This is a genomic window from Nocardioides sp. CCNWLW216 (genome assembly GCF_037120545.1).
GTDB classification, from domain to species: Bacteria; Actinomycetota; Actinomycetes; order Propionibacteriales; family Nocardioidaceae; genus Nocardioides; species Nocardioides lianchengensis.
The window spans coordinates 283,919-337,691 of the sequence record NZ_JBBBBJ010000006.1; the positions used below are offsets into that span (position 1 = coordinate 283,919).

At 73.6% G+C, this 53,773-nt stretch carries 62 protein-coding genes and 1 tRNA gene (2 of these 63 cut by a window edge); 30 read left to right on the forward strand and 33 right to left on the reverse strand.

Annotated features, from left to right (window positions below; genetic code table 11):
- The 3 genes from V7S47_RS15875 to V7S47_RS15885 all read left to right on the forward strand — a co-directional run.
- Positions 1 to 156, forward strand: partial view of an ABC transporter ATP-binding protein gene (locus tag V7S47_RS15875; RefSeq protein WP_336562477.1) — the end only. Its footprint begins 642 nt before the window's first position; only the last 156 of its 798 coding nucleotides appear in the window; the start codon falls outside the window, past its left edge; it ends in the stop codon at positions 154 to 156.
- Positions 153 to 836 (forward strand): class I SAM-dependent methyltransferase, encoded by a 684-nt coding sequence (locus V7S47_RS15880; protein WP_336562478.1) that lies wholly within the window; start codon positions 153 to 155, stop codon positions 834 to 836. Before V7S47_RS15875 ends, V7S47_RS15880 begins: the two co-directional genes overlap by 4 nt.
- Positions 837 to 992: 156 nt before the next feature.
- Entirely contained in the window at positions 993 to 1,268 is a 276-nt protein-coding gene (locus tag V7S47_RS15885; protein WP_336562479.1) for a GlsB/YeaQ/YmgE family stress response membrane protein, read from the forward strand.
- 76 nt (positions 1,269 to 1,344) lie between these two features.
- Here the strand turns inward: V7S47_RS15885 and idi are convergent, their stop codons facing one another.
- Positions 1,345 to 1,890 carry an isopentenyl-diphosphate Delta-isomerase gene (gene idi / locus V7S47_RS15890; RefSeq protein WP_336562545.1) on the reverse strand — a complete coding sequence of 182 codons (546 nt, stop codon included), beginning with the start codon at positions 1,888 to 1,890 and terminating at the stop codon, positions 1,345 to 1,347.
- A gap of 221 nt (positions 1,891 to 2,111) precedes the next feature.
- Here idi and V7S47_RS15895 point away from each other — a divergent pair, with 221 nt between their 5' ends.
- The 7 genes from V7S47_RS15895 to V7S47_RS15925 are packed head-to-tail and all read left to right on the forward strand — an operon-like array spanning position 2,112 to position 8,773.
- Positions 2,112 to 2,864 (forward strand): UbiA family prenyltransferase, encoded by a 753-nt coding sequence (locus V7S47_RS15895; protein ID WP_336562480.1) that lies wholly within the window; start codon positions 2,112 to 2,114, stop codon positions 2,862 to 2,864.
- A 34-nt stretch (positions 2,865 to 2,898) separates the two neighbouring features.
- The gene (locus tag V7S47_RS15900; RefSeq protein ID WP_336562481.1) at positions 2,899 to 3,975 is read left to right on the forward strand and encodes a type III polyketide synthase; all 1,077 of its coding nucleotides are present in this window, start codon (positions 2,899 to 2,901) and stop codon (positions 3,973 to 3,975) included.
- On the forward strand, positions 3,972 to 4,496 hold the full coding sequence (locus V7S47_RS15905; protein WP_336562482.1) for an isoprenylcysteine carboxyl methyltransferase family protein: 525 nt from the start codon (positions 3,972 to 3,974) through the stop codon (positions 4,494 to 4,496). The genes V7S47_RS15900 and V7S47_RS15905 overlap by 4 nt, the downstream gene beginning before the upstream one ends.
- Positions 4,493 to 5,590, forward strand: a complete 1,098-nt coding sequence (locus V7S47_RS15910; protein ID WP_336562483.1) for an NAD(P)/FAD-dependent oxidoreductase — start codon at positions 4,493 to 4,495, stop codon at positions 5,588 to 5,590. Before V7S47_RS15905 ends, V7S47_RS15910 begins: the two co-directional genes overlap by 4 nt.
- Positions 5,581 to 6,471, forward strand: coding sequence for a phytoene/squalene synthase family protein (locus V7S47_RS15915; protein ID WP_336562484.1), 891 nt, complete (start codon positions 5,581 to 5,583; stop codon positions 6,469 to 6,471). Before V7S47_RS15910 ends, V7S47_RS15915 begins: the two co-directional genes overlap by 10 nt.
- Positions 6,468 to 8,084, forward strand: a complete 1,617-nt coding sequence (gene crtI, locus V7S47_RS15920) for a phytoene desaturase family protein (RefSeq protein WP_336562485.1) — start codon at positions 6,468 to 6,470, stop codon at positions 8,082 to 8,084. Before V7S47_RS15915 ends, crtI begins: the two co-directional genes overlap by 4 nt.
- Positions 8,081 to 8,773 (forward strand): CDP-alcohol phosphatidyltransferase family protein, encoded by a 693-nt coding sequence (locus V7S47_RS15925; RefSeq protein WP_336562486.1) that lies wholly within the window; start codon positions 8,081 to 8,083, stop codon positions 8,771 to 8,773. The genes crtI and V7S47_RS15925 overlap by 4 nt, the downstream gene beginning before the upstream one ends.
- A 109-nt stretch (positions 8,774 to 8,882) precedes the next feature.
- On the opposite strand, the gene V7S47_RS15930 is transcribed toward V7S47_RS15925, so the two are convergent.
- From V7S47_RS15930 to V7S47_RS15950, 5 genes are read right to left on the reverse strand one after another with little or no spacing between them, the layout of a single operon-like run.
- Positions 8,883 to 10,391, reverse strand: a complete 1,509-nt coding sequence (locus tag V7S47_RS15930; protein ID WP_336562487.1) for a phytoene desaturase family protein — start codon at positions 10,389 to 10,391, stop codon at positions 8,883 to 8,885.
- Positions 10,388 to 11,497, reverse strand: a complete 1,110-nt coding sequence (locus V7S47_RS15935) for a glycosyltransferase (RefSeq protein ID WP_336562488.1) — start codon at positions 11,495 to 11,497, stop codon at positions 10,388 to 10,390. Before V7S47_RS15935 ends, V7S47_RS15930 begins: the two co-directional genes overlap by 4 nt.
- A complete protein-coding gene (locus V7S47_RS15940) occupies positions 11,494 to 12,279 on the reverse strand; it encodes a carotenoid biosynthesis protein (protein ID WP_336562489.1) in 786 nt (261 codons plus the stop codon). The genes V7S47_RS15935 and V7S47_RS15940 overlap by 4 nt, the downstream gene beginning before the upstream one ends.
- Positions 12,276 to 12,950, reverse strand: coding sequence for a hypothetical protein (locus V7S47_RS15945; protein WP_336562490.1), 675 nt, complete (start codon positions 12,948 to 12,950; stop codon positions 12,276 to 12,278). Before V7S47_RS15945 ends, V7S47_RS15940 begins: the two co-directional genes overlap by 4 nt.
- On the reverse strand, positions 12,947 to 13,774 hold the full coding sequence (locus tag V7S47_RS15950; protein ID WP_336562491.1) for a YhjD/YihY/BrkB family envelope integrity protein: 828 nt from the start codon (positions 13,772 to 13,774) through the stop codon (positions 12,947 to 12,949). Before V7S47_RS15950 ends, V7S47_RS15945 begins: the two co-directional genes overlap by 4 nt.
- 27 nt (positions 13,775 to 13,801) lie before the next feature.
- Between V7S47_RS15950 and V7S47_RS15955 the strand changes: the two genes are divergently transcribed.
- Together V7S47_RS15955 and V7S47_RS15960 are read left to right on the forward strand one after the other, a co-directional pair.
- Positions 13,802 to 14,140: a lycopene cyclase domain-containing protein gene (locus V7S47_RS15955; RefSeq protein WP_336562492.1), complete on the forward strand. Its 339-nt coding sequence runs from the start codon at positions 13,802 to 13,804 to the stop codon at positions 14,138 to 14,140.
- A complete protein-coding gene (locus V7S47_RS15960) occupies positions 14,137 to 14,496 on the forward strand; it encodes a lycopene cyclase domain-containing protein (protein WP_336562493.1) in 360 nt (119 codons plus the stop codon). The genes V7S47_RS15955 and V7S47_RS15960 overlap by 4 nt, the downstream gene beginning before the upstream one ends.
- On the opposite strand, the gene V7S47_RS15965 is transcribed toward V7S47_RS15960, so the two are convergent.
- From V7S47_RS15965 to V7S47_RS15980, 4 genes are read right to left on the reverse strand one after another with little or no spacing between them, the layout of a single operon-like run.
- Positions 14,465 to 15,571 carry a polyprenyl synthetase family protein gene (locus V7S47_RS15965; RefSeq protein WP_336562494.1) on the reverse strand — a complete coding sequence of 369 codons (1,107 nt, stop codon included), beginning with the start codon at positions 15,569 to 15,571 and terminating at the stop codon, positions 14,465 to 14,467. The genes V7S47_RS15960 and V7S47_RS15965 overlap by 32 nt on opposite strands.
- Positions 15,572 to 15,622: 51 nt before the next feature.
- A complete protein-coding gene (locus V7S47_RS15970) occupies positions 15,623 to 16,132 on the reverse strand; it encodes a metallophosphoesterase family protein (RefSeq protein ID WP_336562495.1) in 510 nt (169 codons plus the stop codon).
- Positions 16,129 to 17,283 (reverse strand): PP2C family protein-serine/threonine phosphatase, encoded by a 1,155-nt coding sequence (locus V7S47_RS15975; RefSeq protein ID WP_336562496.1) that lies wholly within the window; start codon positions 17,281 to 17,283, stop codon positions 16,129 to 16,131. The genes V7S47_RS15970 and V7S47_RS15975 overlap by 4 nt, the downstream gene beginning before the upstream one ends.
- A gap of 7 nt (positions 17,284 to 17,290) precedes the next feature.
- Complete coding sequence (locus tag V7S47_RS15980; protein WP_336562497.1) at positions 17,291 to 18,094, reverse strand: alpha/beta fold hydrolase; 804 nt, start codon at positions 18,092 to 18,094, stop codon at positions 17,291 to 17,293.
- 93 nt (positions 18,095 to 18,187) lie between these two features.
- Here V7S47_RS15980 and V7S47_RS15985 point away from each other — a divergent pair, with 93 nt between their 5' ends.
- Positions 18,188 to 18,613 (forward strand): anti-sigma factor, encoded by a 426-nt coding sequence (locus V7S47_RS15985; RefSeq protein WP_090860928.1) that lies wholly within the window; start codon positions 18,188 to 18,190, stop codon positions 18,611 to 18,613.
- Between the two features lies 1 nt (position 18,614).
- Positions 18,615 to 19,430, forward strand: a complete 816-nt coding sequence (locus V7S47_RS15990) for an RNA polymerase sigma factor SigF (protein ID WP_336562498.1) — start codon at positions 18,615 to 18,617, stop codon at positions 19,428 to 19,430.
- Here V7S47_RS15990 and V7S47_RS15995 read toward each other — a convergent pair.
- Positions 19,427 to 19,834 (reverse strand): hypothetical protein, encoded by a 408-nt coding sequence (locus tag V7S47_RS15995; protein WP_336562499.1) that lies wholly within the window; start codon positions 19,832 to 19,834, stop codon positions 19,427 to 19,429. The genes V7S47_RS15990 and V7S47_RS15995 overlap by 4 nt on opposite strands.
- 259 nt (positions 19,835 to 20,093) lie before the next feature.
- Here V7S47_RS15995 and V7S47_RS16000 point away from each other — a divergent pair, with 259 nt between their 5' ends.
- Positions 20,094 to 20,345: a WhiB family transcriptional regulator gene (locus V7S47_RS16000; protein ID WP_011755173.1), complete on the forward strand. Its 252-nt coding sequence runs from the start codon at positions 20,094 to 20,096 to the stop codon at positions 20,343 to 20,345.
- A gap of 89 nt (positions 20,346 to 20,434) precedes the next feature.
- Here V7S47_RS16000 and V7S47_RS16005 read toward each other — a convergent pair whose 3' ends face one another.
- Positions 20,435 to 21,907 (reverse strand): histidine kinase N-terminal domain-containing protein, encoded by a 1,473-nt coding sequence (locus V7S47_RS16005; protein WP_336562501.1) that lies wholly within the window; start codon positions 21,905 to 21,907, stop codon positions 20,435 to 20,437.
- A gap of 106 nt (positions 21,908 to 22,013) precedes the next feature.
- On the opposite strand from V7S47_RS16005, the gene V7S47_RS16010 reads away from it, so the two are divergent.
- From V7S47_RS16010 to V7S47_RS25690, 4 genes are all read left to right on the forward strand, one after another.
- Positions 22,014 to 22,871 carry a DUF2785 domain-containing protein gene (locus V7S47_RS16010; protein ID WP_336562502.1) on the forward strand — a complete coding sequence of 286 codons (858 nt, stop codon included), beginning with the start codon at positions 22,014 to 22,016 and terminating at the stop codon, positions 22,869 to 22,871.
- Positions 22,868 to 23,347, forward strand: coding sequence for a GNAT family N-acetyltransferase (locus tag V7S47_RS16015; RefSeq protein WP_336562504.1), 480 nt, complete (start codon positions 22,868 to 22,870; stop codon positions 23,345 to 23,347). The genes V7S47_RS16010 and V7S47_RS16015 overlap by 4 nt, the downstream gene beginning before the upstream one ends.
- A complete protein-coding gene (locus tag V7S47_RS16020; protein WP_336562506.1) occupies positions 23,344 to 23,712 on the forward strand; it encodes a thioesterase family protein in 369 nt (122 codons plus the stop codon). Before V7S47_RS16015 ends, V7S47_RS16020 begins: the two co-directional genes overlap by 4 nt.
- Positions 23,713 to 23,789: 77 nt before the next feature.
- Positions 23,790 to 23,864 carry a 50S ribosomal protein bL37 gene (locus V7S47_RS25690; RefSeq protein ID WP_369759046.1) on the forward strand — a complete coding sequence of 25 codons (75 nt, stop codon included), beginning with the start codon at positions 23,790 to 23,792 and terminating at the stop codon, positions 23,862 to 23,864.
- A 202-nt stretch (positions 23,865 to 24,066) separates the two neighbouring features.
- Here the strand turns inward: V7S47_RS25690 and rsrA are convergent, their stop codons facing one another.
- The 4 genes from rsrA to V7S47_RS16040 all read right to left on the reverse strand — a co-directional run bounded on the left by rsrA (position 24,067) and on the right by V7S47_RS16040 (position 26,463).
- Positions 24,067 to 24,363, reverse strand: a complete 297-nt coding sequence (rsrA, locus tag V7S47_RS16025) for a mycothiol system anti-sigma-R factor (RefSeq protein WP_090860935.1) — start codon at positions 24,361 to 24,363, stop codon at positions 24,067 to 24,069.
- Entirely contained in the window at positions 24,360 to 25,010 is a 651-nt protein-coding gene (locus V7S47_RS16030) for a sigma-70 family RNA polymerase sigma factor (RefSeq protein ID WP_336562508.1), read from the reverse strand. Before V7S47_RS16030 ends, rsrA begins: the two co-directional genes overlap by 4 nt.
- A 62-nt stretch (positions 25,011 to 25,072) precedes the next feature.
- Complete coding sequence (locus tag V7S47_RS16035) at positions 25,073 to 25,717, reverse strand: alpha/beta hydrolase family protein (protein WP_336562509.1); 645 nt, start codon at positions 25,715 to 25,717, stop codon at positions 25,073 to 25,075.
- A complete protein-coding gene (locus V7S47_RS16040; protein ID WP_336562510.1) occupies positions 25,714 to 26,463 on the reverse strand; it encodes an SOS response-associated peptidase in 750 nt (249 codons plus the stop codon). Before V7S47_RS16040 ends, V7S47_RS16035 begins: the two co-directional genes overlap by 4 nt.
- 31 nt (positions 26,464 to 26,494) lie before the next feature.
- Between V7S47_RS16040 and V7S47_RS16045 the strand changes: the two genes are divergently transcribed.
- Genes V7S47_RS16045 through rsgA form a run of 3 tightly spaced genes read left to right on the forward strand, consistent with a single transcriptional unit; the run spans position 26,495 to position 29,319 of the window.
- Entirely contained in the window at positions 26,495 to 27,019 is a 525-nt protein-coding gene (locus tag V7S47_RS16045; RefSeq protein WP_336562512.1) for a DoxX family protein, read from the forward strand.
- 21 nt (positions 27,020 to 27,040) lie between these two features.
- Entirely contained in the window at positions 27,041 to 28,315 is a 1,275-nt protein-coding gene (gene aroA / locus V7S47_RS16050; protein WP_336562513.1) for a 3-phosphoshikimate 1-carboxyvinyltransferase, read from the forward strand.
- On the forward strand, positions 28,315 to 29,319 hold the full coding sequence (rsgA, locus tag V7S47_RS16055; protein ID WP_336562514.1) for a ribosome small subunit-dependent GTPase A: 1,005 nt from the start codon (positions 28,315 to 28,317) through the stop codon (positions 29,317 to 29,319). Before aroA ends, rsgA begins: the two co-directional genes overlap by 1 nt.
- A gap of 8 nt (positions 29,320 to 29,327) precedes the next feature.
- Here the strand turns inward: rsgA and V7S47_RS16060 are convergent, their stop codons facing one another.
- Positions 29,328 to 29,768, reverse strand: coding sequence for a DUF2231 domain-containing protein (locus tag V7S47_RS16060; protein WP_336562515.1), 441 nt, complete (start codon positions 29,766 to 29,768; stop codon positions 29,328 to 29,330).
- 41 nt (positions 29,769 to 29,809) lie between these two features.
- Here V7S47_RS16060 and V7S47_RS16065 point away from each other — a divergent pair, with 41 nt between their 5' ends.
- Together V7S47_RS16065 and V7S47_RS16070 are read left to right on the forward strand one after the other, a co-directional pair.
- Complete coding sequence (locus V7S47_RS16065; RefSeq protein WP_090860978.1) at positions 29,810 to 30,685, forward strand: inositol monophosphatase family protein; 876 nt, start codon at positions 29,810 to 29,812, stop codon at positions 30,683 to 30,685.
- A gap of 41 nt (positions 30,686 to 30,726) precedes the next feature.
- The gene (locus V7S47_RS16070) at positions 30,727 to 31,158 is read left to right on the forward strand and encodes a CBS domain-containing protein (RefSeq protein ID WP_090860942.1); all 432 of its coding nucleotides are present in this window, start codon (positions 30,727 to 30,729) and stop codon (positions 31,156 to 31,158) included.
- Positions 31,159 to 31,182: 24 nt separating this feature from the next.
- Here the strand turns inward: V7S47_RS16070 and lepB are convergent, their stop codons facing one another.
- The gene (gene lepB, locus V7S47_RS16075) at positions 31,183 to 31,992 is read right to left on the reverse strand and encodes a signal peptidase I (protein ID WP_336562516.1); all 810 of its coding nucleotides are present in this window, start codon (positions 31,990 to 31,992) and stop codon (positions 31,183 to 31,185) included.
- Positions 31,993 to 32,100: 108 nt separating this feature from the next.
- Between lepB and V7S47_RS16080 the strand changes: the two genes are divergently transcribed.
- Genes V7S47_RS16080 through V7S47_RS16090 form a run of 3 tightly spaced genes read left to right on the forward strand, consistent with a single transcriptional unit; the run spans position 32,101 to position 36,243 of the window.
- A complete protein-coding gene (locus tag V7S47_RS16080) occupies positions 32,101 to 34,656 on the forward strand; it encodes a response regulator (protein ID WP_336562517.1) in 2,556 nt (851 codons plus the stop codon).
- Positions 34,657 to 34,694: 38 nt separating this feature from the next.
- Complete coding sequence (locus tag V7S47_RS16085; protein ID WP_090860944.1) at positions 34,695 to 35,063, forward strand: FKBP-type peptidyl-prolyl cis-trans isomerase; 369 nt, start codon at positions 34,695 to 34,697, stop codon at positions 35,061 to 35,063.
- Between the two features lie 10 nt (positions 35,064 to 35,073).
- Positions 35,074 to 36,243 carry a lactate 2-monooxygenase gene (locus tag V7S47_RS16090; protein ID WP_336562518.1) on the forward strand — a complete coding sequence of 390 codons (1,170 nt, stop codon included), beginning with the start codon at positions 35,074 to 35,076 and terminating at the stop codon, positions 36,241 to 36,243.
- 48 nt (positions 36,244 to 36,291) lie between these two features.
- On the opposite strand, the gene V7S47_RS16095 is transcribed toward V7S47_RS16090, so the two are convergent.
- Positions 36,292 to 36,540 carry an RNA-binding S4 domain-containing protein gene (locus tag V7S47_RS16095; protein ID WP_090860946.1) on the reverse strand — a complete coding sequence of 83 codons (249 nt, stop codon included), beginning with the start codon at positions 36,538 to 36,540 and terminating at the stop codon, positions 36,292 to 36,294.
- A 4-nt stretch (positions 36,541 to 36,544) separates the two neighbouring features.
- Positions 36,545 to 37,807: a DUF445 domain-containing protein gene (locus V7S47_RS16100; protein WP_336562519.1), complete on the reverse strand. Its 1,263-nt coding sequence runs from the start codon at positions 37,805 to 37,807 to the stop codon at positions 36,545 to 36,547.
- A gap of 44 nt (positions 37,808 to 37,851) precedes the next feature.
- On the opposite strand from V7S47_RS16100, the gene V7S47_RS16105 reads away from it, so the two are divergent.
- Together V7S47_RS16105 and V7S47_RS16110 are read left to right on the forward strand one after the other, a co-directional pair.
- Positions 37,852 to 38,250 carry an adenylyltransferase/cytidyltransferase family protein gene (locus V7S47_RS16105; protein ID WP_090860948.1) on the forward strand — a complete coding sequence of 133 codons (399 nt, stop codon included), beginning with the start codon at positions 37,852 to 37,854 and terminating at the stop codon, positions 38,248 to 38,250.
- A gap of 83 nt (positions 38,251 to 38,333) precedes the next feature.
- Positions 38,334 to 39,941 (forward strand): MXAN_6640 family putative metalloprotease, encoded by a 1,608-nt coding sequence (locus V7S47_RS16110; protein WP_336562520.1) that lies wholly within the window; start codon positions 38,334 to 38,336, stop codon positions 39,939 to 39,941.
- Here the strand turns inward: V7S47_RS16110 and V7S47_RS16115 are convergent.
- The 8 genes from V7S47_RS16115 to V7S47_RS16150 form a co-directional block, all read right to left on the reverse strand.
- Positions 39,839 to 40,450, reverse strand: coding sequence for a winged helix-turn-helix domain-containing protein (locus V7S47_RS16115; RefSeq protein WP_336562521.1), 612 nt, complete (start codon positions 40,448 to 40,450; stop codon positions 39,839 to 39,841). The genes V7S47_RS16110 and V7S47_RS16115 overlap by 103 nt on opposite strands.
- Positions 40,347 to 41,000 (reverse strand): hypothetical protein, encoded by a 654-nt coding sequence (locus tag V7S47_RS16120; protein ID WP_336562546.1) that lies wholly within the window; start codon positions 40,998 to 41,000, stop codon positions 40,347 to 40,349. Before V7S47_RS16120 ends, V7S47_RS16115 begins: the two co-directional genes overlap by 104 nt.
- A 5-nt stretch (positions 41,001 to 41,005) precedes the next feature.
- Positions 41,006 to 41,884 carry a hypothetical protein gene (locus V7S47_RS16125; protein WP_336562522.1) on the reverse strand — a complete coding sequence of 293 codons (879 nt, stop codon included), beginning with the start codon at positions 41,882 to 41,884 and terminating at the stop codon, positions 41,006 to 41,008.
- A gap of 166 nt (positions 41,885 to 42,050) precedes the next feature.
- Positions 42,051 to 42,326, reverse strand: coding sequence for an HU family DNA-binding protein (locus V7S47_RS16130; protein WP_090860954.1), 276 nt, complete (start codon positions 42,324 to 42,326; stop codon positions 42,051 to 42,053).
- 157 nt (positions 42,327 to 42,483) lie between these two features.
- The gene (locus V7S47_RS16135; protein WP_170867253.1) at positions 42,484 to 42,645 is read right to left on the reverse strand and encodes a hypothetical protein; all 162 of its coding nucleotides are present in this window, start codon (positions 42,643 to 42,645) and stop codon (positions 42,484 to 42,486) included.
- A 191-nt stretch (positions 42,646 to 42,836) separates the two neighbouring features.
- Positions 42,837 to 44,549, reverse strand: a complete 1,713-nt coding sequence (locus V7S47_RS16140; RefSeq protein WP_336562523.1) for an alkaline phosphatase — start codon at positions 44,547 to 44,549, stop codon at positions 42,837 to 42,839.
- Between the two features lie 105 nt (positions 44,550 to 44,654).
- Positions 44,655 to 44,957 carry a hypothetical protein gene (locus V7S47_RS16145; RefSeq protein ID WP_336562524.1) on the reverse strand — a complete coding sequence of 101 codons (303 nt, stop codon included), beginning with the start codon at positions 44,955 to 44,957 and terminating at the stop codon, positions 44,655 to 44,657.
- A gap of 61 nt (positions 44,958 to 45,018) precedes the next feature.
- Entirely contained in the window at positions 45,019 to 47,121 is a 2,103-nt protein-coding gene (locus tag V7S47_RS16150; protein WP_336562525.1) for a BTAD domain-containing putative transcriptional regulator, read from the reverse strand.
- Positions 47,122 to 47,352: 231 nt separating this feature from the next.
- Here V7S47_RS16150 and V7S47_RS16155 point away from each other — a divergent pair, with 231 nt between their 5' ends.
- Entirely contained in the window at positions 47,353 to 47,556 is a 204-nt protein-coding gene (locus V7S47_RS16155) for a hypothetical protein (RefSeq protein ID WP_336562526.1), read from the forward strand.
- A 10-nt stretch (positions 47,557 to 47,566) separates the two neighbouring features.
- Here the strand turns inward: V7S47_RS16155 and cls are convergent, their stop codons facing one another.
- From cls to V7S47_RS16180, 5 genes are all read right to left on the reverse strand, one after another.
- The gene (gene cls / locus V7S47_RS16160; protein WP_336562527.1) at positions 47,567 to 49,066 is read right to left on the reverse strand and encodes a cardiolipin synthase; all 1,500 of its coding nucleotides are present in this window, start codon (positions 49,064 to 49,066) and stop codon (positions 47,567 to 47,569) included.
- Positions 49,067 to 49,226: 160 nt separating this feature from the next.
- Positions 49,227 to 49,300 (reverse strand) — tRNA-Met (locus V7S47_RS16165).
- A gap of 50 nt (positions 49,301 to 49,350) precedes the next feature.
- Entirely contained in the window at positions 49,351 to 52,335 is a 2,985-nt protein-coding gene (locus tag V7S47_RS16170; RefSeq protein ID WP_336562528.1) for a UPF0182 family membrane protein, read from the reverse strand.
- A 10-nt stretch (positions 52,336 to 52,345) separates the two neighbouring features.
- Positions 52,346 to 52,915, reverse strand: a complete 570-nt coding sequence (locus V7S47_RS16175; RefSeq protein ID WP_336562529.1) for a PPA1309 family protein — start codon at positions 52,913 to 52,915, stop codon at positions 52,346 to 52,348.
- Positions 52,915 to 53,773, reverse strand: the 3' portion of a protein-coding gene (locus V7S47_RS16180) for a YlbL family protein (RefSeq protein WP_336562530.1). 188 nt of this gene lie beyond the right edge of the window; only the last 859 of its 1,047 coding nucleotides appear in the window; its start codon lies beyond the right edge, outside the window; it ends in the stop codon at positions 52,915 to 52,917. The genes V7S47_RS16175 and V7S47_RS16180 overlap by 1 nt, the downstream gene beginning before the upstream one ends.

Genomic DNA, 53,773 nt, shown 5'->3' on the forward strand with positions numbered 1-53,773 from the left:
GGGATCGTCGCCGCCGGCCCCACCGACCAGGTCCTCGCCCCCGAGCTGCTGGAGCCGGTCTACGGCATCGGCGTCCAGCGGGTCGAGCACGGCGGCGAGCTGCACCTGCACTTCCACCCGTTCCCCGACACCCACGACCAGGAGGTCGCGTCATGACCGATCCGCTGCAGGCCACCATCAACGACTACTGGACCGAGCGCGCCCCGTCGTACGACGACTACCAGCAGCGCCCCGAGCGCCGCGACCTCGACGCCGAGGTCTGGAGCGCGATCTGGGCCGCCGCGCTGCCCGAGGCACCCGCCGACGTCCTGGACGTCGGCACCGGCAGCGGCCACGTCGCGTTCCTGCTCGCCGACCTCGGCCACCGGGTCACCGGCTCCGACCTGTCCGACGGCATGCTCGAGCGGGCCCGGGAGCGTGCGGCGACCCGCCGTACGGCGCCGCGGTTCGTGGTCGCCGACGCCGTCGCCCCCGACTTCCCGGCCGGCTCGTTCGACGCCGTCACCGGCCGCTACGTCATGTGGACGCTCCGCGACCCCGAGGCGGCGGTCCGGAGCTGGGTCCGGCTGCTCCGTCCCGGCGGCGTGGTCGCGATGGCCGACAGCACCTGGTTCGCCGACGGTCTCGGGAGTCTGTACGGCGAGCGCCCCGCCGCCGCCCTCCCCCTCGCCGACGCCCGCTCCATCGACGAGACCGCGGACGTCCTGCGCCGCGGCGGCCTGGTCGACGTCCGGGTCGAGCCGCTCGAGTCGGTCCTCGAGCTGGACCGCTCCCACGGCGTCGCGCCCGGGCACGACGTCCAGCTGCAGTACCTCGTCACGGGACGTCGCCCCTGAGCCGGCCCCTCACACGACGTCCGGACGCCGCCGTGTGAGGGAGGTCTCCGGCTGCGGCACCACCAGCACCCCTCGGGGTGAGCGGGGTGGGGGCAGACGAGCGGGTAACGGAGGTGTGGGCGCCACCGCGCCTCCGAAGCAAGGAGAAAACTGCACATGGAAATCGTCGGCATCCTCGTGGCGGGCCTCATCATCGGCCTGCTCGGCAAGCTCGTCGCCCCGGGCGACAAGGACAACATCCCGCTCTGGCTCACCCTCGTCTGCGGGATCGGCGGAGTCCTCATCGGCCTCGGCGTCTACCGCGCCTTCGGAGGCGACGGGTCCAACGGCATCGACTGGACCCGGTGGATCGTCTCGATCGCCATTGCCGCGGTCCTGGTCGTGATCGCCTCCAGCGTGACCGGCCGTCGCCGCGTGGCCGCCCACCACTGACCCGTGTGACCTCGTGATGAGCCCCGCGAGCCGCGATCCCCACCGGGGTCGCGGTTCGCGCGCGTCCAGGACCCTCTCAGGCGTACGGCGAGCCGGCGCCCAGCTGCTCGACCTGCTCCACGAACCAGGGGCTGAGGGTCCACGGCGCCCGTCGTACGACGAGCGCGACGTCGGCCGGATCGGCCCACACGTGCTCCGCGACCTCGTCGGGGCGGGGCGCCGGATCCTGGTCGGTCGTCGCGAAGAAGACCGGGCAGACCTCGTTCTCGACGACGCCCCCGGCGTCCACGGCCCGGTAGCGGAAGTCCGGCAGGGCCGGACGCACGTCGACGACCGCGACGCCGAGCTCGTGCGCGGCGTACCGGTGCACGGCGTCGACCGGGTCCTCGCCGGGCCGGGGATGCCCGCAGAAGGAGTTGGTCCACACCCCGGGCCAGGTGCGCTTCGCCAGCGCGCGGCGGGTCATCAGCAACCGCCCGTCCCGGTCGAAGAGGTGGCACGAGAACGCCAGGTGCAACGGCGTGCTCGTCCCGTGCACGTCGGCCCGTGCGTGCGTCCCGACGGGAGCGCCGTCGTCGTCCAGGAGGACCACCAGGTCCTCGGTCACCGCGGTCATCTGCATCTCCCTCACCCGTTCCCCTCGGGTAACCCCGGGGCGCTGCCCGCACGCACCCGTCCCCCGACCGTGTGGACGCCGGACCCGACGGGCACCGGTCGCCCGAGGGACACGGGGGCCGGACGATGACGGGTGGGAACGGCCGGACGTCAGCCGTGGCGTCACGTCCGCCCGCTCCACGCGAACGGGTGCTGGGGCTCGTGCACTCATCCCACCCGGGTCCGGCCGTGGCCGTCTCGCTCGTGGCGACCCTCCTCGCGGTGGCCGCCGACCAGCCGAGCGGCACGGTCGCCCTGGTCGGCACGGCGGTCGCGACCGGGCAGCTGACCGTCGGCTGGGGCAACGACCTCGTCGACGTCGCCCGAGATCGCGCCACCGGACGCCCCGACAAGCCGATCGCTCAGGGACTCGTCCCGGCGCGGCTGGTGGCCGTGACGACCGGGATCGCCGCCGTCGCCTGCCTCGTCCTCTCCCTCGCCCTCGGCTGGCGGGCCGCCCTGGCGCACCTCACCTGCCTCGTGCTTGCGCACGCCTACAACCTCCGGCTGAAGACCGGTCCCTGGTCCTGGCTCCCGTACGCCGGCGCCTTCGGCCTGCTGCCCGCCGTCGCGACGGCCGCGGAGCCCGCGACCCGGTGGCCCGCGTGGTGGGCCGTCGCCGCCGGGGCGGCCCTGGGCGTCGGTGCCCACCTGGTCAACGCCCTTCCCGACCTCGCCGACGACGAGCGGACCGGCGTCCGCGGGCTGCCTCACCGGCTCGGGGCGGCCCGGGCTCGGGTCGCCGCGGCCGTGCTCCTCGCCGCCGCGTCCGTCCTGGCCGCGCTCGGTCCCGGCGACCCGCCCGCCTGGGCGTTCGCCGTGCTCGTCGCCGTCGCCCTGCTGAGCCTCGTCGCCCTCCGCGGCTCCGGCCGCTGGCCGTTCCGCGCGGCCATGGCCGTGGCCCTGCTCGACGTCGTCCTGCTCGTCTCGAGCGGCGCATGACCTCCCCCCGACCCCTCACCGAGAAGAGCCGACCATGCGCATCCTGAGCGTCCGCGGCACCCTGCCCGAGCACCGGTACTCCCAGTCCGAGATCACCGCGTCCTTCGTCGACACGATGCTGCGCGGCCAGGTGAGCCGCGCCGTCGTGGAGCGCTTCCACGCGCATGCCGGCGTCGACACCCGGCACACCGCGCTCCCCCTGGAGCAGTACGGCGCGCTGCCGGACTTCGGGGCGGCGAACGACGCCTTCATCTCCGCCGGTGTCGAGCTCGGCGCCCGCGCCGTGGTGGACGCGCTGAAGGCGGTCGACCTGGTCCCGTCCGACGTCGACCTGATCATCTCCGCGACGGTCACCGGCCTGGCCGTGCCCTCCCTCGACGCCCGCGTCGCGGCACTGATCGGGCTGCGCGAGGACGTCGTACGAGTGCCGATCGTCGGGCTCGGGTGCGTGGCCGGAGCCGCCGGCGTCGCCCGGCTGCACGACTACCTGGTCGGTCACCCGGACGCGATCGCGGTCCTGATGAGCGTCGAGCTCTGCTCGCTCACCCTCCAGCGCGACGACCCGTCCGTGGCCAACCTGGTCGCCAGCGGTCTCTTCGGCGACGGCGCCGCCGCGGTGGTGGCCGCCGGGTCGGCCCGGGCCACGCAGCTGCCCCCGACCGCATGGCCGCAGCCCGAGGTGGTCGCGACCCGCAGCCGGCTCTACCCCGACTCCGAGCGCACGATGGGCTGGGACGTCGGCTCCGGCGGGCTGAAGATCGTCCTCGACAGCGCCGTCCCCGACGTCGTACGGCGCTACGTCGGCGCCGACGTCGACGCGTTCCTCGCCGACCAGGGCCTGACCCGCGACGACGTCGAGTTCTACGTCGCCCACCCCGGCGGGCCCAAGGTGCTGGAGGCGCTCCAGGACACGCTGGGCGTCGACCGGGAGGCGCTCGGGGTCACCTGGGAGTCGCTGCGACGCATCGGCAACCTGTCCTCGGCCTCGGTCCTGCACGTCCTGGAGGACACCCTCCGCGACCGGCCGCCACGACCGGGATCGCTCGGCCTGATGCTGGCCATGGGCCCCGGCTTCTGCTCCGAGCTGGTGCTGCTGCGGGTGCCCGCGTGAGCAGCGAGGCGCTCTACGTCGTCCTCGTCGTGCTGGTCGGTCTCGAGCGGCTGGCCGAGGTGGCCGTCTCCCAGCGCAACGCCGCCTGGGCCTTCGAGCGCGGCGGCGTCGAGTCGGGACGCGGCCACTTCCCGGTCATGGTGGTGCTGCACGTCGGCCTGCTGGTCGGCTGCGTCGTCGAGGTGCTGGTCGCGGACCGGCCGTTCGTCCCGGCGCTGGGCTGGACGATGCTGGCCCTGGTCCTCGCCAGCCAGGTCGTCCGGTGGTGGTGCATCGCGTCCCTCGGCCGGCAGTGGAACACCCGCGTCATCGTCGTGCCCGGCCTCCCGCTGGTGCGGTCCGGCCCCTACCGCTTCCTCCCCCACCCCAACTACCTGGTGGTGGTCATCGAGGGTGCGGCCCTGCCCCTGGTGCACGGCGCCTGGATCACCGCCGTCGTCTTCAGCGTCGCCAACGCCGCGCTCCTGACCGTCCGGATCCGGGCCGAGGAGCGCGCCCTGAGCGCGGCGGTGGCCGCGTGAGCGTCCGACGGGTCGACCTGCTCGTCGCCGGTGGTGGACCCGCCGGGCTGGTCACCGCGCTGCACGCCGCGCGGGCGGGCCTGGACGTCGAGGTGTGGGAGCCGCGGCCCGGAGCCGTGGACAAGGCCTGCGGCGAGGGGCTCATGCCGGGCGCGCTCGCCGGGCTGCTCGAGCTGGGCGTCGACCCGGCCGGCCACGACTTCCGCGGCATCCGCTACGTCTCCGGTCCGCGCGCGGCCAGCGCCGACTTCCGGCACGGGTCCGGGCGCGGCATCCGCCGTACCGTCCTGCACGACGCGCTCACCCGCGCGGTGCTCGACGCGGGCGCCCGGGTGGAGCAGCGGACGGTCGGCGCGGTCCGGCAGGACGACGAGGAGGTCCGGACCGACCACGTCCGGGCCCGCTACCTGGTCGCGGCCGACGGCCTGCACTCCCCCGTCCGCCGGGCGCTCGGGCTCGACCGTCCGACGACCCGGCACCCGCGGTTCGGCCTGCGCCAGCACTTCGCGCTCGCGCCGTGGTCGCCGTACGTCGAGGTGCACTGGGCCCCCACCGTGGAGGCCTACGTGACCCCGGTGGCCCCCGACCTCGTCGGCGTGGCCGTGCTGTCCTCGGCCAAGGCGTCGTACGACGCCCGCCTGGACGCGCTGCCCGGGCTGCGTGACCGGCTGGCCGGCGCCGAGCCGGCCAGCGTCGTACGGGGCGCCGGTCCGCTGCGCCAGGAGGCCAGCCGCCGGGTCGCGGGGCGGGTGCTGCTCGTCGGCGACGCCGGCGGCTACGTCGACGCGCTGACCGGCGAGGGCCTGGCCCTGGCCTTCGCCCAGGCCCGGGCCGCCGTGGGCGCCCTGGTCGTCGACGACCCGGAGCGCTACGAGCGCGACTGGGTGCGGCTCACCCGCCGCTACCGCTGGCTCACCGCGGCCCTGCTCACCGGCACCCGATCGCGGGCCGCGCGCCGCGCGATCGTGCCGGCCGCCCGGGCGCTGCCCTGGGTGTTCGACAGAGCGGTCAATTCGCTCGCCCGACCCGTCGGGCCGCCGGGACCCGTTCCGGGTACTGCAGGGCAAGACACCGAGAGGACCCGATGTTCCTGACCCCCGTGCTCCGCCCCGCCTCGGCCCACGACACGTACGACGACGTGGCCGAGGCCAGTGCCGCGCTGGTGATCGGCGCCTACTCGACGTCGTTCGGCCTGGCTGCCCGGCTGCTCGGTGAGCCCGTGCGCACCCGGGTCCGCAACGTCTACGCGCTGGTCCGGGTCGCCGACGAGATCGTCGACACGCCCCGGCCCGGGCAGGACGACGACCGGCGGAGGGCCGACCTGGACTCGCTCGAGGCCGAGACGCTGGGCGCGATGCGCACCGGATCGAGCCACAACCTGGTCGTGCACGCCTTCGCCCGTACCGCCCGGAGCTGCGGGATCGAGGCGGAGCTGGTGACGCCGTTCTTCGCCTCCATGCGCACCGATCTCGACCGCGCGGTCCACGACCGGGCCAGCCTGGACCGCTACGTCCACGGCTCGGCCGAGGTGGTCGGGCTGATGTGCCTGCGGGCGTTCATGGCCGACGAGCCCCACGCCGCGGCCCGGTACGACGAGCTGGCGGCCGGCGCCGCCCGGCTCGGCGCCGCCTTCCAGAAGGTGAACTTCGTGCGCGATCTGGGCGACGACGCCGACCGGCTCGGCCGCCGCTACCTGCCCGGGCTCGACCCGGCCGGCTTCGACGACCGAGCCCGTGACCGCTGGCTCGACGAGATCGACGACGACCTCCGGGCGGCCGCCCGCGTCGTCCCCTTCCTGCCGCGGAGCAGCCGGTACGCCGTCTGCGCGGCCCACGACCTGTTCGCCGACCTGTCGGCGCGGCTGCGTCGTACCCCGGCGGAACGGCTGTGCCGCGAGCGGGTCCGGGTGCCCGACCCGCGCAAGGCCCGGCTGGTCGCCGGGGTGCTGCTCCGATCCGGCCGGCCCGCCGCGTGAGCGCCCCCGAGCGTCGTCGGGTCGTCGTCGTGGGCGGCGGGGTCGCGGGTCTCGCGACCGCCGCGCTGCTGGCCCGCGACGGGCACGACGTCGAGCTCCTGGAGAAGAACGACCGGCCCGGCGGCCGGGCGGGATCGTGGGAGCGCGACGGCTTCCGCTTCGACACCGGGCCGTCCTGGTGGCTGATGCCCGAGGTGTTCGACCACTTCTTCCGGCTGCTCGGGACCAGCACCGCGGAGCAGCTGGACCTGCGCACCCTCGACCCCGGCTACCGCGTCTTCTTCGAGGGGCACGCCGACCCGCTGGACGTCGCGCAGGACGTCGCCGCCAACCGGGCCCTCTTCGAGTCCGTCGAGCCCGGCGCCGGCGCGCGGCTCGACGACTACCTGCGCTCGGCGCGCGAGGTCTACGACCTGGCCGTGGACCGGTTCCTCTACACCAGCTTCGACTCCGCGGCCGCGCTCGCCGGTCGTCGTACGGTCGCGAACGCGCCGCGCCTCGCCGGGCTGCTGACCCGCTCGCTCGAGACCCACGTGGCCGCCCGGTTCTCCGACCGGCGGCTCCAGCAGGTGCTGGGCTACCCCGCGGTCTTCCTCGGCTCGGCCCCGGACCGGGCCCCGGCGATGTACCACCTGATGAGCGCCCTCGACCTCGCCGACGGGGTCCGCTACCCCGACGGCGGGTTCACGCGGCTGGTCGACGCGCTCGCCTCGCTCGCCGTCGACCACGGCGTCACCATCCGCACCGGCGCCACCGCCACGGCGATCGAGACCGCCCGCACGGGTGCACTCCGCCCCGGGCGTGCCCGGGCCGCCGTCACCGGCGTGCGGTTCCGCGACGAGCAGGGCGAGCAGGTCCTCTACGCCGACGCCGTCGTCGGCGCCGCCGACCTCCACCACGTCGAGACCACCCTGCTGCCGCGAGCCCTGCAGACCTTCCCGCAGCGCTGGTGGGACCGGGCGGTCGCCGGGCCCGGGGCGATGCTGGCCTACCTCGGCGTGCGCGGCGCCCTGCCCACCCTGGCCCACCACTCGCTGTTCTTCACCGAGGACTGGACGGCCAACTTCGACGCCGTCTTCGACGCACCGACCCGGGTTCCGGACCCGGCGTCCTTCTACGTCTGCCGCCCCTCCGCCACCGACCCCTCCGTGGCCCCGGCCGGCCACGAGAACCTCTTCGTCCTGGTGCCCGTCCCGGCCGATCCGGGGCTCGGTGCGGGAGGGATCGACGGCGCCGGGGACCCGGCCGTCGAGGAGGCCGTCGACCGGGCCATCGCGGTGATCGCCGAGCGGGCCGGGGCGCCCGACCTCGCCGAGCGCATCGTCGTACGGCGCACCGTGGGCCCGGCCGACTTCGTCGCCGACGTCAACTCCTGGTCGGGCAGCGCCCTCGGACCGGCCCACGTGCTGCGGCAGAGCGCGTTCTTCCGAGCGGGCAACGCCTCGCGCCGGGTCGAGGGGCTCTACTACGCCGGATCCAGCACGGTGCCCGGCATCGGCCTGCCGATGTGCCTGATCAGCGCGGAGCTGGTGCTGAAGCGGTTCCGCGGCGACCGGTCGGTCGGGCCGACCCCCGAGCCGCCGATGCTCACCACCGCCGGGCTGCCCGCGTGAGCGCAGGCGCCGAGGCGGCGTACGCGCACTGGTCGCGCCTGCACGGCGGCCTCGACCCGCGCGACTCGGCGTGGGTGGCGGGCTGGGTCCGGCTGACCCACGCCTGCGCCCGCCCGCTCGCACGACGGCGGGTCCGACCCGACACGGTCACCCTCGCCGGTGTCCTGCTCTCGGCGCTGGTCCCGCTGCTGGCCGGCCTCGGCGGCGCCTGGCCGCTCGCCGCCACGGTCGTGCTGGTCGTCGCCGCCGTGCTCGACGGCGTCGACGGCGCCCTGGCCGCCCAGACCGGCACCGACTCGGCGTGGGGGCGGGTGCTCGACCCGCTCGCCGACCGCTGCTCGGACCTGCTCCTCGTCGTCGCCCTCGTCGTGCTGGGCGCCCCGGGCTGGCTCGGCGCCGGGCTCGCCGTGACGACCCTGCTGCTGGAGTCGGTCCGCAGCTCGGGCCAGGTCGCCGGCCTCGCCGGTGCCGGCGCGATCACCGTGTGGGAGCGGCCCTCGCGCGTCATCGTCCCCGCGTTCGCCACCGCCCTCTGCGCCGCCGAGTGGGCGGCCCGCGAGGTCGGCGTCACGCTGCTCTCCCCGGTGGACGGCCCCGTGCTGGCCACCTGCGCCGCCGCCATCGGCCTCCTCCTCGCTCTGGTCGGTCTGGCCCACGTCACCCTCGCCGTCCGGCGCGGGCTGCGCTGAGCCGCGGGCGGGCGTCGGTGAGTTTTATCGGCTAGCCGATGAAACTCACGCCGGGACGATGAAGCTTTGTCGTCCGGGCGTGAGGTTCGTCGGCCAGCCGATGAAACTCTCAACCGGCCCCCCAGCCCCGCCCGGGCGGCCCCACCAGCCCCGCGACGATCCGCGCCGACAGCACCACCAGCGGCAGCCCTCCCCCGGGATGGGCGGACCCACCGACGAGGAACAGTCCCGGCACCGGCGAGCGGTTGGCCGGGCGGAGGAACGCCGACCGGGCCCCGTTCGACGACGTGCCGTAGATCGAGCCGCCGGGCGCGAGGGTACGGCGCTCCAGGTCGGCCGGGGTGAGCGTCTCGCGCAGCAGCACCCGGTCACGTACGTCGAGGCCGCGGTCGGCGAGGACGGCCAGCACGCGGTCGCCGTACGACGCGGCGAGGCCGGGGACGTCCCAGTCGACGCCACCGGCCGGGTCGTGCCGCGGGGCGTTGACGAGGACGAACCACGCCCCGGTCCCGGGACGCGGCACCACCGTCGGGTCCTGGGGGGCCGAGACGTAGACGGTGGGCCGGTCCACCGGACGCGACCGTCCGCGCCGGCCGAAGACCGCGTCGAACTCGGCGTCGTAGTCCTCGGCGAAGAGCACCTGGTGGTGCGGCTGGTCCGCCGGCGAGTCCTCGAGGCCGAGCAGCAGCACGAAGCCGGAGAGGGACGGCGTGGCGCGGCGGATCCGCGCCCGCGCCCGTCGTACGCCGGGGCCGCGGACCAACCGGTCGTAGACCTGGGTGGCGTCGGCGTTGGCCACCACGACGTCCGCCCCGAGGACGGTCCCGTCGACCAGCCGGACCCCACGCGCGCGACCGGAGCGGACCACGACCTCGGCGACCTCCGACCCGGTCCGCACCTCGCCGCCGAGCACGACCAGCCGGTCCACCAGCGCGTCGGCGATCCGGCCGAGCCCGCCGGGCACGTACCAGGACCCCCACGCCTGCTCGGCCCACGGCACGGTCGCCAGGGCGGCCGGCGCCCGCCGCGGGTCCGAGCCCGTGTACGTCGCGTAGCGGTCCAGCAGCATCCGCAGCCGCGGGTCCGAGAGGTACGACGCCCCCAGCCCGCGCAGGCTGCGCCAGGGGGCCACGGTCGCGACGTTCGGCAGCCGCCGCGAGAGCCGGACCATGTCACGCACGGTGATCGGCGACTCCAGGAACGGACCGTGGGTGGCGTCCCAGATCCGCTCGGCCCGGCCGAGGAAGGCGGACCACTCGGCCCCGGCCCCGGGGCCCAGGGCGGCGTCGAGCGCACCCGGGATCTCCCCCAGCTCGCCGGGCAGGTCCAGCACCGTCCCGTCCGGGAACGTGTAGCGGCAGGCCGTCGCCAGCCGCTCCAGCGGCAGCACGGACTCGACCGGGGCGCCGGTGTCGGCGAAGAGCTCGGCCAGCACGTGCGGCATCGTCACCAGGGACGGTCCGGTGTCGAAGACGAAGCCGTCGCGCTCCCAGGTGCCGAGCTTGCCGCCGACCTCCGCCGACCGCTCGACGACCGTGACCCGGTGCCCGGCCGCCTGCAGCCGCACGGCCGCGGCCAGCCCGCCCACGCCCGCCCCGACGACCACGACGGCGCTCACCGGACCTCCACCGGGCGGCCCTTCCAGTGCAGCCGTCCGCGACGGCGCCCCCGGACCGAGTCGGCGGTGAGAGCGGCGAGGGCCAGCACCGACACCGGGTGCGCGAGCGGGTCCGGCCAGGCCCGTCCCCCGGTACGGCGGGCCACGAGGATCCGGGAGAGGACGCCGGCGCCGTACCCGACCAGGCCGGTCCTCGACCCGCGGAGGGCGGCCGCTGCCGGGACCACGTGGGTGAGCGCCAGCAGCCCGAGCGCCCCGGCCGCGCCCACCGGCGACCCGAAGGCCGCCCACAGCGACTTGCCGTAGCCGGCTCGGAGCTCGGCGGCGCCGTCGTACATCCGGCACGACGCGACGCCGCTGCCCTCCGCCACCACGCCACGACCGCCGACCGCCTTCAGCGCCCGCAGCAGCGCCAGGTCCTCGAGCACCTCGTCGCGGACGGCCGCGTGCCCCCCGGCCCGCCGGTAGGCGGCCGCGTCCACGGCCAGCAGCTGCCCGTTCGCCGCGGACAGCGACGGCCGGGGCGACCGCTCGGCGAGGCCGAGCGGCAGCGTGCTCATCCAGGACCACTGCAGGAGCGGCTGGACCAGCCGCTCCAGGGCACCGGTCGCCTCCTGCCGCGGGTAGGGACACACCAGGTCGAGACCGGCGTCGCGCAGCAGCGCCGCCGTCGCCGTGAGCGCGTACGGCGCCAGCCGCACGTCGGCGTCCACGAGGACGAGCAGGTCCGCCTCCGGGGCGGTGTCGGCCAGCTGCTGACAGGCCCACGGCTTCCCGAGCCAGCCGGGCGGGGGCGGCGTACCGCGGAGCACCTCGAGACGGGCGTCCGCGACGTCGGCGAGCCGCGCCGCCGTGCCGTCGGACGACTCGTCGTCCAGGACCAGGACGCGCACCGGGCCCGGCCAGCGGTCGGCGGCCCGCAGCAGCGCCGCGACGCACGGGCCGACGTCGTCCTCCTCGTCGCGCACCGGCAGCAGCACCGCGAGGCTCTCGGCCGCGGGCGCGGCCGCGGGGTCCGGGCTCCGCAGCCGGCGCAGGTTGTCGACGGTCAGGCCCAGCGAGGCGAGGGCCAGGGCGGAGCCGACCCGGACGAGGCGCCCGCTCACCGACGCCACACCCGGACCACCAGCGGCACCGCCACGACGCCCATCAGCACCCCGCCGACCAGCGCGACCGGCGGACGCCCGAAGAAGGCGGCGTGGGCGAGCACCGACGAGCCGAAGGTCCACAGGTAGACGGTGAGCGGCACCCCGCGCCGTCCGCCCGTCGGAGGTACGACGAGGTGCAGCAGCCCGACGACGAGCGCGGAGACCAGCAGCCAGCCGGCGAAGTTGGTCAGCGGGATGCCCGCGACCCCCGGCAGGGCCGGCGTCGGGTGCTCCCAGCTCCAGTGCCCGAGATCGACCATCTGCGGGTCGAGGAAGACGTCCCACGCGGTCAGCGCCCAGGCCCCGACGGCGGTCACCGCGAGGCGGCCGCGCGGGCCGACCAGCAGCCGGGCGACGACCAGGGCCGGCCAGGCCATCATCACCCAGGCCAGCGGCACCAGCGCCGGGACGCCGAGCACCTGGGGACCGAGCGTGCCGGCGTACGCGTAGTCGCCGAACGGCACCCCGGTGCGGACGCCGACGGCCTCGGCGACCAGGCCGCCGCCCCCGGCGACGAGCAGCAGCGCCCCCACCGCCGTCGGACCGCCGACCGCGCCGGCGTGCAGCAGCGCGGCCCCGGCCAGCAGCAGGACGCTCGCGGCGGTCAGCGCCAGGGTGCCGCCGTCGGTGAACGGGAAGGCCATCTGGACCAGCACGGCCGCCAGCGCGCAGGCCCAGGCCGCGACCCCGAGGGGGGAGCGGGCCTCCACGACGGGCCTCGGCTCCGCGATCGCGGTCACGGGGTGCGCCCCTCGTAGGTCCCCTCGACCTCGTGCACGGCCAGCCGGGCGAAGAGCTCCTCGGCGTACCAGCGCTCGGGGGCCGTCCGCTCGACCGCGGCGAGGTGCGCCGGGCTGCGGTAGGCGAAGCCGACCAGCGCCGCCGCGTCGGTCCAGAGCGAGAAGGTCCCCTGGACGCCGACCGGCGCCTCCCCGACCCCGACGGCGAGCCGCAGGCCGGGCGAGCCGTGCAGGTCGGCCACCACCGGCGGGACCGCCCGCCAGAAGGAGAGCGCCCGCGTCGGGCGCAGCCGCGCCCGGGTCAGCGCCGCCACCGGACCGTCCCAGGGCTCCGGTGCCGGGGCACCGAACGGCTCCTGCCGGGACCAGCGCCCGCGCGCGGCGAGGGGGCTGGTCCGCACCCGGAGCCGCTCGTGCGCTGCCGCGTCCCACCCGGACACGAACGGGCCGCGGGCGAAGCGGTCGGCGTACGACGCGTCCTCCCAGACCGTCAGCGCCGCCCAGTGGTGCGGATCCGCGTCACCGGGGGTGAAGGTCCGAGCGGACCCGGTGCCGAGCAGCTTCGCGAACCGTAGGCCCGGGGTCCCGCGCAGCCGGAGCCGGCCGGTCGCGGTCCGCAGCAGCGCCGGCACCACCCGGTCCACCCCCCAGACGTGCAGCTCGACGATCACCCGACCCGCTCCTCGAGGGCCCGGGCGACGGCCCAGCCGACCAGCACCTGGACGTGCAGCACGTAGAGCCAGAGCCCGACGGCCACGACGCCGCCGACCACGCCCAGCCCGCCGAACGGGATCCCCACGTCGACCGGCAGCGACAGGAACAGCTGGAAGCCGTGCAGGAACCCGGCCAGGCAGGACGTCGTCGCCAGCGCGCCCACGACCGCCACCCACCAGCGCATCGCGCCGGGGAGCACGAACCGGAAAGCCCACGCGGTCGGCACCGCGAGCAGCAGCCAGACGGCGACGAAGCCGACGACGATGCGCACCAGCAGGTCGCCCGTGCCGCCCCCTCCGCCCTCCGGCGCCAGCGGGGCGAGCCGGTCGCCGACGGCGAAGAGGATCCACGCGAGGACGGGCAGCACCAGCACCGGCAGCATCACCCACACCCGCGCGCGCCACCCGGTGAACCGGTCCGGCGCCGGGCTGATCGCCAGGCCGGCCCGGCGCAGCCCCTCGCCGTAGAAGGACGCGGGCAGCAGCACGACCAGTGCCCCGACGGGTCCCAGGTGGGTCCCCGCGTGCACCAGCAGGTCGTACGACGGCCGCCCACCCATGTCCGGCGGCACCAGCACCCGCAGCTCGAGGAGTCGGGCCTCGGCCCCGGCGGCGCCGTACCACCACGACATCGACCAGGTGGCCAGCAGCAGCCAGGGCACCACGGCGATCCCGGCGAAGTAGGTGACCGTGGCCGCCGCCGCGGACAGGTCGCGTCCCGACAGCACCCGCCCGGTTCCGCGGACCAGCCCGCGGACCTCCGCCACCACCCGGCCGGTCACCTTGGTCGCGCCGGACAGGATGGCGTCGTGCGGCAGCTGACGTACGCGGCCATGCTGGTCTTCGTCGTGGTCGCGACCCTCCCCCTCGAGGTGCTGCTGCGCGTCCGCGTGTACGCCCGGCTGCGCCGGTTCGCGCTGGTGCTGCTGTGCACCGGCGTCCCGTTCCTGCTCTGGGACCTGGCCGCCGTCCGGGCCGGGCACTGGGAGTTCGACACCACGCAGACCCTCGGCGGGGTGCTGCCCGGCGGGCTGCCGGTCGAGGAATGGCTGTTCTTCGTGGTCGTCCCGCTGGCCTCGGTCATGACGCTCGAGGCCGTCCGGTCCGTCCGCGGCTGGCGCGTCGGGGACGAGGAGGAGCGGCCGTGACCCACACCGAGGCCTCCCTGGTCGGCATCGCGGTCACCGTGGTCCTCGACCTGTGGGTGCTGCGCACCCGGCTGCTCACGAGGAAGGCCTTCTGGGCGTCGTACGCGATCGTGCTGTTCTTCCAGGTGCTCACCAACGAGTGGCTGACCTCGCGCGGCGTCTTCGTGTACGACGACGCCGCGATCCTCGGCTGGCGGATCGGGCACGCGCCGGTCGAGGACTTCTGGTTCGGGTTCTCGCTGGTGACGCAGTCGATGATCTGGTGGGTCTGGTGGGGCCGCCGCGGCGTGCAGCCGACGCCCGGGCCGGGTCCGCTGCCCGCGCTCACGCGGCTCGCCACGCGCAGGCGTCGGTGAGCGCGCCCAGCGCCCACCGCGACCGCTCGTCGACCGCGAGCGCCGCCAGGTCCCGGCGGGCCGCCCTGGCGAGCGTCTCGATCCGCTCCTCCACGTGGGCGAGCGCTCCGGACGCGGTCATGACCTCGCGGACCGCCTCGAGTCCGGACTCGTCGACCTCGGTGTGGCCCAGGGTGCGGCGCAGCACCGCCCGCTGGGCCTCGTCGCCGCGTTCCTCCGCGACCGCGACCAGGAGCGTGCGCTTGCCCTCGCGGACGTCGTCGACCGCCGGCTTGCCGGTGACCGCCGGGTCCCCGAAGACGCCGAGCACGTCGTCGCGCAGCTGGAAGGCCTCGCCGACGCGGAGTCCGAAGGCGCCGAGCCGGTCCAGCAGCCCGGGCTCCGCGCCGGCGAGCGCGGCCCCCAGCAGCAGCGGGTGCTCCACGGTGTAGCTCGCGCTCTTGAAACGGAGGACGCGGCCGACCTGGTCCGCGCTGATGCGGGGCCGGGTGTCGCCGAGCACGTCGAGGTACTGCCCGGCCAGAACCTGGTCGCGCATCCGCGTCCACACCGCGCGTACGGCGGGGGCGGTCCCCGGCCGCCCGACGTGCACGGCGTCCGCGAGCAGGTCGTCGGACCAGGTCAGGCACAGGTCGCCCGCCAGCACGGCGACCGCGGCCCCGTGCTCGTCCGGGTCCCCGAGCCCCTGCTCGTCCCGGTGCCGGTCGGCGAAGCGCCGGTGCACGGTCGGCCGCCCGCGGCGGTCGTCGCTGTGGTCCATCAGGTCGTCGTGGACCAGCGCCCCCAGGTGGAACATCTCGAGCGCGGCCGCGGCCTCGGTCCCGCCGACGACGTCCACGCCCCCGCTCGCCGCCCGGGCACCCCAGAGGCAGAACGCCGCGCGGAGGCGCTTGCCGCCCGACGCGGCGGTCCGCAGGGCCCCGACCAGCGGGACCAGGTCGTCGCTGACCTGGAGCAGCACTTCGGCATGCGTCTCGACCCGGCCGGACAGCACCCGGTCGACGGAGCGGATGCCCTCGGGGTCGAGCTCGCGCGGTCCGACCACGTCGTCGCGTCGTACCTCGGCGACGGTCATGTCGCTCCCCCACGTTGGCCCATGAGCTCCGGTACCCCTCGGGCAACGCCGTCAGGCGCGCGGCGGCAGGTGGTGCAGGACGACCTCGGAGAGCACTCCGCCGTCGACGACGAGGGTGAGGTAGGTGCAGGTCGGCTGCCGACGCCGGTCGGTCGGCGACCCGGGGTTCAGCAGGCGCATCCCGCCCGGCGTGGTCGAGTCCCACGGGATGTGGCTGTGGCCGAACACCAGCACGTCGAGGTCGGGGTGCCGCCCGTCGCAGCGCTCCTCCCGGCCTCGGGACGGACCGGTCTCGTGGACCACCCCGACCCGCAGCCCCTCGACGTCCACCCGGGCCACCTCCGGCAGCCGCTCCCGCAGCACGCCGTGGTCGTTGTTCCCGTGCACGCCGACCAACCGGGCCGCTCGGGCGGAGAGCTCGTCGAGCAGGGCCACGTCGACCCAGTCCCCGGCGTGCAGGACGAGGTCGGCCTCCTCGACCCGCTGCCACACCTCCTCCGGGAGCGCGCGGGCGCGCTTCGGCAGGTGGGTGTCGGCGAGCACCAGCACCTGCGTGGTCATCGTGGGTCTGCCCCGACCCCCGGTCGCGCCGCGAGGGTGACCACCGCGATGTCGTCGGCGGCGACGCCGCGCTGGTAGCGCAGCACCTCCTCGGTGATGGCGTCGGTGATGGCCCGGGGGTCGTGCGGCCCGCCGGCGATGAGCCGCTCCAGACGGGACTCCCCGAACAGCCCTTCGTCGCCCCGCGCCTCCGTGACGCCGTCGGTGTAGAGGGTGAGCGTCTCGTCGCGCAGCAGGTGCGTGACGGTGGTGAAGCCGGTCGTCTCGAGGAGCCCGACCGGGCTCCCGAAGACCCCGAGCTCGTGGACGACGCCGGTCACGGCGTCGCGGAGCAGGGCCGGTGGGTGGCCGGCCAGGGCGAGCCGGACCTCCCAGGCCTCCCCGCGGCGGGCCAGGAACGCCACGACGACCGTGCAGTAGTGGTCGGTGCCGTGCGCTCGCAGGGCCCGGTCCAGGCACCGGAGCAGGTCGCTCGGGTCCGGGTGGTCGAGGGCCAGGGCGCGGGTGGTGTAGCGGACGAAGGACGTCACGGCCGCCGCCGACGCGCCCTTGCCGCTGACGTCGCCCAGCACGACGCACCACGCGTCGGCACCGACCTGGAAGATGTCGTAGAAGTCGCCGCCGATCATGGTCCCGTCGCCCGCGGGGCGGTAGGCGGCGGCGATCGCGAGGTGCGGGATCTCGGGCGGCGCCGGCGGGATCAGGGTCTGCTGCAGCGTCTGGGCCAGAGCCGTCGCCGCACTGCGCGCCTGCTCGGCGGCCCGGGTCGCCACCAGGAGGTCCTGCTCGTAGCGGTGGCGGTCGCGCGCCTCGAAGAGCACGACGCGTACGGCGGGGTCGCCCGCCGTCGTGGACGCGTTGAGCAGGACCGGGACGCGGCTGCCGTCGGGGCGCAGCAGGTCGAGGGCGACCTCGCGCACGACCCCGTCGTGCTCGAGCATCGGGAGCAGGTGGGTCTCCAGCAGGATGCGACCGCCGACCGTCAGCAGCGAGGCCAGCGTCGCGGTCCCGACCAGGTCGCCCACCGGGCGCCCCACGAGGCGCGCCAGCTCCGCGTTCGCGTGGCGGACCGGACCCTCCGGCCCGGCCAGCACCGCGTAGCCGCAGGGCGCGTCGTCGAACAGCCGGCGGAGCTCGTCGGTCTCCGTCATCGCGACCTCACCGCGTCGCGGGGACCAGGAAGCGCCGGACGACCTCGGCGGTCTCCGACGGGGCGGTCAGGTGGGGGCAGTGGCCCCGCGTGTCGATCACCTCGAGCACGGCGCCCGGGATGCTGTCGCGAACGAAGACGCCCGCGGTCAGCGGCGCGACCGAGTCCTGGGCCGCCTGGACGACGAGGGTCGGGGCGGTCACCCGGGGGAGGTCGGCGCGGTTGTCGCCCCGGAAGGTCACGGCGGCGAACTCGGCCGCGACGTCCGGCCGGGTGCGGCAGAACGACGCCTCCAGCTCGCCGTGGGCGTCCGACGACGGATCGCCGGCGACGAGCGTCGCCAGCGGGTCCTGCCAGCCGAGGTGGTTGCGGCTCATCAGCCCGAGCAGGTCGTCGATGTCGTCCGCGGCGAACCCGCCGACGTACTCGCCGTCGTCGAGGTAGCGCGCGGAGGGCGTGACCAGGACCAGACGCTCGACGAGGTCCGGCCGGGCCACCTGGACCAGGACGGAGATCATCGCCGACACCGAGTGGCCGACCAGCGTCACGGGACCGAGGGCGAGCTCGTCCAGCAGGGCCGCGAGGTCGTCCCGGTAGCCCTCGAGGCGCCCGTGGCGCACCGAGTCGTACGACGCCGGATCCGCCTCGCCGGAGCCCGGGAGGTCCAGCAGCACCACCCGGTGGTCGACCTCGAACGCGGGAGCGAGATGGCGCCACATGTGCTGTCCGCAGCCGAACCCGTGCACCAGGACCACCACCGGCGCGTCCGCCGGCCCGCGCACGGACACGTTCAGCATCCGCGCGCGTGACATGGGGAGAACCTAGCCGACCTCGGCCCCGTTCCCCCTTCCCGCGGCCCCGGTGACCTAGGGTTCACGCGAGGCACCTGCGACGAAGGACGAACGATGGCTGTCACCGATCCCGACCCACGACCGGCTCGCGCCGACGTCGAGCTGCGCCTGCCCGCCGACGGGGCCTACGTGTCCGTCCTGCGTACGACGACCGCCGGGCTCGCCGCGCGGCTCGACTTCACCATCGACGACATCGAGGACCTGCGCATCGCCGTCGGCGAGGCGTGCGCGATGGTGCTGCCCGAGGCCGACCCCGGCACCTCGCTGGTCACCGAGTTCCACCTCGCCCCCTCCCAGCTGACGATCACGGTCGGCGTGCAGGCGTCCTCGGCCGCCTCTCCCGACTACGACAGCTTCGCCTGGCAGGTCCTCGACACCCTGGCCAGCGCGGCGTCGGTCGAGTCGACCCCCGGCCGGTTCGCGGTCACCATGACGATGCGGTCGAGCATCCTGTCGGACGTCCCCGCGGCAGACGTCTGACATGGGCGGCTCCACTCGGGAACCGGCCACGGCGCCGGACCCGCCCCCCACCGGGGTCGAGATCACGCGCCGCCGGAGCGCGGAGTTCTTCCTGGTCTTCCACGACGAGGAGGAGACCCAGGCCCGCCGCGACGGTGCCCGCGACTCCCTGGTGCACCTCCACCTCCCCCTGGTCGAGCACTGCGCCCGCCGGTTCCGCAACCGCGGGGAGCCCTACGAGGACCTGGTCCAGGTCGGCACCATCGGGCTGATCAAGTCCATCGACCGCTTCGACTCCGACCGCGGCGTCGAGTTCTCGACGTACGCGACGCCGACGATCATCGGGGAGATCAAGCGCTACTTCCGCGACAAGGGCTGGGCGATCCGGGTGCCGCGCCGCCTCCAGGAGCTGCGGATGCAGATCGGGTCGGCCAGCGCCGAGCTGACCCAGTCGCTCGGCCGCTCCCCCACGCCCCGTGAGCTCGCCGAGGCGATCGGCTGCACCGTCGAGGAGATCGTCGAGGGCATCGAGTCCAGCAACGCCTACTCCACGCTCTCGCTGGACGCGACCGACGACTCCGACGACGGCAACGCCACCATGCTCGACGCGATCGGCATCGACGACGAGGGGCTCGAGCACGTCGAGATCCGCGAGTCGATCAAGCCGCTGCTCGACCGCCTGGACGCCCGCGAGAAGAAGATCCTGCTGCTGCGCTTCTTCAAGAACATGACGCAGTCGCAGATCGCCGTGGAGATCGGCGTCTCCCAGATGCACGTCTCCCGGCTGCTCAACCGCACCCTGGAGCAGCTGCGGACCTCGCTGGAGCAGGCGGACTAGTCCGGCTGCCCGGTCGAGCCGGTGGGGTCGTCCACGAGAGCGGCGGTGCTCGCCGGGTGGAAGATCCCGACCAGGACCGCGACCGCGACCACGGCCAGCACGACCGACACCGCCGTGGTCTCCCCACCGCGGAAGCTCCAGGCGACCCCCAGCTGGATCAGCTGGGCCAGGACGACGGGGGCCCGCGACCACAGGGCGAGCCGGGTCAGACCCCAGGCACACAGACCCAGCGCGGCGCCGTACACCAGGAAGAACAGCGCCGTGGTGAGCCCCATGGTGACCCGCACGCCCGAGACGTTGACCAGCTCCAGCACCGCGCTCACCAGCAGCGCGAGCGCCTCCAGGGCGGCCAGGAGGGCCGCGGCGAGGAGCGGGCGGGGCGCAGCGGGACGGTCGACGGTCACGGCGGACAGCGTAGACACGGCTGCGGCGGGAACCTTCGGGGTACCCCCGGGCGTTGCCTACCAGGTGGGCGCGGCATGTGAGCGTCCGACAACCTGTGATGAACGAGACCACCGCGGGTCTTGTTTAACGGTCCAATCCTTGCCAGGCTGGACCGGCGCTCGTGAACGCGTTCACTTCCGCGTTGCCCACCGAAGCGCCCGCAGGCCTGAGCTGCCCCTGGCCTGCACGTACGTAGTAGAGATGAGGGATTCCCCAGCCATGGATTGGCGCCACCGTTCCGCGTGCCTCGACGAGGACCCGGAACTGTTCTTCCCGATCGGCAACACCGGTCCGGCCATCCTCCAGATCGAGGAGGCCAAGCAGGTGTGCCGACGCTGCGAGGTGCGCGAGCAGTGCCTCGCGTGGGCGCTCGAGGCTGGCCAGGACCACGGTGTCTGGGGCGGCCTGAGCGAGGACGAGCGACGCGCTCTCAAGCGCCGCAACGCCCGCGCCCGCGTCCGGACCGCCTAGCGAGGACGCGCCAGCGACTCGCTGGTGGTGGTCGAGCGAGCCGCACGACCGAGCCTGCGAGGTCGTGACCGTTCCGCTATCGCGAGACGTCACTCCACGGGTACGTCGACCATCGCGCGCGTCCCGGTCCCTCCGGGGACCGGGCCCAGCTCCAGCTGACCACCGAGCTCGGACTCGACCAGCGTCCGCACGATCGAGAGCCCCAGGTTCGTCGAGCCGTCCAGCGTGAACCCGTCCGGGAGCCCCCGGCCGTCGTCGTCGACGGTCAGGTGCAGCCGGCCGACGATCCGCTGGACCCGCACGAGGATCTGCCCGGTCGTGTCGGCGTCCGGGTCGTAGCCGTGCTCGACGGCGTTCTGGAGGATCTCGGTCAGCACCATCGCGAGTGCCGTCGACCCCTCGGACGGCAGCACCCCGAACGAGCCCTCGCGACGGACCCGGACCCGGCCGCCCATCGCGCTCACCTCGGTGACCATCGCGCCCAGGCGGTCGGCGATCTCGTCGAACGCGACGGTCTCCTCGACCGCCTGGCTGAGCGTCTCGTGGACGATGGCGATCGACCCGACCCGTCGCACGGCCTCCTCGAGGGCGGACTTGGCGGACTCCGAGTCGATCCGGCGGGCCTGGAGCCGCAACAGGGCGGCCACGGTCTGCAGGTTGTTCTTCACCCGGTGGTGGATCTCGCGGATCGTCGCATCCTTGGTGACCAGCTCGCGGTCGCGCCGGCGCAGGTCGGTGACGTCGCGCACCAGCACCAGGGCGCCCAGGTGGTCGCCCTGGGGGCGCAGCGGGATGCTGCGGACGATCAGCGAGACGTTGTCGGTGCCGATCTCGGTGTCGCGGTGCGCCCGGCCGCCGAGCACGGCGCTCAGCGTCTCCTCGTCCGGGCGCTTGCGCGGCGGGACCAGGTCGCGGGTCAGGTCGGCCAGGGCCACGCCCGTCAGGTCGCCCGAGAGCCCCAGCCGCCGGTAGACCGACAGCGCGTTCGGGCTCGCGTAGACCACCCGGCCGGCGCCGTCCACGCGAAGGAACCCGTCCCCGACCCGCGGTGAGTCCGCGTGGTCGCTGCGCTGGCCCGGGGCCGGGAAGTGCCCGTTCGCGATCATCTGGGTCAGGTCGGCGGCCGTCTGCAGGTAGGACAGCTCCAGGCGGCTCGGCGTGCGCACGCCGAGCAGGTTGGTGTTGCGGCCGACGACGCCGATCACCCGGCCGGCCCGTCGTACGGGGATCGTCTCGACGCGGACCGGGACGTCGTCGCGCCACTCCGGGTCGCCCTCGCGGACCAGCCGGCCCTCGCGGTAGGCGGCGTCCAGCATCGGCCGGCGCCCGGCGGGGACGAAGGTGCCGACCACGTCGTCGACGTACGCCGTGGGGCCGGTCGTCGGCCGCATCTGGCCGGCCGCCCAGAAGCCGCTCCCCTCGCGGTCGGGCAGCCACAGCACCAGGTCGGCGAAGGACAGGTCGGCGATGATCTGCCAGTCCGCCTGCAGCAGCTGGAGCCAAGCGACGTCGGCCTCGTCGAGGTCCGTGTGGCTGCGGACCAGCTCGCTGAAGGTGGGCACGTCACCAGGCTAGTGGCGGCCGCCCGGGCGGGTCCGGGCCGCTCCTGGGCGGAGCGTTCCGCCGCCTGCCGGGCCCCTGGTCCAGACCGGCCGGTTCTTTGGCAGGATGACCCTCATGTCGGGGTCCTACTGGAAGCAGGTGCACGCCGCCGGGCTGGCGGTGCCCGACGACCGACCCCTCGACGACCTCACCGCCGAGCTCACCCGGATGCTCGGCGACCCGGACCCCGAGCTCCGCGACGGGACCGCCTACCCGACGCTGGCGACCTGGGTCGAGCGGGGCGTGTACGACGACCTGCTGACCGGTCTCGGCGACGGCATGGCCACCGGCCTGTCGGTCGGGCTGGGCACCGTCGACGACGACGGGATCTTCCGGCGCAGCTTCTCCGCCCTGGTGCTCGGCGAGTGCATCGCCCGCGACAACCAGCGCCCCCTCGTCCCCGGCGGCAAGATCCTGGAGTGGGGCGACCGGCTCGCGACCTGGCTGCTGCGCGAGCGCGACCTGCGCGGCTACGTCCCCGGCAAGGGCTGGGCGCACGCCGTGGCCCATGGCGCCGACGCGCTCGGCACGCTCGCCGGTTCCCCGCACGTCCAGCAGCCCGAGCTGACCGTCATCCTCGACGTCGTCGCCGACCGCCTGGTCGAGCGGGTCGACCGGCTGTTCTCCAACGGCGAGACCGACCGGCTGGCCCACACCGTCCTGCAGGTGCTCCGGCGCGACGTCGTACCGCTCCAGGTCCTGGAGCCCTGGGTGGCCCGCCTGGCGGCGGTGGCCGGCGTGCGCTCGTCGTACGACGACCGCGACCCGCACCTCGTCGGCGGCAACGCCGAGGCGTTCCTCCGGGCCCTCTACCTCCAGCTCGCGCTCGGCCCGCGGCCGCCGGCCGTGCGGGCCGACCTGCTGCTGGTCGTGGTCGACGCGCTCCGCGCGACCAACCCCCACTACCTGGCGCCGCGGGCGTGATCGTCCGGCGGGCCCGCGCTGCCGACCACGCGGCCGCGGGCGCGGTCACCCTGGCCGCCTACGAGCCGTTCCTGTCCGGCCCCGACGACGACTACGCCGCCCGGCTCGCCGACGCGGCCTCCCGGGACGCCGAGGCCGAGCTCTGGGTGGCCGTGGCGGGTGAGGAGCTGCTGGGCTGCGTCACCCTCTGCCCACCCGGCTCCCCGTGGCGCGAGATCGCCCGCGACGACGAGGGCGAGTTCCGGATGCTGGCCGTCTCCCCCGCCGCCCAGGGCCGTGGCGTCGGCCGGGCGCTGGTCGAGCAGGTCCTCGACCGGTTCCGCGCCGACGGCGCGGCCGCGGTCGCGATGTCCAGCCTGCGCGAGATGACGACCGCCCACCGGCTCTACGAGCGCCTCGGCTTCTCCCGACTGCCCGAGCGCGACTGGCACCCGCTGCCTGAGATCGACCTGATCGCCTTCCGGCGGGAGCTGTGACCCTCGAGGCGTCGCTCACCTTCACGGTGACCGACGCGGACACCGCTCTCGCCGTCGGCTCCGGCACCCTCCCGGTGCTCGGCACCCCCCGCCTGCTCGCCTGGTGCGAAGCCGCCACCTGCGCGGCGATCGAGCCCGCTCTGCCCGCCGGCGCCACCTCCGTCGGCACCCGGGTGTCACTGGAGCACCTGTCGCCCTCGGTCGTCGGCCGGGAGGTCGAGGTCACCGCGACGTCGTCGTACGTCGACGGGCGCCTGCACCGCTTCACCGTCGCCGCACGCCACGTCGGGTCGGCGAGGGTGATCGCCTCCGGCGAGGTGACCCGGGTCGTCGTCGACGCCGAACGGTTCCTGTCCCGACTCTGATTTCGCCTCGGCGGGCACATTTGAGAGACTGTCTGATGGCCCTCTGTCTGGGTCGACACCGATTCGAGGAGATCACCATGGGCAAGACCGGCCGCAAGCGCCGCGCTCGCAAGAAGAAGGGCGCGAACCACGGGAAGCGCCCCAACGCCTGAGCGCAGGCACCACGCATCCGAACCCCCGAGCCCGCTGGGCCGGGGGTTCGTTGCTTCGTGGATCCGCCTGGTGGCGGCCGTCGGGGGCGCGGGAGAGTTTTATCGGCTAGCCGATGAAACTCACGCCGGGACGACGAAGCTTCATCGTCCCGGCTCCAGGTTCATCGGCCAGCCGATGAAACTCTCCGGCCGCGAGCGCGACTCAGCTGTCGCTGATGCGGACCTGGACCTCGCGGATCCGGAACATCACCCGCTGGCGCAGCTCCTCCGGAGCGGCCTCGGAGCAGGACCGGGCGACGACCGACTTCACCGTGCGCTGGAGGTCGTACTTCTCCAGGCAGGGGTTGCACGTGTCGAGGTGGACGCGGACGGCGTCGCAGTCGGCCTCGGCGAGCTCGTTGTCGATGAAGTAGACGATCTGCTCGAGATAGTCGGCACACTCGCGCTCGGACACGTCGCCGTGGCTGTGCCCGGCGTGGTCCTGGTCCTGGGTGCTCACGAGTCGCCCCTCTCCTGGCCGCGACCGACGGTCAGCAGGTCGTTGGCGCGGACGTAGTCCTGCAGCATGTCGCGGAGCTGGCGGCGACCGCGGTGCAGGCGGGACATCACGGTCCCGATCGGCGTCTCCATGATCTCGGCGATCTCCTTGTAGGCGAACCCCTCGACGTCGGCGAGGTAGACCGCGAGCCGGAACTCCTCGGGGAGTCGCTGGAGCGCGTCCTTGACCTGCGAGTCGGGCAGGTGCTCGAGGGCCTCGGTCTCGGCCGACTTCAGCCCGGTCGACTGGTGCGACTCCGCGCGGGCCAGCTGCCAGTCCTCGACGTCCTCGGCCATGGACTGCTGCGGCTGCCGCTGCTTCTTGCGGTAGGTGTTGATGAAGGTGTTCGTCAGGATCCGGTAGAGCCAGGCCTTCAGGTTGGTGCCGGGCCGGAACTGGTGGAACGACGAGTACGCCTTGGCGAAGGTCTCCTGGACCAGGTCCTCGGCATCGGCCGGGTTGCGGGTCATCCGCATCGCAGCGGAGTAGAGCTGGTCCAGGAACGGCAGGGCGTCGCGCTCGAAGCGCGCGGCCCGGTCGGCCTCGGTCTCGGTGGCGACGTCGACAGGCTCGAGGTCGTCGAGCGTGGCGTCGGTGAAGTCAGTCATCGTCTCCCAGCCTACGCCGGGGGCGGGTGCTTCCAGGAGTGCCATCACGATGGTGGAACACGTCAGCCCGGCGCCCCATTCCCGGTCACCTCGCGCACGATCCACTCGAGGGTTGACTCGACGACGATCGCCATCGCATCGGCCTGCGAGACCGCTCCGCGGGCGGGCACCTTCAGTCCGTGGTCGCCACCGGGAACCACGGCGATCTCGGTCTCGGCCGGGAACTCCTCCGGGCGGCCCATGGCGTCGTTCTCGCCCTGCACGACCAGGGTCGGTACGCCGGCCCCCGCCAGCTCGGGCAACCGGCTCCTCTCGGGCTTCCCGGGCGGGTGCAGCGGGAACGACAGCGCCAGGCAGCCGGCCGCCCCCGCCGGTACGGCGCAGCGCGCCGCCGACCGGGCCCCGGCCGAGCGACCGCCCAGCACCAGCGGTCCCGCGGCGTCCACGGCCGCCACGGCGGCCAGCAGCGCCTCGTCCAGGGTCGGCGGTGGGGTCGCGACCTTCCGGCCGGCCACCCGCCAGGGCTGCTCGAGGAGCACGACCGTGAAGCCCTGCGCGGGCAGCGCCGCCGCCAGCGCGGCCAGGTCGCGCGCGTCGATCCCGCCTCCGGCGCCGTGGCTGAGCAGCAGCGTGGCGACCGGCTCGGCCGCCGCGTGGGTGACGAGGCGGGCCTCGCCGCGGGGGGTGTCGATCAGTCGCTCGCTCATTCCACGACCTCCTCGAGCGGGATCGGCTCGACCAGCTCGGCGCCGTTGTTGCGGACGTTGTTGACGAGCGTCGGGACGGCGTACGCCTCGAGTGCCCCGGGGGCGGCGGGGACGAGCAGGTCGAGCAGGCCGGCCTGCGGGGCGGCGGGATCGAGCCAGTCCGCCCACCGCTCGCGCTCGACCATCAGCGGCATCCGGTCGTGGATGTGGCCGAGGTCGTCCTCGGCGTCGGTGGTGATCACGGTGCAGGTCCAGCGCCAGCGCGCCGGATCGTCGTCGGCCTTCGTCGGGTCACGCCAGAGCTCGTACAGCCCGGCCATCGCCAGCGTGCCGCCGTCCTTCGGGCGGATGAAGAAGGGCTGCTTGACCGGTTTGCCGTTCTTCTGGACCTGGGAGGTGGGGTACCACTCGAAGTAGCCGTCCGCCGGCAGCAGGCAGCGGCGCTTCGCGAACGCCTTCCGGTACGCCGGCTTCTCGGCCACCGTCTCCATCCGCGCGTTGATCATCCGGCTGCCGATCGACGGGTCCTTGGCCCAGGACGGCACCAGCCCCCAGGTCAGCACCCGCAGCTGGCGCAGCGACTCGCTCGCGTCCTTCGAGGGCGGCCGTTCGAGGACGGCGTACACCTCCTTGGTGGGCGCGACGTTGTAGTCGGGCTCGAGCGGCGCCTCGATCATCTCCTCGGCGATCTCGAACTCCTCGACGAGGTCCTCGGGGCGCCGCGTGGACGCGTACCGGCCGCACATGGGTCCACCCTAGGGCGGGTAAGAAGGGTCCATGACCGTCAGCCGCCTCGTCGCCCGTCCCATGCTCGCCTCGATCTTCCTCGTCGGGGCCACGACCGCTCTGAAGAACGCCGAGGCGTCAGCGGTCAAGGCCAAGGCCGTCACCGACCGCGTCGTGCCCGCGGTCAAGAGGACCGGCGTCCCGCTGCCCGAGGACCCCGCCACCCTGGTCCGGCTCAACGCCGGCGTCCAGGTCGCCGCCGCGCTCGGCCTCGCGACCGGTCGCGCGCCGCGCCTGTCGGCCGCGGTGCTGGCCGCGTCGCTGGTGCCGACCACCGCGGCCGGCCACCGCTACTGGGAGGTCCAGGACCCGGCCCAGAAGACCCAGCAGAAGCTGCACTTCTTCAAGAACGTCTCCCTGCTCGGCGGTCTCGTGATCGCCGCGGGCGACACCGACGGGAAGCCGGGTGTCGCCTGGCGCGCCCGCCGGGCTGCCAAGGACGCCCGCCGCGAGGCCAAGCACCTCGCGGTCGCCGCCCGGCACGAGGCCAAGCTGGTGAAGGCGAAGGTCTCCTGAAGTCTCGATAGAGTGCCGCGCGTGACGAGCGTCCCCGATCCCTGGCCCGCCCCCCGCGCGACCGCTCCGGTCGACGCCGTCGTCACCCTCCCCGGGAGCAAGTCGCTGACCAACCGGGCGCTGGTCCTGGCGGCGGTGGCCGACGGTCCCTCCGTCGTACGACGAGCGCTGCGCTCGCGCGACACCGCGTTGATGGCGGCGGCGCTGACCTCCCTCGGCTCGGTCGTCGACACCGCCGGCGACGACTGGTCGGTCACCCCGGCGCCGTTCGCCGGCGACGTCGCGGTGGACGTCGGCCTGGCCGGCACCGTGATGCGGTTCGTGCCGCCGATCGCCGGTCTGACCCGCGGGACCGTGGCCTTCGACGGCGACGCCCACATGCGCAACCGGCCGGTCGGCGAGGTGCTCACGGCGCTGCGCGGGCTCGGGGTCCAGGTCGACGGTGACGCGCTGCCCTTCACGCTCCGGGGCAGCGGCACGGTCCGCGGCGGCACCGTCGTGGTCGACGCCTCGGCGTCCTCGCAGTTCATCTCCGCGCTGCTGCTGGCCGGCGCCCGTTACGAGCAGGGCGTCGACGTGCGCCATGACGGCAAGCCGGTCCCCTCGCTCCCCCACATCGACATGACCGTGGCGATGCTGCGGCAGCACGGGGTCGAGGTCGACGACCCTGGGTCGGGCGGAGGCGCGAACCGCTGGACGGTCGCCCCGGGCCCGGTGCGCCCCGTCGACCACGTCATCGAGCCCGACCTCTCGAACGCCGCACCGTTCCTCGCGCTGGCGGCGGTCTCCGGCGGCACGGTCATCGTGCGCGACTGGCCGCGGGCGACCACCCAGGCCGGCGACGCGCTGCGCGGGATCCTGGCGCAGATGGGCTGCGAGGTCGGGTTCACCGACGCCGGCCTGAGCGTGACCGGGCCCGACGAGCTGCAGGGCGTCGACCTCGACCTGCACGACGTGGGCGAGCTCGCCCCGGCGGTGGCGGCGCTCTGCGCGCTGGCCACCACACCGTCCCACCTGCGCGGCATCGCGCACATCCGGCACCACGAGACCGACCGGCTGGCCGCCCTGGTCAAGGAGCTCGGCGGGCTCGGCGCCGACGTCGTCGAGCGTCCCGATGGGCTCGACCTGCGGCCCGCCCCGCTGGGCGGCGGCCGCTTCCACACCTACGCCGACCACCGGATGGCCCACGCGGGCGTCATCGTCGGCGCGGCGGTCGACGGCGTCCTGGTCGAGAACGTCGCCACCACCGGCAAGACCTTCCCCGACTTCGCCGGCTTCTGGTCCGGGCTGTTCTGATGCCGTCGGGGCGCTACTCCGACCAGGACGTCGAGCACTACGAGCGCCCCCGTCGCCGGACCCGCCCCCGCACCAAGGAGCGCCCGTCGTACGACGACGCGGTGACCGGCGTGGTCGTGACCGTCGACCGGGGCCGCTACACGCTGCTCGTCAACGGCCGGACCGTGATGGCGATGAAGGCGCGCCCGCTGGGCCGCAAGGGCGTGGTCGTCGGCGACCGGGTCCGGGTCGTGGGCGACGTGTCCGGCGACGACGGGAGCCTGTCGCGGATCGTCGAGGTGAGCGAGCGGGTGACCGTGCTCCGTCGCACCGCGGACGACGACGATCCGGTCGAGCGGATCATCGTCGCCAACGCCGAGCAGCTGGTGATCGTCACCGCGCTCGCCGACCCCGAGCCCCAGCCGCGGCTCATCGACCGGGCGCTGGTGGCCGCCTTCGACGCCGGCATGCAGCCGCTGCTCTGCCTGACCAAGGCCGACCTGGCCGATGCCGAGACGCTGCTGTCGACGTACCGCTCGCTGGGCGTGCCGTGGGTGGTCACCCGGCGCGGCGGCGATCTCGCCGAGGTGCGCGAGCGCCTGGCCGGACGCACCAGCGTGCTGGTGGGCTCCAGCGGCGTCGGCAAGTCGACCCTGGTGAACGCGCTGGTCCCGGACGCGGGCCGCGAGGTCGGCATCGTCAACGCCGTCACCGGCCGCGGTCGGCACACCTCGACGTCGGCCTACATGCTGGAGCTCCCCCGCACCGAGGCGCAGGGCGTCGGCTGGATCATCGACACCCCCGGCATCCGCTCCTTCGGACTGGCCCACGTCCAGCCCGAGCACCTCATCGAGGCCTTCCCGGACCTCGACGAGATGACCGAGGACTGCCCGCGCGGCTGCACCCACGGCACGGACGAGCCCGAGTGCGGTCTCGACGAGGCGCTCGCCGCCGGCCAGGCGGACGTGGAGCGGGTCGAGTCGTTCCGGCGGCTGCTGGCGGCCCGCAGCGAGCCGCTGTACTAGGTCCTCTCTCAGCCGCTGTACCAGGCGATCTGCGCGCCCGCGTCGCCGACCAGCACCGTGTAGACGGCGGTGACGACCGCGAGCACCGCGACCAGGGCAGCCAGGGCGATGCGGGTCGGACCGGTGCGGGTGTGCAGCCAGGCCGCGACGAACGAGACCAGCGCGAAGACGGTCACGCTGATCCGCAGCATCCCGGCGCGATCCTCGTGGGTGTCGACCAGCTCGGCGAGCGGGCCGCCGTACTGGTTGGCCTCGACGAGGTCCTCGCCCGAGAAGTAGGCGACCCAGACCGACACGGTGGCGACCAGGACCGAGACGACCAGGGGCCACCGGAGCCGGTCGCGCCACCGGGGCACGGCGTACCCGAGGCCGGCAAGGGCGGCGAGGGGCCCGAAGACCACCGCCGCGTGAACCACGAGAGCGTGCAGGGGAAGGCCGTTGATCTCCATGGTTGAACGTTAAGCCAGTTTGCTGAAAGTAGCCTGTGCTCGTGGCCACCGACTTCACCGACGACCTGCGCCTCGCGCACGTCCTCGCCGACGACGCCGACTCGCTCACGACGGCGAGGTTCAAGGCGCTCGACCTGCACGTCATGAGCAAGCCCGACCTGACCCCCGTCACCGACGCCGACGAGGCGGTCGAGGAGATGATCCGGCGCACCCTCGGACGCACCCGCTCCCGCGACGCGATCACCGGCGAGGAGCAGGGCTCGACCGGCACCAGCGCCCGCCGGTGGATCGTCGACCCGATCGACGGCACCAAGAACTTCGTGCGCGGCGTCCCTGTGTGGGCGACCCTGATCTCGCTCGCCGTCGACGACGAGGTCGTCGTGGGCGTGGTCTCCGCGCCCCAGCTGCAGCGCCGCTGGTGGGCGTCGACCGGCAACGGCGCCTGGACCGGGAAGTCGCTGCTCAAGGCCACCCAGTGCCAGGTCTCCGACGTCCGGCGACTCGAGGACGCCTCGCTGTCCTACGCCTCGCTGGGCGGCTGGGAGGAGCGCGGCCGGCTCGACGACTTCCTCTCGCTGATGCGCCGCTGCTGGCGCACCCGGGCGTACGGCGACTTCTGGTCCTACATGCTGCTCGCCGAGGGCGCGGTCGACATCGCCGCCGAGCCCGAGCTGCAGGTCTACGACATGGCGGCGCTCGACGTCATCGTGCGCGAGGCCGGCGGCCGGTTCACCTCGCTCGACGGCACCGACGGGCCGTTCGGCGGGAACGCGCTGGCCACCAACGGCCACCTGCACGAGGCCGCCCTGTCGTTCCTGGGCTCGCTCGGCGACGACGATGACGACCCCGACGTACGACGGACCGGTCCCGGCTCGGTCAGCGACCTTCGCTCCCGGCGGCCTCCCACCCCGTCGTGACGCCGTAGATTTGTGACCCGCGTCACCACTACCGTCGGTGCATGAACATCGGTGACGTCCTGAAGGCCAAGCCCAGCGCGACCGTGGTGACCATCGGACCGGAGGCGGGGGTGCGCGAGCTGATCGCGCTGCTCGCCGAGCACAACGTGGGCGCGCTGATCGTCAGCGGCGACGGCGACCGCGTCGAGGGGATCGTCAGCGAGCGCGACGTCGTACGCCACCTCCACCACGACGGCACGGTCGTCCACAACACCGTCGGCGCGATCATGACGTCCGTGGTCGAGACCTGCGCGCCGGACACCGACCTCGATGCGCTGATGAAGACGATGACCGACCGCCGGATCCGGCACGTGCCGGTGGTCGACGACGGCCGCCTGGTCGGCATCATCAGCATCGGCGACGTGGTCAAGCACCGCATCGACCAGCTGGAGTTCGAGCGCGACCAGCTCGACAGCTACGTGCACCAGACCTGAGCCGGGCCGGGCGCCCGATCCGGGTCAGTCCAGGTCGGCGAAGGTGTCCGGCTTGTGCAGGATCGAGAACCGCTTGGCCGGCCACACCCGGGCGAACACCTTGCCGACGACCAGGTCGGTCGGCACGAACTCGTTGCCGGGCACGCAGTCGGTCTCGTCCTTGCGGCACATGTGCTCGGAGGAGTCCGCCGAGGCGTCGCGGTGGTCGCCCATCACGAACAGCTCGCCGTCCGGCACCGGCCCGGTCGACCAGTCCGACTCGCAGTCGGTGACCATCGGGCCGTCGCAGTCCATGTCGTTGAGGGTGAAGTCGGACTCGATCGGCGTCCCGTTGACCATCAGCCGGCCCTGGTCGTCGCAGCACTCGATGACGTCGCCCGCGACGCCGATGACCCGCTTCACCAGGTGTCCACCGGTCGGGTAGAGCCCGATCTTGCCGAGCGCCTTGCTGACCGGGCTGGTCGGACCGACGTCCTCCCCCGGGCCGAGCCAGCCGCCCGGGTCCTCGAAGACCACGATGTCGCCACGCTCGGGGCTGCCCCCGCCCCAGTAGGAGACCTTCTGGACCAGGATCCGGTCGTTGATCTCAAGGCCCGGCTCCATCGAGCCCGACGGGATGTAGAAGGCCTGGAGGAAGAGCGTCTTGACGATGAAGGAGAGGACCAGCGCCGCGCCGAGGAGCACGACCGTCTCCTGCCAGAGCGAGAGCCGCCGCTTCGGCTCGGCCACGGCAGCGGGAGCGGGGTCCGGGGTGGCGCCCTCGTCGTCGTGCACGTCCACGCTGCTCCGTCCGCTCATCAGCCCGTCCCGGCAGCGCGCCGGGGCGGTGGACATGGTGACACGTGCGCCTGAGAAATCCTCAGCGCGGCCCGCCGCCGGCCGATCAGCAGGTCGACGTGGCACGCGTGGTGCTGCCGCGCTGCTCCGGGGGGAGGTGGTGTCGTGCGGTCGAGCGCGCTCACCGGCCGGTTCCGCGCGGGCCCGCTCCACCTCGTCGGCTCGGCGTGCATCGCCTGGCACCTGCTCTGGATGGCCCTCGACCTGCCGCTCGCGGCGGTCGTGCTGCCCCTGACCTTCGCGGTGACCGTCGCCTGCTGCGGGGCGATCTCCTGGATCGACGTCCGCGGCTCCCGACGTGCCGGACGGCTGAAGACCCGGCTGATCGGCGCCGGCACCACCTCGATGGTCCTCAGCGTCCTCCTGGACACCCTCGACCCCACCCGCGGCAGTGTCACCGGGGACGTCGCCGACCTCGCCCAGCTGGCCGGCTACGGATGCGTCGGGGCTGCTCTGATCGCGCTCCTGGCCCACCGGCTGCAGGTCAACAGCATCGACACGTTCCTCGACGTGGCCACGGTCCTCACCGTCAGCATCCTGATCTTCTGGGCCGCCTCGCTGGAGGAGACGCTGCTGGCCGGCGACGGAGCCTCCCTGTTCGGCCGGGCACTCACCAGCGCGTACCCCGTCGTCGACGCCGTCCTCCTGGCCCTCGTCCTGCGCGTCCTGCTGGACCCTCGCTCGCGCTCGTGGACCAGCGCCCGACTCGCCGTCGGCATCTGCTTCTGGCTGGTCGCCGACACCTGCTCACTGGTCCTCGGCCTGGAGCGCGACAGCACCATCCTCACGGCCGGGACCCTGCTCGGCACCGCCCTCATCGCCCGGGCTCTCTTCGTCCCGGTCCACCGCGTCGCCGCCGCCGAGCACGACGAGCTGTGCCGCCGCAGCATCCTGCGCCGCTCCGCGGTGGCCGTGCTGCCGCTGCTGGTGCCGCCGGTGATGCCACTGCTCGACCCGGATCCGGGCCAGGCCCGCGACATGGCCGCACAGATGGTCGGCTTCGTCGTGCTGCTGGCCCTGACCTTCGTCCGCACGGTCCGCCTGCTCGACGAGGACCGCCGTACCCGGCGCGAGCTCGCGGACGCCCGCGACGCCGCCCTGGAGGCCTCGCGGGCGAAGTCGTCGTTCCTCGCGACCATGAGCCACGAGATCCGCACACCGATGAACGGCGTCATCGGGCTGACCGGCCTGCTGCTCGGGACCGACCTCGACGCCCGTCAGCGGCAGTACGCCGACGGCGTGCACGGGGCCGGTCAGCAGCTGTTGGGCATCATCAACGACATCCTCGACTTCTCGAAGGTCGAGGCCGGCCACCTGGAGCTCGAGGAGATCGACTTCGACCTCTCCCAGGTCGTCGAGCAGGCCACCGAGCTGCTGGCGGAGATCGCCCAGGGCAAGGGCCTGGAGCTGCTCGCCTACTGCGCACCCGACGTACCGCTCGGCCTGCGCGGGGACCCGACCCGGCTGCGTCAGGTACTGGTCAACCTGGTCGGGAACGCGGTCAAGTTCACCTCCGCCGGCGAGGTCGCCGTCTCCGCCCACCTGCGCGGCCACGGCGACGACGGGTCCGTGGTCGTGCGGTTCGAGGTCCGTGACACCGGGGTCGGCATCGCGGCCCGCGAGCAGGAGCACCTCTTCGAGCCGTTCGCCCAGGCGGACTCCTCCACGACCCGTCGGTACGGCGGCACCGGCCTCGGCCTGGCCATCTCCCACCAGCTGGTGACCGCGATGGGCGGCGGCCTCGACCTGGCGTCGGTGCCCGGCGAGGGCAGCACCTTCGGCTTCGAGCTGCCGCTGCGGCTCGCCCACGACCCGGAGACCGCGGCGACGCCGCCCGCCGAGGTGCTGGTCGGCGCGAAGGTGATCCTGGTCGACGACAACGAGACCAACCGGCTGGTCCTGCACGAGCAGACCTCCGCCTGGGGCCTGCGGCCCAGCGTCGCCGCCGACGGGCCGACGGCGCTCGCGATGATGCGCGAGGCGGCCGAGCTGGGCGAGCCGTTCCAGCTCGCCGTGCTCGACATGGTGATGCCCGGCATGAACGGGCTCGAGGTCGCCCAGGCGGTCACCCGCGGCCGGCCCCCTCGGCCGGCCCTGGTGCTGCTGACCTCCGGTCCGGAGATCAGCACCGGCGAGGCCACCGCGGCCGGGATCGCCGCCCGGCTCACCAAGCCGGTGCACCTGGCGCGGCTCCGCGAGGCGCTGGTCCAGGCCCTCGGCTCCCGGGGTGCGGAGCTGCCGGCCGCCGGGCGGCCGGTCGTGCCCCACGAGGAGCGCCCGCACCGCGGGCACGTGCTGATCGTGGAGGACAGCGAGATCAACCAGCTGGTCGCGACCGGGATCCTGGAGCACCTCGGCTTCAGCACCGAGCTCGCCGACGACGGCCGCTCGGCGCTCGCGCTGCTCGAGCACACGTCGTACGACGTCGTCCTGATGGACTGCCAGATGCCCGACATCGACGGCTACGAGGCGACCCGCGAGCTGCGGCGGCGCGAGGCGGGCGGACGTCGTACCCCGGTGATCGCGCTGACCGCCGGCGCCGTCGAGGGCGAGCGCGAGCGTTGCCTGGCCGCCGGCATGGACGACTACCTCACCAAGCCGATCGACCCGGCCGACGTCGACGCCGTGCTGACCCGATGGCTCGGCGAGGTCGTGTTCTGACGGCTCCAGGGCCGTCCTGGATGGCTAGGGTGGGTTTCATGGACAAGCCCGAGATCGACTTCCCCGACTTCGACCCGCCCGCCGACCTCGTCATCGAGGACCTCACCGTGGGCGACGGCCCCGAGGCCAGCGCCGGCCAGACCGTCTCCGTGCACTACGTCGGCGTGGCCCACTCCACCGGCGAGGAGTTCGACGCGTCGTACAACCGCGGCGACACGCTGAAGTTCCGCCTCGGCATCGGCCAGGTCATCTCCGGCTGGGACCAGGGCGTGCAGGGCATGAAGGTCGGCGGGCGCCGCAAGCTCGTCATCCCGCCGCACCTCGGGTACGGCGACCGCGGCGCCGGCGGGGTCATCAAGCCCGGCGAGACGCTGATCTTCGTGGTGGACCTCATCGGCGTCTCCTAGAGGACCGGCGATGGCGCACTTCGGCGACCACCAGTCGTCGATCTACTTCAACGGCATGTTCCTGGGCCAGACCCCGGACCTGCCGACCGACCTGACCTCCCTGGAGGAGCGGGCCGCCGAGGTGCTCTCCCCCGAGGCGCTCGGCTACATCGTGCCGAGCGCCGGGGGCGGCGCCACCGCGCGCGCCAACGTCGCGGCGTTCGACCGGTGGCGGATCGTCCCGCGGATGCTGCGCGACCACGCCGTGCGCGACCTGGCCACCGAGGTCCTCGGGACGTCGATGGCCGCGCCGGTGCTGCTCGGCCCCGTCGGCGTGCAGACCCTGGCCCACCCCGAGGGCGAGCTCGCGTCCGCGCGGGCCGCGGCGGCGGTCGGCCTGCCCTACGTCCACTCGACGCAGGCCAGCCACTCCATCGAGGAGGTCGCGGCCGCGGTCGGTGACGGGCCGCGGTGGTACCAGCTCTACTGGCCGACCGACCCGGAGCTGTGCGAGAGCTTCCTGTCGCGGGCGGCGTTCGCCGGCTACACCCACCTGGTCGTCACCCTCGACACCACCCTGCTGGGCTGGCGCCCGCGCGACCTGGACCGCGGCTACCTCCCGTTCCTGCAGGCCGTCGGCATCGCCAACTACACCAGCGACCCGGTCTTCCTGCGTCGGCTGGAGAAGTCGGTCGAGGAGGACCCGGGTGCCGCCGGCATCGCCTTCGCGTCGGTCTTCCCCAACCCCGGCCTCGACTGGAGCCAGCTGGCCTGGCTGCGCGAGCGCTGGGACGGCCCGATCCTGCTCAAGGGCATCCAGCACGTCGACGACGCCCGGCTGGCCGCCGAGCACGGGATGGACGGGATCGTCGTCTCCAACCACGGCGGCCGCCAGGTCGACGGCGCGGTGGCCTCGCTCGACCAGCTCCCGGCGATCGCCGAGGCGGTCGGCGACCGGCTGGCTGTGCTCTTCGACTCCGGCATCCGCTCCGGCCCCGACGTCGTCAAGGCGCTCGCCCTGGGTGCCGACGCCGTGCTCCTGGGCCGGACGTTCCTCTACGGCCTCGCCCTCGCCGGTCAGGTCGGCGTCGAGCACGTGCTGCGCTGCCTGCTGGCCGAGGTCGACCTGACCCTCAGCAACGCCGGCTACGCCAGCCACCGCGAGCTGTCCCGCGACTCGCTGGCGCCGACCCCACGCTGACCCTGCTGCCGAGTCGGCGCGAGTCCGCGCCGACTCGGCGGGGGTGGGTCACCAGGGCAGGTCGTCGCCCGCCGACTCGTCGGAGACGCGGGCGGACTGGGGACCGAGGGTGACCACGTCGCCCTTCACCAGCTGGCGGCCGCGCCGGAGCTCGACCTCGCCGTTGACGCTGACCGCGCCGTCGGCGATGACCGGCTTGGCCTCGGCACCCGAGTCGACCAGGTTGGCCAGCTTGAGGAACTGGCCGAGCCGGATCGACTCGTCCTTGATCGCGACGTCGAACGGCTCGGTGCTCATGGGGCTAGTGAACCAGCACCGAGACGGCGTGGATCAGCACCCCGACCAGGCCGCCGACGATGGTGCCGTTGATCCGGATGAACTGCAGGTCGCGCCCGACGTGCAGCTCGATGCGACGGGCCGCCTCGCGACCGTCCCAGCGCTCGATGGTGTGCGTGATGACCGCGGTCAGCTCCTCGCCGTACCGCTCGACGGCGAAGACGGCGGCGTCGGCGGCCATCCCGTCGAGCCGGGCGCGGAGCGTCTCGTCGTCGACGAGGCGGTCGGCGAAGGCGACGACCTCGGTGAGCAGCCGCTGGCGCAGGGCACCGTCGGGGTCCTGCAGCGAGGACGTGAGCACCCGGCGGAGGGCGTTCCACAGCGAGGTCGCCGAGGCGAGTACCTGCGGGTGGTCGAGCAGCCGTTCCTTGAGCCGCTCGGTGCGGGCCTGGGTGTCGGGGTCCTCGAGCAGGTCGTGGGCGAGCTGGGCCAGCATCGAGTCGAGGGCCGCCCGCGCCTGGTGGCGCGGGTCGTCGCGGATGTCGGCGACCCAGCGGACCAGCTCGACGTGGATGCGGCTGCTGACCCGCTCGTTGAGCCGCGGCGGCGTCCACCACGGGGCCCGCTCGACCAGGACGTCGGCGACGGTGTCGGGGTTGGCGACCAGCCAGTCGTGGAGCTCGCGCAGGGTCAGGTCGACCAGACCGTGGTGGAGATCGTCGTGGAGGGTCTCGCTGAGCAGACTGCCGAGCAGCGGCGCGATCGGCTCCTCGTGGAACCGCGGCACCAGGGCGTCGCGGACCAGCGTCTCGATGTGGTCGTCGCGCACCTTCGCGAGCCCGATCGCGGCCACCTCCGCCGCCTCGTCGACCACCCGGCGGGCGTTGGCCGGCTCGCGCAGCCAGCGGCCCACGCGCAGCGACACCGTCGCGGCCGCGAGACGGTCGCGGACGATCGCCTCCTGCAGGAAGTTCTCGCCGAAGAACTCCTCCAGCCCCTGGGCCAGCTGGTCCTTGCGCCGCGGGATCAGGGCCGTGTGCGGGATCGGCAGCCCGAGCGGGTGCCGGAAGAGCGCGGTCACGGCGAACCAGTCCGCGATCGCGCCGACCATCGACGCCTCGGCCCCCGCGTTGACGAAGCCGAGGAACCCGTCCTGGCCCAGCGTGGCGACGTACACGGCCGCGGCCAGGAGCAGCAGCGAGACCGCCACGACCCGCATCTTGCGGAGCGCGCGACGTCGTACGGCGTCCGCTGCCGGGTCCCCGGTGATCATCTCGATGCTGGCCACCCGGCGATTCTTGCCGAGGGGCGGTGACTGCCAGAATCTCCCCCATGTCACGCACGGTCATCACGTTCGGCACCTTCGACGTCTTCCACGTCGGCCACCTCCGGGTGATCGAGCGGGCGGCGGCGCTGGGCGACCGGCTGGTGGTCGGGGTCTCGGCCGACCAGCTCAACGTGAGCAAGAAGGGCCGCGAGCCGGTCTTCAGCGAGCGCGAGCGACTCGAGATCGTCGCGGCGCTGAAGCCCGTCGACGAGGTCTTCGTCGAGGAGAGCCTCGATCTCAAGCGTGACTACATCCTCCGCTACGGCGCCGACGTCCTCGTGATGGGCGACGACTGGGCCGGCCGGTTCGACGAGTTCGGCGACATCTGCGAGGTCGTCTACCTGCCCCGCACGCCCGCCATCTCGACGACCGCGCTGATCGAGAAGATCTCCTCGACCGGCTGAGTTTTACCCGGTCCCCGGCAGGGGCAGGCTCCCGGGACCGCGGTGTCTCAGGGGCACCGCTCTCCCGAGAATGAGGCACCTGCATGCGCCGTACGATCGCCGCGGCCGTGGTGGCCGTGGCCACCGCGTTCACCCTCCTCCCCGCCCAGGCCGCGACCGCCGACGGCGAGGTCGTCCAGCCGGCCGAGACCGCGTCACCGGCCACCGACGACCAGGCCGACCAGGCCGACCGGGCCCTGTCCACCGTGCGAGACCTGCTGGCCGGGAAGGGCACCACCGCCGAGCGCCGCTCCGGCGGGACCGAGCGGGCCGGCTCACCCGACCTGACCCTGGCCATGCGCGACCTGTTCGTGGCGCTGCCCCGGCTCGACGCCGACCAGCGCGAGGAGGCCGAGGCCCTGATGGCCCGGCCGACCGACGGCGCCAACGACCGGCTCGGCGACGGCTACACCGTGCCGGCCCGCCGCAGCTGCGGCGGCAACTTCTGCGTCCACTACGTCACCAGCACCGCGGACGCCGCCCCGAGCTCCAGCTGGGTGCGCTACACCCTCGGCACGATGAACAAGGTCTGGAAGCACGAGGTCCGCCGGCTGGGCTACCGCAAGCCGCTGAGCGACCGGGCCGCCGGCAGCTCCCGCAACGGCGGCAACGGCAAGTTCGACATCTACCTGAAGGACCTGGGCTCGCGGGGCCTCTACGGCTACTGCGTGCCCGAGTTCCGCCTGGTGGGGGCGAAGTACCGCTGGCGGGCCACCGCCTACTGCGTGCTCGACAACGACTTCGCACGCGCCCAGTTCGGCACCGCCCCCAAGCCCACGCTCCAGGTGACCGCCGCCCACGAGTTCTTCCACGCGGTGCAGTTCTCCTACGACTACGGCGAGGACCGCTGGTTCATGGAGGCGACCGCGACCTGGATGGAGGAGCGGTACGCCGACCGCGTCAACGACAACCGCCAGTACCTCCGCTCCAGCCAGATCCGCGCGCCGCACGTCCCGCTCGACACGTTCACCGGCCGCGGCTCGTTCCAGTACGCCAACTGGGCGTTCTGGGAGTACCTCTCCGAGCGCTACGGCAACCGCATCGTGCGCGACGTGTGGGTCAGTACGGCGCCCCGCGGTAAGCGCAACACCTACGCCCTGGGCGCCCTGAAGAAGCAGCTGCGACGCCACGGCGGCTTCGCCCGCGTCTTCGCGGCCTACTCCGCCGGCAACGCCTTCCCGTCGCGGACCTACTCCGAGGGACGCCGCTGGCCGAGCCCAGCCCTCGCGGGCAGCGCGGTGCTCTCGCGGAAGTCGCCGGCCCGGGCCGGGACGCTGACGCTGAACCACCTGAGCTCCGGCCACCTCCGGCTGCGCCCCGACAAGAGCCTGCGGTCCAAGCGGTGGAAGCTGAGGGTCAAGGTCGACGGCCCCTCGCGGAAGGCCTCGCCGGCGGCAGTCGTGACCGTGCAGCTGCGCAACGGTCGGCTGGTGCGCAAGACCGTCCGTCTCAACCGCAACGGAAAGGGACAGACGAAGGTCTCCTTCAGCCGACGCACGGTCCGCAGCGTGACGGTCACGGCGGTCAACGCCTCGACCCGGTTCTCCTGCTACCGCGCGAGCCCGTCCGCCGACCCGCAGTTCAGCTGCCAGGGCATTCCGCGCGACGACCGGAAGCCCTTCGCCATCAAGGTGGCGGCGGTCCCCCGCTGATCATCGGATCGGTCCACTGACCTGACGCCCGATTGGCTCGCCACCCGAGCCAATCGGGCGTTGAGGTTTCCCGGGTGACCACCGCGCCGGCGCCTGCGACCGTCGCCCTCCCCGACCCTGCCCCCCGGCGGCGGCCTCACCGTGGCCCAGGGCACCGCCCTCACGGTCGGGACGTACGTGCCGTCGCCGACGCGGGCCTCCAGGAACCCCTCGGCGACCAGCCGCTCGTAGGCGGTGGCGACGGTGGTGCGGGAGACCCCGAGGTCGCGGGCCAGCGAGCGGGTCGGGGGCAGCCGGTCACCGGGCACGAGACGTCCGGAGCGAACCGCTTCGAGCAGGGCGCGGTAGATCGCGGTGGGCCGGTCGGCCCGCGAGCTGAGGTCGACCACCAGGTCCACCGGACCCTCATCCCCGACCGGGGCGCGGACCTCCCAGCAGACCGTCGGCCAGGCCGGTGACGGCGTCGGTGACCCCGGTGACCGTGCCGGTGAGGGGCGCGGTGGCTCCACCGGTCGCGGTGTCGAGGAGACCGGTCACCCCGGCCACGACGGGCGCGGCGAGGGCGGAGACCGGGCCGGGCCCGCCGGCCGCGGGCGGCTCGGGGTCCGTGGGCTCCGGGCGGACCGGGGTCTCGGCCGGCGGAGTGGTCGGCGCGGAGCTCGGGGCGGTGGGGCTGCTCGGGTCGGTGGGCGCGGTCGCCGGGGCCGGCGCGCCGCCGCCCGCTGCGGGACCGGTGCCCGCGTCGACGTCGGCGCCCTGATCGGCGGCCGGCGTCTCGGCACCCGCGCCCGCGCCGTCGACCGCAGGAACGACGACCGGGTCGGCGGGCGTCAGCAGCACGGGTGCGACCACCGTCTGGCGGTCCGGCGTGCGCGACGGGCCGTCGGCGAGGGGCACGTCGGACCCGACGTCACCGACGACGCGGACCGACAACGCGATCGCGAGCACGAAGACGAGCGCGCCCGCACCCAGTGCGGCCACGCCGAAGCGGGCCTCGTGGCTGGGCCGCAGCACGCGGCGTCCCCGGTCCCACAGCTCGCGCGGAGGAAGGATGCTCATCACGGTCAGCCGTGCCGGCCGCCGCGGCCACCACGGTGGCCCCGGTCGCCGCCGTCGCCGCGACCGCCCCGGTCACCGCGGTCGTCGTGGCCACCGCCGTTGCGGTCGTCACGCCCGCCACGACCCTCGCGGCCGCCCCGGTCGTCACGGTTGCCCCGGTCGTCACGGTTGCCCCGGTCGTCACGGTTGCCCCGGTCGTCACGGTCACCCCGGTCACCCCGGTCGTCACGGTTGCCCCGGTCGTCACGGTCACCCCGGTCACCCCGGTGACCGTGACCACGGTGGTCACGCCCGTCGCCCTTGGAACCGTTGGAGCCGCTCGAGCCCTTGGGTCCGTTCGGGGTCGGACTGGGGTCCGAGTCGTCGTCCCCGGCGGTCGGGTCGGTCGGGACCGCCCCGGCCCCCGTCGCGGGCGGCGCGGGCGTGGTGGGTGCGGCGGGCGTGGTGGGTGCGGCGGGCGTGGTGGGTGCGGCGGGCGTGGTCACGGGAGCGACGGGCGGCGTCACCGGGATCGGCTCGGCCGCCAGGGGCACCCCGGCGGCCTTCGCCGGGGAACCGACGTCGCGGCGGTCCTTCCCGGGACGGTCGGACCCGGCCGGCGCCGACGAGGTCGCGGCGGCCGGCGTCGTGGGCGCGGCGGCGGACGGCTCGACCGGGGCGGGAGCCTCGGGCAGCCGGGAGCCACCGACCACGGCCTGGGAGTCCGGACCGGAGCTGGTGAAGGGGAGGTCGGGCAGGCCGGGGATCTTCTCGTCGAGGCCGGTCAGGGCGAGTCCGGCGGCGACGGTGAAGATGCCGGCGCCCAGGCCGAGCCCGATCAGGCTCAGGCGGGCGTCCCGGCGACCCGAGGCGGGTCGCGCAGGACGGCGGGGGAAGACAGACACGAGCGAACTCCCGGGATACGTGCTCGACGGAACTCCACCACGGTACTGGCGCCGGACCGCTCTCCTGCTGCCCGGCGGCCATTCCTGATCGAATCTTGACGATCCCCGGAGACGACGCAGGGCCCGACCCCCGGAGGGGTCGGGCCCTGCGGGCGACGTCGGCTGGTCAGCCGGCGACGGCCTGCTTGAAGGCCGAGCCGGCCTTGAAGGCCGGAGCCTTGCTCGCCGCGATCTGGATCTCGGCGCCGGTCTGGGGGTTGCGGCCGGTCCGGGCGGAGCGCTCGCGCGCCTCGAACGTGCCGAAGCCGGGGATGGTCACCTTGTCGCCACCGGCGACAGCCTTGGTGATCGCCTGGAGGGTCGCCTCCAGGGCCCGGTCGGCCTCGGCCGCACTGGAACCGGTCGCCTCGGCAATGGCGTCCCGAAGCTGGGCCTTGTTCATCTGAGCTCCTCTGTGCTGAGAATGATGATCGAATCTTCGACATCGTAGGTGATCGCGCCCACCAAAGGGCAGTCAGCGCGCGGGGCGTCGCCCACGACGAGCGCCCCGCCGAGCGTACGACGTCCCCCGCCCCGCCCGCACGCAGGCACGGCGATCGTCAGGCGGACCAGCGCACGGAGTCGTGGATGAGGTCGGCCAGCGAGTGCACGCCGACGAGGTCGGAGCGGTGCTCGAGCAGCTCGCTGACGGCCTGCCAGTGACGCAGGACCGAGTCCTCGCGTCGACGGCGGACGGGGGACGGCTCGGTGTCGACGGACATGAGGAGCTCCTCTCGGGAAGGATCGTGAGCGCTCATCATAGACCAGTAATTCACTATAGTAAGACGTTTTTAATCGACGAGCCCCCACGTCCGCGCCGCGGGCAGCTCGGCGAAGCCAGGACGGGGCGGGCCGCCGCCCCGGACCCGAGAGGACCGGGGCGACGACCCGTCGTACGGCAGCGGGGAGGCTGCTAGCGCTTCGTGACGCGCACGGTGTCGGACCGGGTCACCGAGCCACCCGCACCGGTCACCGTCGCGATCACCCGGAGGGTGCCCTTCGACGCCTTGCGGGTCTTGAGCCGGACGGTGCCACCGGCGGCGCCGACCTTCTTGCTGGCCAGGGTCCGGCTGCCCTTGACCAGGCGGACCGTGACCGTCGTAGCGCCCGAGGCCGCGACGGCGACCGGGAGGCCGCGCCGGCGCAGCTCGGCCAGCGAGATGCGCGTGGCGCCCGCGACGACCGACACCGCGGGCTTCAGCGGGTCGGGCTCGCCGGGCTCCCCCGGGCCGGGCAGCACGCTGGGCGTGCGGCCGAGCATCGTGAGGAAGAGGTCGGTCTGATCGATCACGCCGGTGACGTTGGCCGCCTGCGGGCCCGAGGCGGCGACCCGGATCTGCGTGCCCGTGTGATCGGAGCCGACCGCGTTGGTGGAGTACGCGACCGACATCGGGTCGCCGTCGGCCGTCTGCACGGTCGCGCGCTGGACACCGTCGTCGGCGTTGCCGGCGATGATCTGCGTCGAGTGCGCGTGGTCGCCCGTCACGATGATCAGCGTGTCGGGGTTGGCCTCCTGGTAGGACAACGCGACGGCGACCGTCTCGTCGAGCTCCTTCAGGTCGCCGATGGCGCCACAGATGTCCGAGGCGTGCTCCTGCTTGTCGATCATCGCGCTCTCGGTCTGCAGGAAGAAGCCCTTGTCGTTGTCGAGCAGCGCGATGGCCTTCTCGGTCATCAGCGACAGGTCGGGCTGGGCACCGCGATCAGCCTCCTCGCAGCGCGTCGTCGGGCCGCCCGCGCCGGCGGCGCTCGCGACCAGCGGCTTGTACATCGGCGTCATGTTGCCGCCGTTGAAGAGCCCGAGTACCGGGCCCTGGTCGAGCGAGGTGACGGCGGCGAGCTGGGTGGTGTTCTCGACCAGCCGGTAGCCGTGCTGCTGCTGGGCGTAGGCCAGCGTGGTCGTGGCCGGGTTGGCGTCGATCGGCGTGGTGAACCGGTCCTTGCCGCCACCGAGCAGCACGTCGATCTGGTGGTCGACGAGCTGCTCGGAGATCGATCCGGGGCCACCCTGCCCCTTGGTCTCGCTGGGGCAGGTGGCCGCGGCGTTCGTGGTGCTCTGGCAGCCGCGCTGGCTGATGTGCGAGGCGGCGGCCGCGGGGGTGGCGTCGGTGATCTCCGCGGTGCTGACGTTGCCGACGCGCTTGCCCTGCGCCTGGAACTTCTCCAGGACCGTCTCGTAGTTGGTCCCGGGCACCGCCGCGGCGGTGCTCGGGCCCTGCGAGATCCGGCCGTCGACGGTCCTCTTGCCGGTCGACCAGCCGCTCGCGGTGGGGGCGGAGTCGGAGACGTAGGCGATCGGGTAGTCCGGGCCCGCGCCGACCTTGAGGCCGTACGTCGTCATCGCGCCGGTGAACGGCAGCGCGTCGAGGGCGGGGAAGCGTCCGCCGGCGCCGTACTCGTAGTTGCGGGCGGCGGTGATCATGGAGTCGTCCATGCCGTCGCCGATGATCAGGATGACGTTGCGGGGCTTGCTGGGGTCCACCTGGGCGGCGAGCTCCGCGGACCGCTCCTTCGTGAAGCCCTGCTCGACGGGGTCCGGGATGGCGGCGGTGGCCGCCACGGTGCCGGCAGCGACGACGGACGCGAGGGCGCCGATCGCCAGCACGGTGCGCTTCTTGACCTGCACGGGGGGTACTTTCGGTTCGGATGTCTCTCGAACCGTTCCGCCGCCCGGCGTACGGGCGGCGGTCCCCGTCTGTCGATCAGGTGACCGATGGGTGTCCTCGCGGGTTCAGCCGGCGCACACCACCCGCAGCTCGCGCACCTCGTAGGGGTCGCCCTGGGTGTCGCGGCGGCGGACCAGGCGCAGCGGCGCCTCGTGCCCCTCACCCGGGCCACTGAAGACCAGGAAGGTGATCTCGTGGCTGTCCTCGACGAGCGGCACCAGGTGCCCGGGGCGGCCGGAGACCTGCCAGGTGCCACCGCTGAACCGGCGGCGGAACCGCAGCTCCAGTTGGCTGCCGACGGACAGCTCCACCACCTGGCCGGCGGCGGGGTCCTCGACGACGTGGACGCGGGGACGGGTCGAGCTCATGGTTTCCTCCGAGGGGATCGAGTGGAGCACCACTGTCGGACCCGACCCTTGAAGAAACCTTTCAGTCGCTCCCGGCCAGCTCGTCCCAGGTCGTCACGGGGGCGTCGATCTCCTGCATCCGCAGCGCGTAGGCGCGGTAGTAGCGTCGGGCCTCCCCGTGCCGGCGCTCGCCGAGGAGCAGCCGCACGGTGGCCTGGTAGGTCGGCTCGTCGTACGGGTCCTCGACCAGGAGCCGGGCCAGCCAGGGCAGCGCTCGCTGCGGGTCCTCGCCGCGAACCAGCGCGAAGGCCAGGGCCCGGATCACCTCGTGGCCGACCAGGCTGAGCTGTTCCGCCGCGGTCGCCGCCCAGTCGGCGTAGGTGTCACCGTCGAGCAGCCGGCCGGTGTGCCGCGCCGCGGCCGCCTCGAGGAGCGCGACCGCGTCGGGGCGCCCCGCCCGCGCCGCGTCGAGCGCCTCGCGGGCCGCCTGGCGGAACTCCACCGCGTCGATGCTGACCCGCTCGGTGTCGAGCCGCACGGTCGCCCGGTCGGCGACGACGAAGTGGGAGCTGTCGTGCTCGCGGTCGGGGTCGAGCGCGCTGCGCAGCTGCGAGAGCGCCACCGACAGCCGGCTTCCGGTCCCGGTCTCCCCCGGCCACAGCAGCTCGGCGAGCGCGTCCCGGCTGATCGCCGGGCCGTCGTGGACGGCCAGGATCTTCACGATGTCGCGGGCCTTGCGGGAGGTCCACGCGTTGCCGGGCACGGGCGTCCCGTCACGGTAGACCACGAAGGTGCCGAGCACGTGGACGTGCAGCGCCGCGGTCCGCTCGCGCGGGCGTACGGCGAGCAGCGGGCCGGCGATGCCCCACGCGTCGTCGTGGACGCCGAGGGCCCGCAGCCGCTGGCGAGCGACCTCCTCGCCGAGCAGGCTGCCGGACAGCCGCGCGACGATGACGTCGTTCACCCGTGCGCGGACCGTGTTGCCGATCGACTCCCAGACCGACGCCGCCTCGGCCAGCCGCGGGTCGCGGTGGTCGCCCCCGGCGGCGAGCACGCACAGCTCGAGTGCCTCGGCCAGGCGCACCAGGTCCCGGCGCCGGCCGGCCTCGCGGACCGCGCGCTCGCCGTACGACAGGGCCTGGAGGCGGTCGCCGCCGTGCAGGTGCACCCACCCGGCGGCGACGTACGCCGGCACGTGGCCCATCGCCGCGGGCAGCTCGAGGGTGTCGACCGCGAGCTGGCGGGCGGCCGCCGGGTCGTCGGCGACCCGGCAGACGGCGAGGCCGGCGAGGCTGGGGATCAGGCTCTGGGCGTCGCCCTCCTCCTCGGCGAGCCGGGCCGCCTCCTCGAAGGCCAGCGCGGCCTGGGCCACGTTGCCGCGGGAGCTCTGCAGGGTGCCGAGGAGCTGCCAGGCGTCGGCCATCGGCGACTGCACCGACAGCCAGATCGCCCGGGCGGCCTCGGCCTCCAGCAGCGCCTCGTCGAGTCGGCCGATGCCGTGCAGCGCCTCGGCCATATTGATCCGCAGGAGGGCCTGCATGGAGAGGTGGCCGGTCGCCTCGTTGAGCAGCAGCCCGGTCTGGAGATGCTCGATGGCCTGCGCGTAGCGCGCCTCCTCCAGGTGGCTGGAGGCCAGGTTGTTGTGGACCCGGGCCTGGGTGAGCAGGTCGCCGCTGGCCTCGGCGTACTCGAGGCAGAGGACGTAGGCCTGCGCGTTGGCGTGCCGGTCGCCCTCCATCGCCGTCTGCAGGGCCCGGCTCAGCCACGCGAAGGCGAGCGCGCCCGGATCGCCGGTGGCCTCGGCCAGCGCGAGAGCCTGCTCGGTGTACTTCTCGCACGCCTCGACATCGCCGCGCTTCCACGCGGTGCCGGCCTGGCAGGCGTAGAGGTGGGCGAGCTCGCGGTCGTCGAGATGGTCGGCGTCGGCCTGCTCGTAGAAATGGATGGCCCGGGAGTACATCCCGAGGTGGTGGTGGGTGTAGCCGCAGCGCCAGGCGAACTCGCCGGGGTAGCGGCCGTCGGGCAGCCGGACCCGGTCGGCGAGACCCGCCCAGTCACGCGTCGAGAGGCGCGAGACGGCGGCGGTCGTGTGGGCGACGACGACCTCGACCAGCTCCGGCCCGTCCGCGGCCTCCGCGAGCAGCACCAGCAGGTCGGAGCGCACCTCGGGGCGGAACCCGGCCATGCTCACCCCCCGCGCGACTCGGCGACCTGACAGCAGTAAACCAAGGCTTCGTCGGGCCTGTCCCGGACTTCGGGCTGCCGTCTCAGCCAGTCGTCGCGCGTCAGCGTGGCTCGCTCGGGGTCATGGATCCCTGGTGTCCGGGACCGGCTGTTCCGCGATCGGCTCCCAGCCTCTAACCTTCGGCCCAGACTATGACGCCCGTCACACCGACGAGCGGGCGAGGGGGTCGTCGTGCTGCTCCATCGGATCCGGGCCTGCGTCCCGCCCGTCGTGCGGTTCCTCCGCGACGGCCTCGTGTGCTCCGGGACCGCCTGGACGTGCGTCCCGGCACAGCCGGACGACGGCGCTCCCCCTCCCGCCGCGTGCCGCCCGGACCGCAGGGAGGTACGTCGGGGTCTCGCCGAGATCGAGCGCTACCTGGCCACCCACGCCTGAGGGCCGCCCGCTACTGCAGTGCGGCGGTGAGCCGCATGACGTTGTCGACGTACCGCAGCCGGGCCGGCCGCTGCGACCACTCCTCGCGGGTGAGCTCACGCGAGAGTTCCCGGTAGGCGTCCTCGACCGCACGCAGCCGCGCGACGACCGGCTCGCCCACGAGCATCAGCGAGACCTCGTAGTTCAGGGCGAACGAGCGTAGGTCCATGTTGCTGGACCCGATCACCGCGACGTCGTCGTCGATGGTGAAGTGCTTCGAGTGCAGCACCGCCGGCGCCGGGTAGAGCCAGATCCGCACCCCGGCCTCCAGCAGCGCCCGGTAGTACGACGCCTGCGCGTGACCGACCATGAACTGGTCGGACTGCTCGCTCACGAACAGCTCGATGTCGATCCCCCGTTGGGCGGCGGTCGTGACGGCGTACAGCAGCGACTCGTCGGGGACGAAGTAGGGGCTGGTCAGCGAGATCCGCCGCGTCGCGCCGTAGATGAGCGTGGTGAACAGCCGCAGGTTGTTCTCGGCGACGAAGCCGGGTCCGGACGGCACGACCTGCCCGGGCACGTCGGTGACCGACCCGGCCCGAGGAGCCGGGCCGGCCACCACCGTGATGGCGGGGATCTCGCCGGTCTCGGCGTGCCAGTCCGCCGCGAAGACCGCGTCGAGCTCGGCCACGACCGGTCCCTGCAGCCGCACCATGAGCTCGACCCATGCCCGACCGGCCCGCTGGTGGGCGGGCTTGTGGTAGCTCGGCTCGATCAGGTTCTGCGAGCCGGTGAACCCGACCCGACCGTCGACCACCAGCAGCTTACGGTGGTTGCGCAGGTCGGGACGGCGGAACCGACCCCGCAGCGGGCGGACCGGGAGCATCGCGTGCCAGTCGATCCCGCTGCCCGCCAGGCGGGCGACGAAGTCCCGGTAGCCCGCGATCCGGCGCGAGCCCAGGTGGTCGAACAGCAGGTGGACCGTCACGCCACGCCCGGCCGCCGCGACCAGCGCGTCGAAGACGGGCGCGGTGACGTCGTCCCACGCCGCAATGTAGAACTCGACGTTCACGTAGTCCGTGGCGTCCTCGATCGCGGCCGCCATCTCGGCGATCGACGCCTCGTAGTCGGCGATCACCTCGACGCTGTTGCCCCCCAGCAGCGGGAAGGCCCCGAGCCGGCGGTTGAGCGTCACGACCGACGACAGGTACGCCGGCGCCTCGGCCGGCAGCGCCACGTCCGTCAGGTCGCCGGCCTGCTGGGCGATCGCCGCGGTGACCGACTCCTGCCGCCTGCGGCGACGCTCCTCGAGCTGATTGGACCCGAAGAAGACGAACGCCACCAGCCCCACCCACGGGCTCAGCAGGATCATCAGCAGCCAGGCCATCCCGGTCGACGGCTTCCGGTTGCCCGGGATGATGCCGAGCGCGGCGACCCGGATCCCCAGGCCCGCCAGCGCGATCGCGACCACCACGAGCGTGGCGAGCCAGGATCCGGACGGCAGGTCGAGGCCGAGCACCAGCGGGTTCACGCCGCTCAGTCTCGCCGGACGTCGGCCCCGTGGCGAGCGACCAGCAGAGCGCGGCGGGCCCCGTCGGTACCCACCAGATCCTCGCGCCGACGATCGACATCAGGACCGGAGACGCGACAAGGCCCGATCTGCGTATCTGCAGATCGGGCCTTGTTACTTGTAGCGGGGGCAGGATTTGAACCTGCGACCTCTGGGTTATGAGCCCAGCGAGCTACCGAGCTGCTCCACCCCGCGTCGGTGAACAGAACATTACGACACGGGCCGGAGCGACTCCAAATCGGGGGTCACCCGGCGGGCGTGGCCTCCTCCGACGGGGTCTCCGAGGCGTCGGCCGACGGGGTCGTCGTGGGGTCGACGCCCGAGAGCTCGATGGCGTCGGCGATCAGGTCGTTGGCCTTCTCGACCCCGTCCTGGTAGCCCGCCAGGTCGCCGTCGGCCAGGGCGGCGTTGGCGTCGTCCAGGGCCGCCTGGGCGTCCTGGAGCAGCTGCTCGACGGTCTGCTCGCCCGCACCGGGGTCGGTGCCCCCCTCGTCCGGCGGGGTGCCGGGCGTGGGCTGGTCCGGGACGTCCTCACCGAGGGCATCGCTGATCGCCTCGATCAGGGTCTCGCCGATGCCGACGCGGTCACCGATGGCGACCACGACGTACTGGAGGATCGGGTAGCCACCGGAGGCGCCGAGCCGGGCGGCGTAGATCGGCTGGATGTGCATCAGCCCGCCGGCCACCGGAGCCGTGAGCAGGTTGCCGTAGGAGATCGGCGAGTCGCCGGTCTCGAAGGACCTCAGCCGTTCACGGACGTCGTCGTCGGTGTTGATCTGGGCGGCGATCGTGCCCGGACCGTCGGTGTTCTGGTCCTGCATCTGCAGGACCGTGATCCGCCCGTAGCTGTCCGACGTGGCGTCGGAGTTGACCGTCGCGAACGACGCCAGGTTGTTGCGCCCGAAGGGGACGAAGTTGGACGTCAGTGCCCACTGTTGGCCGCCCGGGAGCTGTGTCCCGTCCTCGGCCTCGACCTCCGGCACGTTCACGTAGAGCCGGTACGGCGGCTGCAGGCTGTTGGTCCCGGGCTTCGGGTCGGTCGGGACCGCCCAGCGGTCGTTGCCCTGGTACCAGTCGCCGGGGTCGGTGACGTGGTAGCGCGCGAACTGGTAGCGCTGCACCTTGAACAGGTCCTCGGGGTAGCGCACGTGCTCGATGAGCTGGTCGGACATCTCCGACCGGTCCTCGACCGTGCCCGGGAAGGCGCTGCGCCAGGCCTTCAGGATCGGGTCGTCCTCGTCCCACGCATAGAGGGTCACGGTGCCGTCGTAGGCGTCGACGGTCGCCTTGACCGCGTTGCGCATGTAGTTGATCTCGTCGGTCGGCAGGGTCTGCAGCCCGGTGTCCTGCTGCAGGGAGTCGTCGGTCATCTCCTCGAACGACTCACGCTGCGACCCCGGGTAGCGGTCGGTGGTGGTGTAGCCGTCGAGGATCCAGACGATCTTGCCGTCGACGATGGCCGGGTAGGCGTCGTCGTCGATGGTCAGCCACGGGGCCACCTTCTCGACGCGCTCGCGCGGGGTCCGGTTGTAGATGACCTCGCTGTTGCCGTTGACGCGGCCCGAGAGCAGGAAGTTCGTCTCGCCGAACTTGATGGCGTACATCAGCTGCCGGAAGGTCGAGCCGATCGGCACGCCGCCGTCGCCGTCGTACGTCGTGGTGCGCTCGTCGTCGTCGTTGGCCCCGGAGAGGCCGAGCTCGACGCTCGTGGAGTCCGCGCTCTCCTTGCCGATCACGGAGTAGTCCGGGCTCTGCTCGCCGAAGTAGATCCGGCTCTCGTAGCCGTCCGGCCCGGCGGCCGTGGTCAGCGCGTCCTGGTCGACGCCCTGGTTGCCCTCGGCCCACTGGATCTCGGTGCCCGCGGAGTTGTCGTCGGTCCCCCGCTGGTTGGCGTAGGCCGCGATGATGCCGCTGCCGTGCGTGTAGACGGTGTGCAGGTTGGACCAGTTCTTGTCGCCGTCGTTGAGGTTCTGCTGGTCGAGCTCACGGGCACCGAGCACCAGGGCGCGCTCCTGGCCGTTCAGCTCGTAGCGGTCGACGTCGAGGACGTCGGCGACGGAGTAGTAGGCACGACCCTGCTGGTTCTGCTCGAAGGTGTCGCGCACCAGCTGCGGGTCGACGAGCGGCACGCTGCTCGTCGCCGTGGCGATCCCGCCGGCCCCGACGTCGGGAGCCGAACCGGAGTACGGCGCCACGACGACGTCGTCGAGGTCGTACGCCGCCCGCGTCGCCTCGATGTTGCGCGCGATGTACTCGGCCTCCTTGTCGGCCTCGGACGGCTTGACCTGGAACTGCTGCATGATCGCGGGCCAGATCATCCCGAGCAGGATGGCCGAGACGGCGAGCAGCGCGATGCCGACCGAGGGCAGCATCCACGTGCGGCGCCAGACGTTGACGAAGAAGAGAATCGCGCAGATCACGGCGATGCCCATCAGGATGTTCTTGGCCGGCAGCACGGCGTTGGCGTCGGTGTACTTGACGCCGTCGATGAGGCTGCCGGACTGGTAGGCCACGTCGAAGCGGTCCAGCCAGTAGTCGAGCGCCTTGACCAGCACGAACAGCCCGACCAGCACCGAGAGCTGGGCCTGGGCCGATCCGGACAGCCGATCGCCCGGGGACTGCAGGCGGATGCCGCCGTACAGGTAGTTGACGACGGCGGAGGCGATCAGCGCGACGACCAGCACGGCCATCGTGTAGTCGACCAGGAAGTGCAGCCACGGCAGGTCGAAGACGAAGAAGCCGATGTCCTTGCCGAACTCCGCGTCCTCCTGACCGAAGTCGGTGCCGTTGCGCCACAGCAGGTAGTTGCGCCACTGGCCGATGCCGGAGGTGCCGGCGAAGACGCCGAGGACCACGGAGATGCCGACCAGCAGCCAGGTGCGGATCGGGGTGACCGCCTCGCGGTAGCGGTCCAGGCCGGTCTGCTCCGGCGAGCTCGGGTGGAACAGCGGCCGGGTACGGAAGGCGACCCACATGGCGGCGCCGACAGCCACGGCCATCACGGTGCCGAAGACCAGGAACAGGACCACCCGGGTCCACAGCAGCGTCGAGAAGACCCCGCCGTACCCGGTGTCGGTGAACCACAGCCGGTCGGTGTAGATCGACGCGAAGGTGGTGAGGCCGAAGAAGGCCAGCACCAGCACGACGGCCGTGATGATCAGGGCACGGGAACGCCCGTTGCGCGGCGGTGGTGCGGTGTCGCGCGGGTCCTGGTCGAACAGCTCGCTCACGGGATCTCTCTCACTGGTTCACCTCGGGGTCGTCGTGCAGGGTGTCCACCAGCAGCGCAAGCAGGCCGGGGACGAGATCGGCGCCGCCGACGACGGACTGGGCGTCGTCGTGGGCGCGAAGTCGGAGGGCGCAGTACGTCGAGCCGGCGCGGGTGGCGCCGGCCACGATCCGCACCTCCTGGCGGTCGGGGTGCTCGCGCGCGAACTCCTCGGCGGCGGCCGGGTCGTCGGGGATCGCCTCGTCGGCACCCGGGGGCAGCACCAGCCGCTCCACCACCGCCGCGCAGCCGCTCACCTCGGGCCCCCAGGCGATCGACTCCAGGACCTGCTCCAGCAGCTGGCCGGGCGTGAGCTGGTCCTGCTCGATCGGGGTGAGGGAGCCCTGCTCGGACGCGGCGTCGAGGCCCATCAGGGAGGCCAGGGCGGGCTCGCGCTGCACGAGCTGGGCGGTGTCGACCAGGGCATAGAGCCGGTTCGGCTGGTCCCAGCCGCCCTCGGCGACGTGGGACTCGATCTCGAGGACCGCCGCGGCGAGCGCGGGGTCGACGTCGAAGTCGCTGGTGTCGGTCAGGGAGGTCATCAGGAGGCCTCGCAGCTCGGCAGGTCGGCGTCGGGGTCGGCGGCCCAGGCCTCGATGGCCAGGCGCGCGTCGTGCATGGTGTCGGCCCGGACCAGGCGCAGGCCCGGGTCGTCGAGCCGGGCCGCCTCGTCGCAGTTGTCGGGTGGGACCAGGAACAGCTCGGCGCCGTCGCCCCGCGCACCGGCGATCTTCTGCTCGATGCCGCCGATCGGGCCGACGCTGCCGTCGGCGGAGATGGTGCCGGTGCCGGCGATGTCGTGCCCGTCGGTGAGCGAGCCGGGGGTCAGCGTGTCGTAGATCGCGAGGGAGAACATCAGGCCCGCGCTCGGGCCCCCGATCGCCGGGTCGATGTTGACCGAGACGTCGAACGGGAAGCGGTAGAGCGGCCCCAGGCTGATGCCGATCTGGCGGGTGCCGTCGACGTTCGTCGGGGTCACCTTCACCTTCTTCTCCGCGCCCGCCCGGAGCACGTCGAAGGTGACCGGCCCGTCGGCACCCTGGACGGCGTCGGTGATCTGCTTGCTGTCGGTGATCCGCACGCCGTCGACCTTCAGCAGCAGGTCGCGGACCTCCAGCCGGCCGTCGGCGGGCGCGCCCTCCTCGACGTACGAGACGCCGATCTCGGGCTCGACCGTCTCCCCCATCTCGGTCAGCGCGACGGCGGTCGCGGTGTCCTGGGAGGTGACCATGTCGACGGCGCCCTCGCGCTCGTCCTGCTCGCGGGTCTGGCCGTCCGGGTGCACGACGTCGTAGGGGTAGACGGCGTCGTCGTCGTCGAGCCAGGTCTGGATCAGCTCCGGGAGCCGCTTGTCGCCCTGCGGGCCCGCCACCGAGACGAAGACGGTCGTCATCCGCAGG

Excerpts from the sequence above, each read along its gene's own strand:
- V7S47_RS15970 (WP_336562495.1), bottom strand. The coding sequence starts at position 16,132 with ATGACCACGCAGGTGCTGGTGCTCGCCGACACCCACCTGCCGAAGCGC.
- V7S47_RS15915 (WP_336562484.1), top strand. The coding sequence starts at position 5,581 with ATGTTCCTGACCCCCGTGCTCCGCCCCGCCTCGGCCCACGACACGTAC.
- V7S47_RS16035 (WP_336562509.1), bottom strand. The coding sequence starts at position 25,717 with ATGAGCGAGCGACTGATCGACACCCCCCGCGGCGAGGCCCGCCTCGTC.
- V7S47_RS15900 (WP_336562481.1), top strand. The coding sequence starts at position 2,899 with ATGCGCATCCTGAGCGTCCGCGGCACCCTGCCCGAGCACCGGTACTCC.
- V7S47_RS16110 (WP_336562520.1), top strand. The coding sequence starts at position 38,334 with ATGCGCCGTACGATCGCCGCGGCCGTGGTGGCCGTGGCCACCGCGTTC.
- V7S47_RS16175 (WP_336562529.1), bottom strand. The coding sequence starts at position 52,915 with ATGACCTCCCTGACCGACACCAGCGACTTCGACGTCGACCCCGCGCTC.
- V7S47_RS16085 (WP_090860944.1), top strand. The coding sequence starts at position 34,695 with ATGGACAAGCCCGAGATCGACTTCCCCGACTTCGACCCGCCCGCCGAC.
- V7S47_RS16130 (WP_090860954.1), bottom strand. The coding sequence starts at position 42,326 with ATGAACAAGGCCCAGCTTCGGGACGCCATTGCCGAGGCGACCGGTTCC.
- V7S47_RS15985 (WP_090860928.1), top strand. The coding sequence starts at position 18,188 with ATGGCTGTCACCGATCCCGACCCACGACCGGCTCGCGCCGACGTCGAG.
- V7S47_RS16145 (WP_336562524.1), bottom strand. The coding sequence starts at position 44,957 with ATGAGCTCGACCCGTCCCCGCGTCCACGTCGTCGAGGACCCCGCCGCC.
- V7S47_RS15965 (WP_336562494.1), bottom strand. The coding sequence starts at position 15,571 with ATGACCGTCGCCGAGGTACGACGCGACGACGTGGTCGGACCGCGCGAG.
- idi (WP_336562545.1), bottom strand. The coding sequence starts at position 1,890 with ATGCAGATGACCGCGGTGACCGAGGACCTGGTGGTCCTCCTGGACGAC.
- V7S47_RS16045 (WP_336562512.1), top strand. The coding sequence starts at position 26,495 with ATGACCGTCAGCCGCCTCGTCGCCCGTCCCATGCTCGCCTCGATCTTC.
- V7S47_RS15990 (WP_336562498.1), top strand. The coding sequence starts at position 18,615 with ATGGGCGGCTCCACTCGGGAACCGGCCACGGCGCCGGACCCGCCCCCC.
- V7S47_RS15975 (WP_336562496.1), bottom strand. The coding sequence starts at position 17,283 with ATGACGGAGACCGACGAGCTCCGCCGGCTGTTCGACGACGCGCCCTGC.
- V7S47_RS15880 (WP_336562478.1), top strand. The coding sequence starts at position 153 with ATGACCGATCCGCTGCAGGCCACCATCAACGACTACTGGACCGAGCGC.
- V7S47_RS16070 (WP_090860942.1), top strand. The coding sequence starts at position 30,727 with ATGAACATCGGTGACGTCCTGAAGGCCAAGCCCAGCGCGACCGTGGTG.
- V7S47_RS15885 (WP_336562479.1), top strand. The coding sequence starts at position 993 with ATGGAAATCGTCGGCATCCTCGTGGCGGGCCTCATCATCGGCCTGCTC.
- V7S47_RS16150 (WP_336562525.1), bottom strand. The coding sequence starts at position 47,121 with ATGGCCGGGTTCCGCCCCGAGGTGCGCTCCGACCTGCTGGTGCTGCTC.
- V7S47_RS16040 (WP_336562510.1), bottom strand. The coding sequence starts at position 26,463 with ATGTGCGGCCGGTACGCGTCCACGCGGCGCCCCGAGGACCTCGTCGAG.
- V7S47_RS15980 (WP_336562497.1), bottom strand. The coding sequence starts at position 18,094 with ATGTCACGCGCGCGGATGCTGAACGTGTCCGTGCGCGGGCCGGCGGAC.
- V7S47_RS16000 (WP_011755173.1), top strand. The coding sequence starts at position 20,094 with ATGGATTGGCGCCACCGTTCCGCGTGCCTCGACGAGGACCCGGAACTG.
- V7S47_RS16060 (WP_336562515.1), bottom strand. The coding sequence starts at position 29,768 with ATGGAGATCAACGGCCTTCCCCTGCACGCTCTCGTGGTTCACGCGGCG.
- V7S47_RS16105 (WP_090860948.1), top strand. The coding sequence starts at position 37,852 with ATGTCACGCACGGTCATCACGTTCGGCACCTTCGACGTCTTCCACGTC.
- V7S47_RS16120 (WP_336562546.1), bottom strand. The coding sequence starts at position 41,000 with ATGAGCATCCTTCCTCCGCGCGAGCTGTGGGACCGGGGACGCCGCGTG.
- V7S47_RS16010 (WP_336562502.1), top strand. The coding sequence starts at position 22,014 with ATGACCCTCATGTCGGGGTCCTACTGGAAGCAGGTGCACGCCGCCGGG.
- V7S47_RS16095 (WP_090860946.1), bottom strand. The coding sequence starts at position 36,540 with ATGAGCACCGAGCCGTTCGACGTCGCGATCAAGGACGAGTCGATCCGG.
- V7S47_RS16030 (WP_336562508.1), bottom strand. The coding sequence starts at position 25,010 with ATGACTGACTTCACCGACGCCACGCTCGACGACCTCGAGCCTGTCGAC.
- rsgA (WP_336562514.1), top strand. The coding sequence starts at position 28,315 with ATGCCGTCGGGGCGCTACTCCGACCAGGACGTCGAGCACTACGAGCGC.
- V7S47_RS16135 (WP_170867253.1), bottom strand. The coding sequence starts at position 42,645 with ATGTCCGTCGACACCGAGCCGTCCCCCGTCCGCCGTCGACGCGAGGAC.
- lepB (WP_336562516.1), bottom strand. The coding sequence starts at position 31,992 with ATGTCCACCGCCCCGGCGCGCTGCCGGGACGGGCTGATGAGCGGACGG.
- V7S47_RS16090 (WP_336562518.1), top strand. The coding sequence starts at position 35,074 with ATGGCGCACTTCGGCGACCACCAGTCGTCGATCTACTTCAACGGCATG.